Origin of the sequence: Rhodovibrio sodomensis (assembly GCF_016583645.1) — a bacterium.
In the GTDB taxonomy this organism is placed as follows: domain Bacteria; phylum Pseudomonadota; class Alphaproteobacteria; order Kiloniellales; family Rhodovibrionaceae; genus Rhodovibrio; species Rhodovibrio sodomensis.
The window spans coordinates 1-56653 of the sequence record NZ_NRRL01000018.1 but is presented as its reverse complement, the minus strand read 5'-3'; the positions used below and the strand labels follow the sequence as shown (position 1 = coordinate 56653).

The following is a 56653-nucleotide window of genomic DNA, read 5'->3' as shown; positions in this document are numbered from 1 at the left end:
GCTCCTCGCCGGTGTCCTGGCGGATTACGCGGAAATCCAGGTGGTACGAGCGCCCTTCATTGATCGCTGCGAACACGGTCTCCAGGTACCGCTTGCCGTCGTCGCCCGCCATCAGCTTGGTCGCCGTCGAGTGGCGCCGGTTGTGCTCGAGGAAAGCTTCCCGGGTCATCCCCACGAGATGGGCGGTCGTGTCCGAGCAATCGACGCAATGCCGGACCTTGGCATCCCAGATCCAGTAGCCAAGCCCGGCGAGGCTGGCGGCCTGGTCGAGCAGCAGGAAGGCGTCCGAACGCGTGTCCCGGGCCCGCTTCTCCTCGGTGATGTCGGTGATGAAGCCGTGGTAGATGACAGCACCGTCAGCCTCCTGCTGGGGGCGCGCGTAGGCCCGCCACCAGCGGGTGTCGCCCGAGGGGGCCTGGTAGCGGGCTTCGAAGTGCCAGTCCGAAAGCGCCCGGTAGGTCTGATCCACGGACTCACGCATGCGCGGGACGTCGCGGGGATCGCACAGCCAGTGCGGTGCGGGCGGCACGCTGACGTCCTCCGGGGCGAAGCCGAAGTAGTCGCGCACCCGCGGGCTCATAAAGGTCAGGCCGGGATCGCTGCCATCGGGCGGGAAGCGGTACTGATAGAGAGCCCCGGGAACGACCTTGGCAACCGCCTCCAAATGGGTGCGCAGGTTCTGGGCACTCGCCTGGGCGCGGCGCGCTTCCGTGACGTCCGATCCAACCCCGCGGTAGCCGGCAAGCCGCCCCTCATGATCATAGAAGGGGTGCCCCGAGAAGCGGATATAGACCTGCCCGCGCTCTGGATGGGTGTAGCTGTATTCGTGACCTTCGAAAGAGCGGCCTTCACGCATGGCCTCGTCGACTTCAGCTGTTATCGTCGCCGCTGGAGCGCCGGCTCGCTTGAGAAGGTCGTGACGGGTCCGGCCGATGTACTGGTAGAGCGGCTCTGGAAAGGCATCCGTTTTGCCGTGCTGCGAGATGAACGTGAAGCGCTGCTGCAGATCCGTCTCCCAGAGCCAGTCGTTCGACAGATGAGCGAAAAACGAGAACCTCTGCTTCTCGTCGTCGCTTGCCCGTGTCATGGCGTACCACGAGCGCATGTCTTCGCAGATGATCACGACGCCGTCCGGGGCATGACCCGGGCGCTGGCGCGGACTGATCCGGACGGTGAGCGGGATCCCCTCCCCTTTCCTGGCGATCCGCGTTGTCTCGAAGGCCTTGATGGCTTCGCCGCTCAGAGCCTGCTTGATGCACCTTTCGAAGGCGGCCAGATCAGCGGCGTCGTCCGCCACGAGCGGGCAGCAATGACCGATGACGTCGGCCTCGCTCCAGCCGAATAGCTCGGTGGCGGCACGGCTCCAGAGCTCCACCCGGCCTTGCCTGTCGAGGACGATCATCGGGTTGTGGGATGTGTCGATCAGCGCCCGCAGGTTGTCTCTGTCCGACACAACCTGCTGTAGCGCAACCTCGGATGTCATCGACGAGAGGCCTCCGTCACTTCGCCGCGGCACGCTACGTGTCCGTGTTATGAGCGTCAATCTGGCCGGAAGCAGGCTCCTCCGCGCCCTCATCTGCCCCATGAGCGTCCTCATCGCCCTCGCCGCTCGTGGCGGCATCAGCGCGCTTTGCGCGGCGTCGACGGCGCGATTGCTTGCGGCCGACCAGCTCCCGCAAAGCCGGCTGAAGGTATGACGGGGCCATGAAAATGTTGTCCCGAATGTCGTCGATGGCCGCCTTGCTGAGACCCTGGCTCCTCAGATGGGCTTTCGCGACCTCGGTGAGCTGCGGCCCGAGCCAATCGAGCGCGAGAACAACGGGAGCGCCCGGCCGGTTCGCCCAGGCCATCGTGTCCGGGCCTGCGTGTCGCATTTCAAGGCGCCGCTCTCCCAGATCATAAACGCGATCCGGGCCGTCGGTCAGATAGACACGCCGGCCCTCCGGCGCGGCCTGCGTCAGGCCGAGTTGGGCCGCGTTATGGGCGCCGGACGCGACGACGCGATCCTTGTCGCGGCGCGAGATCGCGCGGGCGATCGCATCGGGATCCGGCAAGGCAGCCGTGCCGTCCAGGTCCCAGCGTGGATAGTCATAGATCCCGTGCGCAAGCCGACGCAGTTCGAGGTGCCCCTCCGTCTGCGGGTCGCGTTTCAGCTCCCGGACAGACTGGCGCTTGAGGGCCTGATCAACCGCGGCACGCGTCCCGAGATCGAGGAAATCCCGGGGCGTGAACACCCACCCGCGGCCGTGAGCCCGGACGCGACGCATGAGCAGCAGGGGTAATCCTCGTCTCGCCATGCCCCGAGTCTAGCAGGCCGCGCGTCGAGGGACCACCACGGCTTGGCAGCTCGGCACGGCAGCACCAGCGTCCCGGCATTTCCGGGTTCAGAAGGGTTTGCGATCAACTAATTTGTCAGATTTTCAATTTGGTTATCTGACACACAGTTGCAACACACAACAACTGCGCCCTACCCGTACAACTCGCCGACCTCCGCGCAGCCAGCCGGACGCGCCTCAAACTTTTAAGAATACATCAGTGTACGCGCGCTAGGTGTCGACGAACCTTGGCGCCAAGGGCGTATGAACCGCCCGATCCGTCATACCGAGGGCGGTATGCCGATGCGTGTGGCGCCGCTCACCGGCCCCGGCGCTGTCCGCTTTCCCGGGCACTTTGAGCGATCTCCACTTCCTCGCGCACCGCCCGCATTGCCTGATCGCGGCTGATCGGTTTCTCGAGCACGCGGTTTGCACCGAACTGCTCGGTGAAGTCCAGGAAGTCCGCCTTGCCGGTCTGGCCGCCCCCGGAGATCGCGATGATGCGCGGCAAGCGCCCATAGGTTTCGCGGATCTCCTGAATGGTCTCAATTCCCTCGCGTCCGGGCATGAGGATGTCAGTGATCACCACGTCGACCATCGTGTCAGCCAGGCGGCTCAACGCGACGTCGCCGTCCTCGGCTTCCAGGACCTCGTGCGCGTCCCGCTCCAGGGTCTTGCGCAGCGCCATCCGCACGCTCTTTTCGTCGTCGACCACCAGTACCTTAGCCATATCGTTCCTTTGCCCGGCACCCTTGAGGTGCCGTTTTGTGCGCGACTCCATACTCGGAGCCGCCTGATCGGGTGAAAATGCTCCACGAAATCGACCACAGCCCCCGGGCGCTACCCCCTGCCGCGCGATCGTGCTGCAAGCTAGTCGCATTTCGTTAACATTCAACATAAGGCCGGTCGACGCCTTTCGGATAGGGATGCCCCCGGCCAATCTCGCGGGCCAGGCGTCGGCGCGCTGCCGGCCCGCCAACAGGGAAGAGGTACAGGTGATTGCCCGGGTGACGCTGGCGGCGGAACCCGCCATCCGCGAGCGCGCGATCGAGATAGGCCGCACCATCTTCCCCGGGCCTGCGCGCCGGCGCACCGGCGTCCCGAAGTTGACGGTAAGCGTAAGCCGCCCCGCGCTCATCGTTGCGCAGCTTTGAGAGGGTGCGCGCACTCACCACCCGCCCGTCGGGGGTCAGCAACAGGGTCCGAGCGGTCGCACGGCCGAGATAGGCGCCCCCAGAGGCCGCCTGGTAGATGCAGCCGTAGTGACCGGGAAAGACGATCTCGCCGCCCAGGCTGGCGCGCGGCACCGGGTCGGAGTAGGCAAGGCAAGCGCCAACCTTGGGTAACGCCACCCGTAGCTCGGCGAAGGCGCGCGCCAGGAAGAAGGTCTCCGCGTTCGCCGCGGTCTCGTCCAGCAGCACGAAGCGGCCGAGTTCGACGACCCTGGCCGGCGGGAGACCCGCGTGTCGCGGCCCCGCCAGCTGGTTCATCGGCTGCGAGAAGACCGCCACGCCCTCGAGCCGCGCGCGCCGGCCCCAGTGATGCGACACCAGCCCGGCCCGGAAGCGTGCCGCCGGATAGGAGTGCGAGTAGTGGTGCTGCCCGACAAAGGCCTTGGCGTCGCTCTCGCTGAGCGGCACAACCTCGAAGCGCTCCGTGTCGATGACTTCTCGGGCCGGCCGGTAGCTTGCGCGACCCCCGCGCCAGCGCTGACAGCGCTGGACGTCCGGCCTCACTGGAAGATGCTGCATCGGCCTAGATCGTGACCGCCTGCCAGAACGACACGGTCGCGATGCACGCGACCACCGCAAGGCCACCCCAGAACAGGGAGAGCGCCGCACGGCTCCGCCATGGAAGACGGGGCCAGGTGCGCGCCTTGCGCAGAACCCTGGGCCTGTTCACCCGCATGCCGAGGAAGGTGTTGTCATTGGCTTCCGCACTGCCCGGGGTCTGCTGCAGCTTCTCCCAGGGTGCCAGCGTGCGCGACGCACCGCCCTGGGAGGCGCGCCCCTCGAGCCGCCGCCCGAGCTCCTCGGCGCTCTCGAACAGGCTCGCCGGGCGCGGGGTGGCCTGCGGGTCCGCGATCGTGCTGTCGGGGCCGAGCACGACCGAGGAGCCAACATCGATCCCCGGCCCGAACAGGCTGCGCAGCGCAGCGACCTTCTGGTCGACCCGGGCATAGGGGCTCTCGATCTCGATCTTGCGGCCGTCCGAGCCGCGCACGATCTCCCAGGGCTCGTCGCTGTCGCCGAGCTGGGTGATCCGTCCGGGGGTCTCGACGACCTCGATCAGCAGGATCTGCTCGGGCAACCGTACCACGTAGTGCAGCTGGTGACTGACGGTGATCTCGCCGAAACGCTCCGGCACATCCAGGCGGACGTCGGTTAAGACGTCGAGGCCGGTGTCCTCCAGGACCGCCTTCACATGACGGTCGTGGACCCTGGGCTCGGGGCGGGCGAACGCGACACTCACAGCGCGCGCGGCGAAGACCACGGCGGGCAGGAAGCTCGTCAGTACGACGGCGGTCTGGGCTGTCTGCTGAATCATGGCGGTCCATCCTGTTGGCCTACCCCGGAGCTGGGTTCGTTCCTACAGGTTGGCCGCTTAATTTTCTGTTGGTGGTGATCCGCCCCGCGGCGGCGCTCCTCGTTGCCCGAATCGGGAGCGATCACGGGTTGGTTTCGTAGGCCAGCCGGCGGACCTCGACCGTGCCGAGCTCGTTTGCGAACCGACCGAGCCCGGTGACCGTGCGGCTGGCCTCGATCAGGATCAGGGTCTGGCCATCCGCAACTTCCGGCTCGGAGAGCACCTGGGCGGAATCGTAGGATGTTGCCGCCGGTGCGCCCGCGTCGTCGGTGATCCGCCAGTCCTCCAGCAGGCTGCCGGTGGCCCGGTCGACCGTGACCTGCCGGACAACCAGGTGATATTGGTCGGTGACGGGATCGACTTCGCTGATCGTCCGGAAGGCACGGAAAAGCCCGCCCCGCTGACCCGCCGAAGGCGCGCCGGCGAGCGGAACCGCCAGGCGCGTGACCGAGGCCGCTGCGCGTTCGATGTCGCTTCGGTCATCGAAGTAGAGGGTCAGCTGCGCAAGCGCGAGCACCACCGTGGCGAACAGGGCGGCGACAATCCCGAACTCGGGCAGCGTTCCGCCGTCCTCCTCTCCGTACAGGCTCCGGGGGGTACGGCGACCGGTTACTCCAGCGGCTGTATGGTCCATGCGTCCAGTTCCAGTGCGTTGCCGCCAAGGAGGCTTCCGGGGATCGGTGTCAGGTAGGTCCAGGTACAGCGGGCCTCGACCGAGACCACGGTGGCCGCGGGCGAGCTGCAGGCGATGCCGCCGCTCGCCGCATAGTCCGGCAGGTCGACGTGACACCTGGTCGTGAAGGTGACGTCGCCGCCAGCGCAGAAGGCCCTCAACGGGGTCTCTTCGGCCGCCGGATCCAGCGGCTGACCGGTGGCGGCCAGCTCCCCCGCACGCGAGGCGGAGGCTTTCAGGCCGTTGTTGACGACCGCCAGGCCGGCCACCTCGAGGACGATCATGATCAGCGTCATAACGGTCGCGATCGTGAGCGCCGCGGAAACGGCTACCCCGCCGTCGACGTCCCGCACGAGCGAGGCCATGCGCGGCGCCATCAGAAGCTCATCTCCTTGAAAGTCTCGATCACGGTGAGCGCGATCGGGCCCATCAGGATCAGGAACAGCGCCGGCAGCAGGAACATCACCATCGGCAGCTGCATCAGGACCGGGATCCGGGCGGCTCGGCGCTCCGCGTACATCATGCGGTCCTTGCGGCTGTCCGCGGCGAGCATCTTGAGGTACTCGGAGATCGGCGACCCGACCTTCTCCGCCTGCTTCAGCACGCTAACGAACTGCCAGGCCAGCTCGAGACCGCAACGCTGGGCGAAGTTGTCGAAAGCCTCCTCGCGGTTGGGCATCAGCCGCAGTTCCTGCTCCAGGACCTGCATCTCGCCCGCCATCGTCGGATAGCGCTTTGTCGCGTTGGCGATGGTCGATTGCATGGCCGTGTCGAGACCGCGTCCCGATTCCGTATAGATCGTCAAAAGATCCAGAATGTCAGGTAGTTCCGAGGCGATCTTCTCACGCCGTGCGGAAGCACGATTGCGCAGGATCACCTCCGGCAGGTAGTACGCCGCCGTCGCGCTCAGCAGGGCGCTTAGGGCCTGGATCATCGGCGCGTCGGGCGAGAAGGCCAGCCCGCCAAGGCCGCCGACCAGCAGTGCCAGGATCGGCAGCAGGGTCTTCGACAGGGTGTAGATCAGGATCGCTCGATCGCTGATGTAGCCGGCTGCCAGGAGCTTCTGGCGGACGCCGGCGACCCCGTCCGGCGTGATCTTGAGGACGTCGTGCACGCGTGCGGCCGTCCCGACCCAGCCGGTCGACGGCAAGGCGACGGCGCGCTGCTCGATCTCGCGCTTCTTTCGGGCGACCTCGGACATCGAGAGCGATCCGGTGCGCCCGAGGGTCTGCTTGAGATCGTAGCTGTCGCCGACGTTCTCGAGCATGAAGTAGATCGCGAACAGAAAGATCAGGGCGCCGGTGCTGACGAGGGCGCCGCCGGCCCCGCTGAGCAGACCGGGAGCCAGGGCCTGTCCGGCGAGGTAGAGCACGGTGAACAGAATCGACGTGATGACCGTGGCGAACACCCAGCGCTGCATGGCTACACCTTGATCCGGGCAATCTTGGAGAGGACGTAGGCACCGATGCCGAGCAGGCCGAAGGCAAGGAACATCAGCATCTCGCCGGTCGGGTCCTCGTAGAAGGGCGCGACGTAGTCGGGCCGGCTCATCGACAGCCAGACGAACAGCAGGATCGGCATCATCACCATCATCGCCGCCGAGACCTTGCCCTCTGCCGACAGGGCCTGGACCTTCATCTGCAGCTGATGCCGGGCCCGGATCGAGTCCACGAGGTTCATCAGGGCGCTGGACAGGTTGCCGCCGCTCTCGGCCTGGGCGGACACGGCTGCCACGGCAAAGTCGAACTCCGGCATGTCGATATCGACCGCGATGGCCGAGAGGGCATCGACCAGCGGCACGCCGACGTCTGTGAGCTGCTTGACCAGGACGAGGTGGTCCTTCAGCGGCGCCTTCACGACTTCCGCGGCGTCCGCGATCGCGGCCTCGGGCGACTGTCCGACCTGGATGCCCCGGACCATGTGGCCGAGCGCGTCGGCGATCTGCGCCAGGATCCTGTTCTTGCGGCGCTGGATGATGAAGCCGAGTAGCTTCACGTCGATCAGCAGATGCAGGCCGAGCGCGACCACGAGCGGCTGCGCGTAGCTCGGGATGTACGGGATGGTCACCGTCGAGATGATCACGGCGGTGAGGGCCAGGATGCCCATCACGTAGAGCTTGATGTCGAGGCGCCGGAGGCCTGCCTGCCGGAGCCGCAGGCGGGTGCGCCCGAGGGTTGGCAGGATCCGAAGAAGGGAATCGTTGAGTGAGTCATCCCGGGCCCGGGCGTTCAGCAGCTCCATCGTCTCATGAGTGTCGAGCTTGCGGCCCGAAACGCGGTTCAGCTGGCGATCGAGATGCACCTGGGTCCGGATGCGCAAGAAGGTCCGGAAGGCGAGCGCGAGCAGGACCGCCACGAGAAGCGTCGTGACGGCGTAGCTGACAAGCGCGACCGGGCTGCCGGGCAGGATCGCCAGGAAAGCGGTGCCGTCCACGGATCAGCCCCCGCTGCCGGAGAAGATCGCGCGCGTCGCCGCTTCCAGCCCGTGGCGCTTGAGTTTCTCGATGCACCGGGGCGACGTGCCGACGACCTCGAAGCCGCCCTTCACCTTGCCCATCGACTCGCTGTAGGTGAACTTGAACAGCGTCTGGGTCGAGATCGTCTCACCCTCGATCCCGGTAACCTCGTCGATCTGGGTGATCCGGCGCATCCCGTCGTTCATCCGCTCGACCTGACAGACGATATCGACGGCATCCGCGATCTGCTGGCGCATCGCGCGGCTCGGCAGTTCGAAGCCCGCCTGCATCAGCATGTTCTCGATACGGGTCAGGGCTTCACGCGGCGCGTTCGCGTGCAGGGTCGCCATCGAGCCGTCGTGTCCGGTATTCATCGCCTGCAGCATGTCGAACGCTTCCGCGCCCCGGACCTCGCCCAGAATTATCCGGTCGGGCCGCATGCGCAGCGCGTTGCGAACCAGGTCGCGCTGGTTGATCTCATTGGTCCCCTCAAGCGACGGCGGCCGCGTCTCCAACGGGAGGACATGGTCCTGCTGGAGGCGGAGCTCCGCCGCGTCCTCGATCGTGACGATGCGCTCGGTCGGGTCGATGTACTGGCTGATCGCGTTCAGCAGTGTCGTCTTACCCGAACCGGTGCCGCCCGAGATCACGATGTTGAGGCGACCCCGGGCGGCGGCCTGCAGGAAGGTCCGCATTTGCGGACTCATGTTCTGGTTGCTCGTCATCATGTCGAGGGTGATGGCGTGCGCGGGGAACCGCCGGATCGAGATCAGAGTGCCCCGCAGGCTGATTGGCGGGAGCACGATGTTCACCCGGGAGCCGTCATCCAGACGGGCGTCGACCATCGGCGACTGCTCGTCGAGCCGGCGACCGATGCGGGAGGCGATCCGCTTGGCGACCGACTGAAGGTGCTTCTCGTCGCGGAAGCTTGTGCGGGTCTGTACCAGGCGCCCTGCCCGCTCGACGTAGATGCTGTCCGGGCCGTTGACCATGATATCGGTGATCGACTGGTCCTCGAGCAGGGTCTGCAGCGGGCCGATGCCCCGCATCTCGTCGGCGAGCTGGCGAGCCAGCTGGCGCTGCTCGACTTCACTGATTTGATGCCCGCTTTCGTTGGCGATCTCGCTGATCGCGCTCTCGAGTTGCTGGGCCAGCTGCTCGCGCGATGTGCGGGTCGCCTTGTCGAGATCGAGGCGCTCCCGCACGGTCTTGAAGATCGCGTCGCGCGTATCGGCCGGGATCGAGCTTGCGCTGACCTCGGGCTCGTCGGCGATCTTGTCGATGCTGCTGCCTGGCAGGCTGCGTCCCAACCGCATCATGTCAGCTCCGGACCAGGCGCGAGAGGAAGCTGCGCTTCTTCTTTTGCGGGGCGCTCGGCATCCGCGCGAGCAGCTGCTCGATCTGACGGGCGATCGGACCCTGGGCATCGAGCAGGGTCTGGGTCTGGACCTGGGTCTTCTCGGCCGCACGCGGGTCGAAGGCGATGCTCAGGGTGGCGCAGCCCGTACGCTGCTGGAACTCGTTCTCCGAGACTGGGTTGCGGTATTCGCCGGTCTTGGCGACGACCACGAGCACGTTGCCGGCGCCACCGTTGGCCTGGATGTAGTTCAGCGTGTGCAACGTATCGCGCAGCCCCAACACCGTGGGCGGGGCCACCAGGACGATGTGCCCGGCCTTGGCGAGCAGTTCGCGCCCCAGCAGCGCCCTGCAGGGCAGGTCGACGAGCACGTAGTCGAATGCGCGCTGGGCCTGGAGAATGATCGCGTCGATCGACGCCGGATCGACCTCGGGCGGCCCGACCTCGCAGACGGTGCTGAGCAGGCTGAGCCGGAGGCTGGGACGGCGCATCGCGCGATCCAGGTAGAGCGCGTCGATCCGCTTGGGTGTCTCGAGCATGCCGAGGAAACCTTCGGCCGGCTCGACGCCGAAGGTGAGGTAATGGCTGCCGCCCTCGATATCGAGATCGAGCAGAAGCGCGCGCTTGCCATGATCCCGGGTGACCCCCTCGGCGAGGCAGGCGGCGATGCTGCTGGCGCCAGCGCCGCCGCGCACGGCGTGGGTGACGATCAGGCGGTCGGGGTTGATCGCGCGGCCCTGGCTGAGGCGGTCGCCGCGAATGTCGTTCAGCAAGCCGCGAAACTCGGTCGGGTCGATCGGTGAAACGGCGTACTCGGACACGCCCATGCGGCGCAGGCGTCGGTAGATGTCCAGCCGCTCCTGGCAGCCGACGGCGATGACATTAGTGTCCCCCTCGGGCGCGGCGGCGACCAGGTCCGCCAGCGCGGCCTCGATGTCGGTGCTGGCCGAGACATCCAGGACCAGGAACTCGGGGATGATCGTCCATGCGGGCGCGTCCGCCGTGGCGTTCGCGACGTCGCCCTCGCGGATCTCCCGGGCCATTCCGGGGAAGTCCGACAGCGCGAGTTCGAGCGCGGCCCGATCTTCCGCATCACGAAGGTATGCGAGCAGTGAGAGCGTCTTCATCTCGTCCCCAATTCATTCCGGGCCAGCCGACCCGTATGATCCCTGGCGCGGTGACAGCGCCGTACTGCCTGGCTCTGTGCTTAAGGCGGCGCGTCACTCGCCTTCGAAAGCCGGCGGTGGTGGCAGGGTCTCGCCACCAGCGGGCATGTCAGGGTTCGGTACGTCCGGCATCGGGGGCATTTCCGGCATGCTCCTGCCGTCGTCGATCGGCTGCCATGCGTCGGCCGGCTGTTGGTTGCCCGCCCAGGGGGTGGCCTGCCGCTGCGCGCTTTCGGCCTTCGTGTCGACGATGCGGGGATCACGCAGGGCGCCATCCTTGCACCAGGTCGACATGTCCTCGCTGGTACGCACCCGGGGCAGACCGGTCGCCGGATCGATCTCAGCCTCTTGTTCGGTAAATGGGGTTGGTTTGACCGTGTTGTCCGATTTACCGACCGTATCCAGGTAATAGCAGGTGTTGTCGCCGCCGGCGCAGATGCGGCTGCCGTCGCGCGCGTCCTCCTTGGTGGCGGGACGGATCCGGATCGCCGGTGCGGCGACGCGCAGACGGAGCACATGCAGGAGATCGGCCGTGTCGCGGCCGACGTTCGCGTAGTAGGTGACCTCCCGGCAATCAGCGGCCTGGAAGCGAACCTGCTGCAGCGTCACGTCCTGCTTGACAGGCGTGCGCTTGATCATGCCCTCGAGGCTCTCCTCGACGAAGACCGTGACCTGGTCGCTTTCGGCAGCGAGAGCGTGCTGAACCTCGGCCGGCGTGAACAGGGCCATCTCCGGATCGGCCGCGATCTCGGCCTTCTTGTCGAAGTAGGTGATGGCGCGCTGACGCGCGGCCTCCTCAGGGGTCTGTGGGCGCCGCTCCTCGACTTTGGGCTCCCGCAACATGTTGGGGCTCAGCGTCTGGCCGGCCATCAGTGACACGCGCAGGATGCGCTCGGCCACCTGGGCGTAGGCGCGGTGGTCTTCCAGGAACCCGGTGGAGGTGATCGCGCTCGGATCGACGTTGTCCAAGGGACGTTCGACCACGGTCACATCGCGGACCGGGTCGATCGCCTCGCCCGCCTGCTTCTGGCGCATCATGACCAGCACGCGCACAGTCGGGGCCTCAGGCTCGACTTGCGGCGTGGGTTCGACCTTCTGCGGCGTGGGCTGGAGGACGCCCTCCTGCGGCAGGAGCTTCGGGCCCCAGGTCAGGCCGGCGATCACGAAGACGATCGCGCCGATCATCGCGAGAGCGCTGAAGATGATTTTTCGCATGTCAGATCACTCCGAGGGCAGCGGCCTGCTGAAACAGCGCTGGGAAGGTGCCGGCGCAGATGGCGACAGCGTAGGGCGTGCGGGTGTAGGCGTTAGATTTCCAGTCGAGCTCCCAGATCGACGGGAACACCTTGGAGATCAGGTATTGGGCGGCCGGGCTGGAGCGGACGACGATATAACTGAGCGACATCGCACCCCCGGCCAGCGCCATCACGATCAGGAACAGCGGCGCATGCGCGAGGCCGAACCACAGCGCCAGCACGCTGATCAGCTTGACGTCGCCGGCGCCGACCGCACGCAGATGCCACGACAAGTAGCCGAAGGCGAATGCAGCGGCGGCGAGCGCGAGGTCCGGGACGATGTCGACGCTGGCCGGCATTACGGCCCACCGCAGGGCGAAGATGCCGAGCAGGGTCAGGACGATCGCGTTGGGGATGATGCGCCGGCGAATGTCTGTCCAGGTGGCATAGGCGACCAAGAGCGCGACATAGCCGAAGGTGGCCGGTAAGATCATCGTGACGCCTCCCCGTCACGCAGGCTCTCCAGCAGGAGGTCCTTGGGGATAACGTCCGTCTTCTTCGCGCCGCGCTTGACCGCGTCCAGAACCGCGCCGGGCTCCTGATCCACACGCCCGCCGACGCGGTCGTTCTCGGTCCAGTTTTCCGGGCGGATCTTGATCAGACGGGGGCGCATCATGATCACGAGCTCGGTGCGCTTATGCGCGCTCGCGTTCCCAATCGCAGTCTCGGTGCCCGGGATCAGAGTCTGGCTGGTGTCACCGGTGTCTCGGATCAGGCCGCCGATCACGATCAGGTCGCCCGGACGCGCCTCGAACTCGGTGTGCAAACGGCGCTGCGAGGTCTGCGGCAGCTGCAGTTTTACCGACCCGGTGTCAAAGGTGTTGAACCGGATCAACTCGACAAGATCAAGGAACAGCTTCGAGGACACCACACCGTTGGTATAGCTACCGCCAAGGACCATCTTTACACCGGTCTCGATTTGCTTGGTGTCGACGCCGGTGTTGTTCTGGTTGTCGCCGTCGTCGTTCTCGCTGCTGTTGACCTCGACCTTGCTGATATACTCGAGCGTCTCGCCGACGTGGTAGAGCGCATGCCGGCCGCTGGAAAGCGAGATCGTCGGCTTTGCCAGGGCACGCGTAGTGCCGTGAGACTCCAGGAAGCTCAATAGCCCAGCGATCACGCTAGTGCCTGCCTCGCCAACTACGCCCAGCGCGAGACCATCGGCAAGGCCGGCAGATGCCCCGATCGCCTGGGCGACGTCCGACAGGCTCGACTCGCCGCTCCCGCCCTCACTCTCACTGCTGCCGCTGCCCGGCGTCGGCGCACTGGTGCCCGCCGACGCGCTGGTGTTGTTAATCGCGCCGAACTGCAGCTCGACGCCGTCCCTGGTCGTGAGCGAGCTCCAGTTGATACCGACGTCCTGCCCCTTCTGCAGCGCGACCTCGTAGACCCAGGTGTCGTAGACGATGACATCCCGAGAGTGCTCAAAGTCGGACATGTACTGGGCGATGCGGCGGTATGTCGGGTAGTCCGCCGTGAAGTTGACGACGTCCGAATGACCGTCGACCACGGCTTCTCGGGCGCCCAGGTCGACAAAAGTCCGGGCGAACGCATCTCGCAAAGAGCCCGGCTGCTCAGGCGCCCGGTCATTGCTGCTGTCGGCGCCTTCCTCGTCGCCTGTGTCCGCGAGATAGGCCTCGTTCAGGATCCGGTAGGGAGTCAGGCCGGTGGCGGTCTCGACCACGCTCGGGGACATGCCGCCGTCTTCTTCCTCGTCGTCGGCGGACTCCTGTTTGGCCGACATGAACGGCATATCCGGCACGCGGACCGAGAAGCTTCGCTCGTCGTCGATCTGCAGCACGCCGTCCGCGTAGTGGTAGAACAGGCCCGCCTGCCGCGCGATCAGCTCGATCGCCTCGCCCATCGGGCGCTTAACCGGGTCGATCAGGGAGACGCGCCGTGTCGCGAGACCGGGGGCCGGAACCACCGCCACGTCATAGGGCGCGGCGATGATCTTCAGGACCTCGTAGGCCGGCATGTCGCGCACCACGACCGGACCCACCTGGTACGCCGGCAGCGGCTCGCCGCGGTCGAAACCCAGCCCCAGGCTTTGCTGGATGTCCGCCTCCAGAACCACCACCGGCTCGCGATCGAATCGAACGATGTCCTCCGCGTTGATCGTCTCTTTCGGCGGCGTAGGGATCGTCTCGACGTTCTTCGCGCCGTCCGCGCAGCCGGCCAAGGCTACGGCGGCGGCGACGGCGGCGCTGGTCAGGAGAGCGCGGCGGCGGGAGCGAGCGAACATGGCAGCGGCCTATCTTGGTGGGACCGTATTTGATTTATGGAGTACGGTCTCTTGCACTCCTGCTTGGGATATATGTCCGAATTCAGGGCGCAGAAGTGGCGAATTGCCTTGAATGCTGCGCGACCAGAGGCAGGTGCAGGGACAGACGAGACGCCCTAGCGCCCACCGGGGCCACCGCCGGGACCCCCACCGGATCCGCGCCCGGGGTTTCCTCCCGACCCCCAGCCTGACCCGTTGCCTGACCCGTTTCCTGGGCCACCGCCAGGACCGCCTCCCGGACCGCCTCCCGGACCGCCACCGGGAGTCGAGGGCGTGCCCTGATATTCGGCCGTGGCCAGAACGGTGATCTCGGACCAGCCGGTGTCGAGCGCCTGAATGAAGCTGGTGTCGACATCGACCTCGACGTCGATGCGCAGCTGGTCAGATGCGGAGCACGTCACGTTGACGCGGGGCGCGCTGGAACCTGGGAAACCGCCACTCGCGAGGTTCAGATCCAGCACATGCCGGGCGATCGACTCAGCGCGCACGCGGTTCGCGCCGCAGTCGAGGATCGCCGGGTTGTTGTCGATGTGCTGGACGGCCGCGCGTGCGGCGAAGTCCGCGGCAGACAGCGCGCGCTCGCGCGTCAGCCAGGCAGAAGAAAGATCCAGGCCGAGCCCGACCATCGCCATCACAGGTAGGGCCGCGACCCCAGCCAGCACCAGCGCGCTCCCGTCACGAGCCCTGAGGAACTGCGAAAATCGTCGCTGGGTCATGCCGGTCTCGGTCGAATTCGATGGGAGGCCGGATAAAGAGCCCCCCCAGAAAGACGACGGGGGCGAGCGGTCGCCCGCTCGCCCCCGCGAAGCCTTCAGCCAGCCCGGCTTACGGGTTGACGTTGGCGGCCTCGGTGCTCAGACGCGTCGCCACGTCGTTGAACAGCGAGGAGATCGCCTCACCGACGTTGGTGATCGCGACGATCGCGGCCACCGCGATCAGAGCGACCAGCAGGCCGTACTCGACGAGGGAGGCACCGGACTGATCGGCGAAGAACTTCTGCATGAGACTGTTCCCTTCATGCGTGGGTGAGAACTAGATGGGGAGAAACCCCGTCTGCGGCGTCGGGGATCGCGCCCCGCACAGACTTGGAATTATGGTCGCCCCCTATCCGCGCAACCGTATTCGTGACCGAAAACACTCAAATGCGCGACTTTTTTCGGTAGACCGTGGCCTTGCGGGCTTGTGAGTACGGTTCTACGGCCCTCCTTTAAGGTCAGGACTCATGACCCGTGGAGACCATCATGGACAGCGCCCTCAAGTGCGCTCACGGCGGCCTGGAGCCCCCGTTCGCGCAACCTCTCGTCACCCAGCCGGCGCGCCCGCGCACGCTGGTCATCCAGATCCCCGCCTACAACGAGGAGGTGACGCTCGCGCTGGCCCTGGGCGATCTGCCGCGGCAGGTAGAGGGCTTCGACCGGGTTCTGTGGCTGGTGGTCGACGACGGCTCGAACGACCGGACCGGCGAGGTCGCGCGGGTGTGCGGGGTCGATCATGTCGTGCGGTTGGGCACCAACCGCGGCCTGGCCGCGGCTTGGCAAGCCGGCATAGAGACCGCACTGTGCCTGGGTGCGGACGTGATCGTGAACACCGATGCGGATAACCAGTATCAGGCGAGCGCGATCCCGGACCTGGTCGCGCCGATCCTGCAGGGTCGGGCCGACATCGTGGTCGGTGAGCGCCCGATCAGCGAGATCGCGCACTTCACGCCGGCCAAGAAGCTGTTGCAGCGGATGGGCTCGCGTGTGATGCGCGCGGTCAGCCGGACCGGGGTGGCGGACGCGCCCAGCGGTTTCCGCGCCCTGTCGCGCGATGCCGCGCAGCGCATCGTGGTACTGTCTGAGTACACCTACACGCTCGAGACGCTGATCCAGGCCGGGCACCGGGGGATGCGGGTGGTGAACGCGCCGGTGGGTGTGAACGAGGACCTGCGCCCGTCCCGCCTGGTCCGTTCGATCCCGAGCTACATCAAGAGGTCCATCGGCACGATGCTGCGCTTCTGGATCGCGCACCGCCTCGCCGGTGTACTGGCGAAGGCCGCCACCGGGACCGCTTTCATCGGTCTGGTCCTGCTTGCCATCACGGTCTGCGGCGGCGGTTTCGCAGCCGCGTCCGGGGTCGCCTTTGGTTTCGCAGCGGCCTTCGGGATCGCGGCCGCCCTGGCTGACAGCCTGCAGATGAACCGCCGCCTGCTTGAAGACATCCGGCGCCGCCAGCTGGCATGCGAGGACGGGCCGGCATGCTGAAGGCGCGGGAGACGACGATGCGCGAGATCGCGCCCCTGCTCGGGATCGCCAGCTGCGCGCTTCTGGGCCTTCAAGCCTTTCTCGGACAGGCCGTCGGCGGCGGCCTGTTCGGCGACGCCCTGCTCGGACCCGACAGCTACGCGCGAGGCGCGCGGGTGCTCGATCTCCTGCAAGGCGGCGGCTGGTTCGAGCCCGCCCTCGATCGGGTTGTTCCGGGTGGCGTCGAGCAACACTGGAGCCGCGCCATGGATCTCCTGATCGCCATGGGCACGCTGTTGTTCTGGCCGTTCTCGATCGACCTGCAGTCCGCCATCGTCGGCTGGTCCACGGTCCTGCCGCCCGTGCTGCACGTGGCGTTGCTGTGGGCGGCGGTCTGGGCCGTGTCGCCGGTCTTCGACCGGCAGCGTTTGCTCTACCTGACGCTGATCCTGGTGGCGCAGATCTATATCGCCCCGCAGTTCGCCCCCGGGCGGATCGATTGGCACAGCCTCGTGCTGATCACCTCGGTGGTGACACTCGGGTTTCTGCTGCGCCTGCTCAGTCGAGACGGGGAGCGGGTCGGCGCGGCGATCGGGCTCGGCGCCGTGTTCGCGGCGGGCATCTGGATCTCACCCGAGACCATGCTGACTCTGGCGCCGACCGTGGGCGTGATCGGACTCGCCTGGTGCCTGCACACGCGACGGATGGGTGCGCGCGACGGCCTCACGCTGTCTGGTGTCGCGCTGGCGGGTCTGGTGGCGCTGCACCTGCTCGATCACGGCACGCTGTGGAGTGTGCCCACGGTCGACCGGATCTCGGGCCTCTACCTGGGGCTGTTCGCGGCGCACTTTGGCTTCTGGATGCTGGCGCGCCTGACCGAACGGCACGTGTCGAGGGGCGGCGTGCCGCTTGCGCGCCTGGCAATCGCCGGCGTCTGCGCTCTGACTGTCGTGCTGGGCCTTTACGAGGCGTTCCCGGCCCTCGCCAGCGGCCGGATCAACGAGGTCGACGACCTCTATCACGATCTCCGGGTGGCGCACATCCAGGAGTTGGACGGGGTCTTCTCGTTCAGTCATCTGCTGAGCCGCGGCGTGCTCGAGACACTGACCGGCGCGCTGCCCAAGCTCAGCCTGTTCCTGCTGGCACTTCCGCTGCTGGCCTGGCGCCTGCTCGCAGCGCGTGGCCTGGGTGCCTGGCTGTGGGGCTGGCTCGCGCTCTGCTTCGCGATCCTGCTGCGCGATGACTTCGTGCCGAACCGGATGCTGGCGATCTTCGCGCTGCTGTCGGCCTATCCGGTCGCCGAGGCGCTTGGAAAACTGCTCGATGAGCTAGACCGCCGCGCAGTCGTGAGCGCGGTGCGGCGCGCCATGGCTGGCAACGTGCCCGCCGGCGGAGCCGGTTGGGAGAGCCTGATGTCCCCGCAGTGGCGGCGTAGCACGGTCGTCGCCACGTTGCTGGTCGCGATCCTGTTCGCCCTGCCCTTCGCCGGCCGGCCGTTCGCGGCGGACACGGGGCCGCATCGCTACCGCCTGCCGGAGATGAACGAGACGCTGGTCGGCAAGGTCGAGCGGCCGGCGCGGCCGGCCGGATGCGGCCACGACCGGGTCATCGATCTGCTGCCGGCTGGCAGCCGGACGGTCATGACCTACGCCGATCTCGGACCGCAGATCCTGTTTCGGACCGAGCACAAGGTTCTGTCGATCCCCACGCATCGCCCGCAACCCGGGTTCGCCGCGAGCCATCTCGCGATGTCCGCCGAACGCGCCGAGGCGGCACGCGATATTCTGACCGACCTCGGCGTGGATCTCGTGCTGATCTGTGACTCACCAGGTGTGCGTGCCTTCTTCGCTCTGGATGATCGGTCCAGTGTCGGGTCCCGTTTGCTCGCCGGGGCCGACCTGCCGGGGTTCGGGCAGGTCGCGCTGCCGCGCTGGGCGCGCCAAGCCGGCCTGGCGCTGGTGCGCGTGGAGAAGGCCAGGGCCTCGGGAGGGCGGGATGGCTTCTGATATCCGCCTGCTCGCGTTCGAGCGGAAGGGCCTTCAGCCGGGTCAGTTCGCCATCCGGACGGATGGAAGGCCGGACATCCGGATCGGGGAGCAGAGTCCGGCGATGCGGTGGAACCGGGCGCTCGCCCGCGCGCGCCACCCGGATCTGAGCGGGCTTGCGACGCTGGCGCTGGTGCGGCACGCCCAGGGTCCGGTTACCGCCAACGGAGGGCGCGTGCAGCTTCTCGAACTCACGGAGAGCGAGCGCACGCGCGACCTGGCACTGGCTGAGACGCTTCGACTCATGACTGAGCGCGAGCGTGTGCGTGCGGGCCTGGAGGATGCCGCCTTCGCTTGTCAGGGGCAGAGGCTGGAAGTGCGCCTCTGTTTGACCGGCAGCGACGGGCACATGCTGCTGCGCCAGCGCCGCGACGGGAAGCTGGGGCTGGGCGTGGACGTGCCGCTGTGGGCGGCAGATCGACACCTGGGCGAGCGGCTGTTCGAGCGGACTTGCAGTCGGGTGATGACCCGGCTGGGGGTGCCGGCAGGCATCGCTGCCCGGGCGGCTGTCCGGGCGGTGAAGGCACTCGCTTACGACTATGAAGCCTGTCGTTTCGTCGCGATCGCGTTCTGCGATCTCGGTCGGTTGGTATCCGACGATCTGCCGGCGGCCAAGCTCGCGGGTCGACTAAGTGCGCTCGGCATTCACAGTCTGAATGAGCGCGGCCGTTGCTCCGGTGCGGCGCCACCGGCTCTCAGCGATGCGCTGAGCCGCTTCTCTTACGAACTCACAGCCGCGTTTGCCTCGTTCCAGCGGGCGCCGGCGAAACCGGATTGATCACTCGCTGTCGGTTGGTTGCAGCGTTCGGTCGGGGGCGCCGCCGATGTGCGGCGGCGTGGCGGTGCCAGTCTGGGGTGCCAGCGGGACGATCTCCGCTTTGGCTTCGTCCTGGGCGCTCTCGCGCAGAGCATCGAGCGGGATCTCGTCGGATTCGTTGAGGGCGCAGAGCATCTCCGACACCCACTGCGGGCATTCATCGTCGACATCGCCGATCTGACGGTGGATGGTCGAGATGAAGTGGTGCATGTAGGCGCGCTGGTCGGAAGCGCGCCGGCCCACTGATCCGCGCTGGGCGAGGGACAGGGCCGTCGAAAAGACGTCGTGCAGTTCGTCAGGAACCCCGGCGGCCGCGAGGATCTCGGCCTGCTCTTGCCGGTCGGTGCCGTACAGGGGATTTCGCACCTGGCGCACGCCCTGCCCCGCCAGACAGGCGATCGACGCATCGAACAGGTCGACCTCGCTGCGGCAGAGGAGATGCAGGAGGATTTCCGAGGTCAGCAGGTGAGCAGCGTGCAGCGAGTCCGCGATACCGCCTGTGGCCTCGCCTTGCAGACGCATCTGACGGGCGATCTCTATGATGATCGAGGACGCGCTTGCCGTCGCGACCAGACCGGCCTCCTCGGCCATGTTGTATCGCTGCTGCAACAGGCTGCGCAGGTGGTTGGCGGCCATCTGGATCAGGTGCAGCACGAGGGAGAACGGCATCCGCCGCTCGATCCGACGGGACAGCACTTTGACGTGCGCATGCGGTGGCGATCCGGCGTAGAGCACCTGCTGGTGCGGCATCGAAACCCGGCGATCAGTCGCCAGCCGGAGGCCAGAGGCCGCTTGCGGGAGGGGCGCGCTCAGCAGCGCGCCCAGGCCGTCGCGGCTCATCCGCTCGAGCTGGACCAGGATCGGCAAGTGCGAGCGCGCCAGGACGCGGGCCATCTCCACGGCAGTCTCATCCGCGAACAGCTCGCTGACGTAAGTCTGCCGCGGCACCTCGATGCGGAACATCTGGTCGAGCTGTCGCGCGACCACCAGAATGTCGTCCTGACTGACCTGGGCGACGTGCGCTTTCGCCCGCCGGCCCTGGGCGGCCTCAAGGCGCTCGGCCGCGGTCTCGGCTGGCTCGGATAATGCGAGGACGTCGAAAATCGCCGGCGCGTCGTCGGTCATTCCGCCCCATGCTCCATGGCAGGAAACCCCACTGACGCGGTGATATCGGCTGCGCCCGGCGGAGGCAATGGCGAATACCATTTTTGCCCGCGCGTGATAAGGGCCGCCGTCGACGCCCTTGGCCTTGATGCGCGCAGGGTTACGATATTGGCAATCGCTATGTCACTTGGCCGAGACGGCAGTTCGGTTGGCGCTTGAAAGCTGGCGGTCCTTGTCAATCTCGATCCGTGCGATCACACGCCGCAGGCCATGGATCGTCTGCGATAGGCGCTCCGCCCTTTCGGCGGTCGGGTCCGCCATCATGTCAGCGTAATTAACGCTGAGCGCCTCCGCGGCCTCGAACAGTCGCCGGCACGGCTCGGGCAGGTTCGAGCGATCCGCGCCCGCGGGACCTGGAGGCGGCGCTGGCGTGGGCTGGGTCGGGGCCTGCGCCGGTGCGTCTTGAGCCGGCGGTTCGGCCGCTTGTTCTGTGGCTTCGCCGTAATTGGCTGGCGTTCTGTGAGAGCGGGCCGGCTTGGCGCGTAGCTTGAGGGTGCCCGAGAGCCTGGGCCGGCCCTCACGGGAGGTCTTCTCGGCCGCCTTGTCGGAATCGCTTGACGAGGTATCAGCCTGACCGGGCAGCGCGATCAGGGACGCGCTAGCAGCCGTCTGGATCCGTGCCGTCGGGCTCGGCTCCCGGGGTGCTGGCGTATCCGGTTCCCCGCTGTGTGCCGAGCCATTACTGGCATGCGCGCCCGAAGCTTCGCTGGCCGGGTCGGCACTCCCGGACGCGCCATTCGACGACGAGGTCTCGGTGGCGCCGCCCGCGCTTTCGCTGACCCCGTTTGACGTCGTGGCGGCGTTCGGGTCTTCGAGACCCTGTTCAGCAGCGACCTGACTTTCGAACTTCTTCATCGCTTTGAGGACCGTCGAACGCGAGCAGGCGTAGCTACGCGCGATCATCGGCAAGCTCTCATCGAGCGTGTGATAGCGATGATAGACGGACGCGTAGTCCACGGGCGGAATTTTCGCCATTTGAACCCATTTCCGATCTTGTGGGCGCTCGAACACCTTGCCCATCAGTTAAGACCTTAATCCAGGTGCGTCCACTGCACAAATCGGTCGCACGTCGGCGTGTGAGGGTAGATTGCACATAACCGCATCACAGGCGCGTAAACTCGGCCTTGCCGGCACTAAGAAGGTGCCGAAGCCGAAACCGCCGACCGCGAAGGCCGTCGCTCAGATGTCCGGCCCGCCGGCCCCGCACGCGATCACCTTCGAGGTCGCGGGGCGGATGATGCCGAAGGAGCGCGCACGCGCTGGCGGCGGGCACCACTACACCCCGAAGGACACCCGGAGGGCCGAGGAGGCGATTCGGGAGATCACCCGCGTCGCCTTCCACGGCTACGGCCCCTGGCGGGGCGCGGTGCGTGTCGATCTGGACTTGATCCTGTCGCCTCCGGAGAGCTGGTCGGCCCGCCGCCGGGCCCGGGCGCTCGAAGGTGAGGTGGTCCCCACGTCAAAGCCGGATGTGGATAATTGGCAGAAGGCGCTGTTCGACGGCGCGGAGGGCGTGGCCTACCGAAACGATTCGCAGATCACGGAGGTCGTGATCCGCAAGCGCTACGGCCCGCGCAGCAAGGCCGTGGTGACGATGACCCCCCTGCCCGGCGAACCTGCTTACGCGCGCTAGATCGGGCCACCTCAGTCGGCCAGACGGGCCGCGTCCAGGTACTGACGGTAACGACCCGAGCAGTGATCCATCGCGGCTCGCGTCAGCCGGCCGAAGCCGAGCGCCACCTGGTGGTGCAGCACGCGGCAGACATATCGTATCTGAGCGGAGCGATTCTGTGGGCTCGCGTGATAATGGGCGACCGCTTCTGTCCAGGTGCCGTGCCGCAGGTACAGATCGCGCAGGAAGCGCGCGGCGTAGCGCACGTTCGTCCGGGGATCGAGCATGTGCTGCGGGGACCTGAAGTTGTCTCCGTGGTAGCGCACGAAGATTTGCATGCAGCCCACCGCCATTGACCGGTGCATCTCGCCGCTATTATCGACCATGCGGCGCAACGCCTCGGCGCGTGTCTCCGGGTACTGGCCCTGGCCGTCGATGTTGAGGGTCCAGGGCCAAACCGTGCCGCGGTGGCCGGCCTCAACAAACGCGATCGACGTCAGGATGCCACGCGGAATCCCGAACTCCCTCTCCGCGCGCGGCAACTCCGCGAGGCACAGACGGTCGGTGCCGGCCGCTACTGGCCCTGCCGAGAGCGTGGCCAGAAGCAGGGCGATCGCCGGAAGAAGAAGGGTCCTGGGCATGCGGCACTCCGGGGGGGGTCTCCTCCTGAGATATGGCGGAAATGCGGCGGGAGTAGCGTGGATTTTCGGTAAAACGTACGTGATCAACGGTCCTTGCTTGTAGCTCGACCGTGTTTGAATATTTCCAACAGTAAGAGGCGCCTGAGCCGGCGTCGTGACGCGGAGGAAAGCGGAACGTGGACAGGAGCTCGGAGGCGGCGCGCCTCACGGCGCAGGCTCTTGCTGGCTATCTTAATCAGCGCCCGTTCGAAGGCGCGGAGGTAACGCGGGTCAGCCGGGAGCTGCACGCGATTTTCGTCGAACTCCTGTGTGCTGGGCCGGCGAAGCCGGCCGTGCCGGTCGAGCAGTCGGTGCAAGACGATTACCTGATCTGTCTGGAGGACGGCAAGAAGCTGCGCCTGCTGAAGCGCTACCTGAAGGCGCAGTACGGGATGACCCCGGCGGAGTACCGTCGGAAGTGGGGCCTCCCGCCGGACTATCCGATGTGCTGCCCGAGCTACTCACGCGATCGGGCCGCCAAAGCGCGCGAGATCGGGCTCGGCCGCCGGAGCAACTAGGGGCGCTCAACGGGTTCGCCGGACAGTCGGTCGCAGGGGTGACGGCCGGCTGGCTGGCGGGGATGGGGGCGGCGCGGTCGCCGCTCCCATCATTCTCGCTCAACACGCTGATAGCCAGCCGGGCTCATGGCCGCCGGCGCTCACGTCTGGCCTGGTCGTAGGTGAGTCAGCAAGCCGGCGCGCCAGCTCGGGGTCATCAGCACGACGCTCCCGATCGTCAGGGCGATGGCGACGCCCGCGCCAGCCGCGGTGAGGCCGATCACGGTGAGGTCCTTGTGGGCGAGATACACCGTGAGGGCGATCAACAGACCCATGCAGATCCGAGCCATCCAGGTGTGCGCCTTCTCCGGCACGCGGCGGCCGACCAGCTTCTCTCCGGCTGCGATGACGATCTGCCCGCCGTCCAGGACCGGAAGCGGCAGCAGGTTCATGACCGCGAGCGCGAGCGAAATCGTGCCCGCGAAGTAAACCAGGGCCGTTAGACCGCCGAGCTGGATCATCTCGCCGGTGACATGGGTGATCCCGACGATCGACATCAGGCTTTCGACACCGCGGTGGCCGGTGACGACGTCCTTGACCGCCTGGACGGTCATCCGGGTTTGGCTGACGAACATGTCGGCCGTCTCCGCCAGCATCTGTGCGGGCGTGAACCGCACCGGCACGCGGGGCGCAGCCTGGATACCGGTGTAGCCGGCCTCGGTATCTCGGCCCAGAACGTTCGCGGTCAGACGGTCGGGATGAAGGGTGACGTCGATCGGCCGGCCATCGCGCTCGACGATCAAGGCGATCTCACGGTCGAGGCCGGCGAACGCTTCATTGAGGACCTGATCCATCCAGCGCACGTCGCGGCCGTTCACGGCGAGGATCCGGTCGCCCTGGTGAAGACCGGCCTCGGCCGCGGGCGAGCCGGGCTCGACCGCGGCGATTTCGCTCGGCGAGCGGGCGATATCCGCGGTTGCGATGAACAGCATAAAGAGTAAACCAGCGAGCAGGATGTTCGCGATCGGGCCGGCTGCAAGAATGCTGATCCGTGCGCCGGTTCCGGCCGCTGATAGCGGCTTGCCCTCGACATCCGCGCAATCCTTGTCGCCCGGCCCTCCAAGCAGCTCGACGTAGCCGCCGAGCGGCAGGGCCGCGAGTTTCCACTGGGTGCCGTTTTGGTCGCGCTTGAGGGTCCCCAGGCGCGGACCCATGCCGATGGCGAAGGTCTTAACCCCGACTCCGTGATAGCGGGCTGCGAGGTAATGCCCGAGCTCGTGAATGAACACGAGCAGCGCGAACAGCGCCAGGGCCGGCAGGACGTAAAGGCCGATCGTGGTCAGGAAGGTCTCCATCGTCTGCTCCTTCGGCACCCATCGGTGCTACTTGAACGTTGGGGTAAAGGCGCCGTCGCCGCCATGCATGATCAGGAACTCGCCGATCGGCCAGTTGTCGGTCGGTGCAGGCGCGGCGCCGGCCCCGGGCACCACGTGGGTGAGCTTCGGCATAGCTGCGAACAGCTGGTAGGCGGATACGGTCCTGGGCAGCCCGGCGTCGCTCAAGGCGGCGGCCACACTCGGGGCCTCGAAACGACGCGCCGCGCTCGGGCGCATGCGCAGGGGCTGCTCGCTTGCCACGACGATCCAACTGCCCGGTACAAGGACGCCGCCGTATCCCCGCATCGCCCGCGCGTACGGAAACACGTCCAGGATCGCGGTCGCCACATGCGGGCTGAGCTCGTTCATGATCTGAACGACGAGCACGCCACCGGGCGCAAGGCGCTCGCGCGCCTGCTCGAAGAACTCCCGGTGATAGAGCGCGGCGACTCCGGGCAGGACCGGATTGGTGCCATTAGCCGTGATCAGGTCCCAGCGCTGATCGGCAGCCAGAAGGAATTTGCGGCCGTCAGCAACGTGGGTGCTGACCTTGGGGTCGCGGGTGTAGTGATAATTGACGTCAGAGAAGTGCGGCGCGGCGTCGTAGACACCGCGATGAATCTCGACAACGTCGACGCGCTCGATGTCCGGGTACTGGGCCAGCGCACCGGCAGTCACCCCGAGACCCGCGCCAATGACGAGTGCCCGGCGCGGCCTCTCCAGATAAGCCATGCCGGCGTGTGCCTGTTGGTGTTGCGCGTAGAGGGTTTGCGGGAACGCAGGCGTGTAAACGACCGGAAGCCGCCCATTGTAGAGAAACAGGCAGTCCTCGACCTGATCGCCGCACACCGGATGGCGTTCGTTGTAGAGCTGCAGGATCCCTTCGGACCGCTCATCGACCAGCAGGCGCTCGCCGTCGACAGCCGCATGTGGCGGCTGGGTTGGGGCAGCGGCCAGAACCAAAGTTAGGCATGCGGCGACCGCTGCGCCGGCTGACGCAGGGGCGACACGATACCCTGTCCGACCGAGAGCTGCGCCGACGGCAACGGCAAGCGTGGCGCCCGCCATCAGCGCGATAGCGACCTTGAAGCTTCCCCACACCCCAACCTGCTCGATGAGCAGGAAGCCGGCCGAAAGGGCGCCAACGACCGCCCCGGCCGTATTCAGCGCCAGCAACCGCCCTGCCCCGGCGCCGCCGGTTCGCTGAGCGCGTCCTGAAAGTGTCAGGCAAAGCGGAAAGAGCATGCCGGCGGGGACGATCGCCGGAGCGAGCGCCAGCGCGGTGAGGGCGACGCGAACGAGTAGCAGCACTTCGCCCTCCAGCCCCATCCGCATTTCGAGGGCAACGAAGTGGTTCGAAACCAGGTGCGCGAGGAAGAGGCCGGTGGTGAGCCCGGCCGTGGCGGCGGCGAGCACCGCAATCAGAAACATCAGCGGGGTGGCTTGCGGCCGGCGGCGGCACAGCATTTCCACTAGCCGGGTGCCGGTATAGAGTTGCAGCAGGACGGCTGCGAGAAGAGCGCTCATGGCGTAGGTGCGATTGCCGAGCACGAACTGGCCGAGATGTGCCCACACGACCTCGATGATGAATACGACGGCGCCGGACAGCATGGCCAGCCCGAGCAGCAGGGCTTCACCAGAGCGTGCATTCAAGGTGCGCCCGCTGGCGGAGTGGTCGGTGCCCTGCGACGCGGCGCCCCTGGGAGCATTTCGCAGCATCAGGATCGCGATCGCCGCGGCGATGTTGAGACCCCCGGCCGCGAGATAGCTTAGCTCGACACCGAGCAAACGAATCGCGAAAAAACCCGTCAGCAGAACGCCGAGTGCCGCCCCCATGACGTTCCGCGCATACAGGGCTGGGATGAGGTCGCATGCCGGGACCGCGCGATGAGCCGTCACGAACAGATAAGGCAGGGTGGCACCGATGGCGGCTGAGGGTGCCGCGATCAGGGCGAACGCGATCACGCTCTTGATCAGCCAGCTGTCCCCCAGGTCGGCAACCAGCGCACCGAGATCGTACGCATATGCCTGAAGGAACCAGCCGGCGGAAACGGCCGTCAGTGCGATCAAGGTCTCGAGCAGGCCATAGGCCAATCGCGGATCACGGCTTTTGAGACTCAGGCGCTCCGCGAGCCATGCTCCAGCGGCCATTCCTGCCATGAAGGCGGCGAGCGTGACGGCCGCGCCCTCCGCTGTGCCACCGAGCACGATCGCCAGGCTGCGCGCCCAGAGGATTTGATAAGCTAGCGCGGCGGCGCCCGATGCGAGCGCGGCAAACGCGAGCAGCGATACCGTGCGGTTCATGGTTTACTGTCCTTCCGGGCACGCCGGGATGAACCCCGACTGCCTGTGGTGGCTGATCGAGCGCGAGACCTCGACCAGGCTGTCGTGCAGTAGCAGCTCCCGACGAAGGGCTCGGGTGGCGCGGCTCATTCCGGTCGTCGCTTCAAGCGCGTTGAGCGACAAAATACGGTCGTGATCCGCGACCAGGGGGTCGCGTGCGAGATCCGCTAGAAGCTGCGTAGCCACGGCTGGATAGCCCTCGTCCCGGAGGCTGATGGCTTCCATCCATCCCCCTGCACGGAGCGGGTCTGAGCGGTTCAATGCGTCCGCCGCGATCAAGCGTGCATAGTCGCGGCCGCACGCGGTCGGCAACAGACGCTGGACACAGCTGGTCGCACGGGCAAACCGGGACTGCGTGACGCAAGCCTCGACGGCCGGTAAAGACGCATCGCTGCGGGCGCCGAGCGGGCCGGCAGAAAGACGGTCCAGCAGATCATCGGGTATCGCTCCGCGCGCCAGTGCTGCACGAAGGTCGCTGGAGAGACCCTCCTCGAGGACTGCCGGCCCCTGGAGGTCGCGCCTGCGACGGTCACAGACAATCGCACTTTTTGCGGGACCCATCACAAGCACTGTGCAAGCTTTGAAGTTGCGCGGTAGCTGTTGCGCCAGGGCTGAAGAGTTCGTAGCCGACGGTGCTGCATTGACCAATAGGACGAGGCGACCCTGGTCGGTGAGGCGGTTACTGATCAGATCAATCGTCGCGTTTGAGAGAGGGCTTTGCCGGGATCCTTCCTGCAAGCTGAGGGCCGGCAGGAAAATAAGGTCGTAACGCCCCGGGCTCTGCGCCAGGACTTCCCGGACGTCACCGCCGACGATCTCCCAGCCATCCCGTTGCGCCAGATCCCCGTTGGCATCCGCCAGAGAGGCGATCACCCAAGCGGCGTTCGGGTCCGAGTCCGCAGCCGTCAAGTTGCTGGTTCGACTTAGAATGAGCCGGGCCGCGGCGCCGCTGGCCACGGGTCCAACAAACGCCCGGGAATCGGCATCGAGGTGCGCGATTGCGGCCACGCCCGCCAGTACCTCGGGTCGACTGGTGCCGCCGCGTTCCACGCTAGCCACCGTCTTGCCCGCGGATCTGACGTCGATCTTCTCGATCTCGGTTACTAGGTGAGTTGCGTGCGCCCCTGATCGTTGACTGAGGACGGTCATCGCCATCCCGACATCCACCTGTCCGTAGCGCTTCAAGGCGCCAGACGACTGATGCCCGGCCGCAATGTCGAGCGCCGGCCATGTGATGATCGCGTAGACCCCCACCAGCAGGGCCGTGACAGCGGTGCGTGCCAGCCCGCGGACGGCGGCAAGAGCCACCAGCCCTGCAAGAATGACCGTGAGTACGGACGAAAGTCCGCCTGCGGGGTACAGGAGCCAGAAGCTGGCGGTTGCTCCGGCAAGCTGGGAGGCCGGCATGAGCGCACCGCTGCAACGCACGTCGATGCCGCCCGGCCGGCGAGCCAGATACGTCGCCGCGATGATCGCCGGCCCCGCGAGCACACCAACCGTCAGAAGCGCTGGAAACTCCGCCGGCCAGGCGCCACCAGTGACGGCCTCCATCGTGCGGAGGGCGCGCGCCGCCGGGATCATCAGCGCCGGCGCGGCGGCGGCCGCGACCACGGCCACGGCGGCTGGCCAAGCGCGCGCACTGCGCGGAAGCCAAAGGCCAACGGCAGCCGCAGCGGTCGTGATCGAGGCGGCGCTTGCGGCCGCGGCCCAACCTAAGCCGGCGTAGTCAATCAGCAGCAGGGTCGAGGCGGTGATCGCCGCGCCTACAATCAGACCAGACAGAGCGACCTCCGGCCTGAACGTTGTTGCCATGGAAACGGAGTGCCGACCGGCTGTCGCCCCCGCGTAGGCGCACAGCAGGACAGAGGCGAGCGCGGCGGTCAGTAGCGGGGACACCATCCAGGGCGGCACCGGCATCAGAACGCCCACACCAGCGATCGCCGAGAGTGTTGCGAGCGCCAGGGCCGGTTGGCTTGTCGCGCGCTCCCCGGCGTTGCCAGCAATCTGTTGCAGGCCAGCGGCCACGAGCAGCGCCGGAGATACCAAGCACAACCAGCTGGTTCCGACACCAGCAAGAGCGAGAAAAACCGGGGCGATTCCAGCGAGCGGCAGGGCGGCCAGCACCCCCGGGCAGCGTCTGCCCAGCCCGAGCAGAACACCCGAAATCGCCGCGATGGCAAGGCCAACGACGATCAGCGATGCCACAAGGTTGGGGTCCGCCGGGATATCCCGGGAAACGCCCGCGAGGCCACCGGACAGCATCACGCCACCAGCGAGGGTGGCGATAAAGGTCAGAGCCGCATGCGCCCGGGCCGGGCAGCGATCGCGTCTCGCCGATCCTGAAGGTTTTTCGGTCATTCCATCGTCCCGTTCGGCTGCTTGCGGGAGATGGGTTCTGTTTTACGGTCCTGGCTCTACGCTTGGCGCGGTTCGAGAAAACACGGCCCCGGGAGTGCTGACTGGCTGCCGCGAGGTGGTGTTCGCCCGGAGCAGGATGGGCCAGGGGCGCCTGCCCGACCGCTTAGGGATTGGATGACCGCGCCCCGGCCGCTGGGTCGCGCGCGCGGTCTAGCAGGCCGCCGGCCGGGTTTCTCAGCACCTGCTGGGCCTGCCAGTACCCGACGACCGAGCGCTCGCTGGCATGGTCCGACATCTGCATCGCGTCGATCATGGTAATGTTCTGGCGGGCCGCCTCGGTGAGGAAGCCGGCGCGAAGGCCGTGCGCGGAGATCCGGTCGGCACTGTCGGCGTCAACCACACCTGCCTCCACCGCGCGACGCTTCACCACGCGATTGACGGTCTTATCGCTGATCTTACCGGAAACCCGGCCAGACTGCCCGAGGCTCCGGAAGACACGGCCCTGGTTAATGCGGGCGGCCTGGCACCAGGCATCGAGGGCCTGTGCAGCCCACCCCATGAGCGGGACCAGTTTGTCCTCGCGCTCGCTGGCGCTCGCGTCACGGGTTTTGGTGATCCCCAGCGAGACAAGGTACCCGCCCTCGACCGGCTGTAGCTGATCCATCCGGAGATTGGCGATCTCGCTGCGCCGCCGGCCGCCGGAGGCCCAGCCGTAGAGCAGCAGGGCTCGATCGCGCAGCGCTCTCAGCTGATCCGAGGTGAGCTCCGCCCGGGTGTCCGAGTCATCGGTCCCGGGGACCTCGAGCGCCGCTTCACAGGCAGCAACCATGGCAGTGATATGGTCAGCGACGATCGCGATCTCGGATTTCTTCCCCCGCCGGCTGCCAACCGATGCCGCCGTCTCGTTCCGAATTGTTGCAGCTCCCCGCGCGCTATCGGCCAGGGCCGCCTTCACATCCGGATCGTCGAGTGGGTTGGCTGCGCGCAGGTCGCGATGCCAGCGGTGCCAGGTCGACAGGCTCGCGAGGCGGCGCTTGACGGTGCTCGGGCTTGCAGGGCGCCGCTGTTCGCCGGGTGCTGGGCGCCGCTTCAGGCCCAGCTGCTCCATGCCATCTGCGATCCAGTCCGGCATGCCGTGGGCGGGATTGGTTTGCTTGATCGCTGGATCCCAGAGGTGATGAGCGATGAACGTCTGAACCACGCTCGCCGGCGTGGGCATGGGAAGCGCCTTGGCATAGGCGGTGAAGTGCCACCCGGCGATGTAGCGGAGGTCGGATGCGATCGCGCGAGCGGTATTTTCCTTGACGCCGCGGAACCGCATGTGACCGAGCGTCTCCTCGACCGAGGGGTCGAGCTCGAGATCGTCGTCCAGACAGACCCGCTTGAGCGTGCTTTGCGCGATCAGCCCCTGCGAGCTGTCCGACCAGGCATCAGACAAGTTGTCGACGACGTCAGACGGGGTGCCAGCGCGACCTGGTCGGTCGGCCATGGTTTCATGCGCGGGAAGCTTGTTCGGGTCCATGCCCTGAAGATGCGCTTCGGCGAGTCGCGGCGCAAGTTGCCGCTCAGTGTGCCGCAAGCTGACCGAGCCTCCTCGCGTCACCACCCGACCATACCAGCTGGCGGGCGAGCTCCTCCGTCAGACGTCCGAGGCGTCCGTCGGCGTGCGCGGACTTGGTCTCGGGGCTGACTGCATCCCGGGCGCGCTCAATCAGCCGGTCCTGTCCCTCAGGGTCGTTCGGCGCAATCTCTCTGGCGATCAAGCGCTCGCTTGGGCGTCCCGGCTGGCCCGCGCGGCGCGTGGGTACGAGGATCTCCTGGGCCAGGACCGCTGCGCTCATGATCGCCAGCTCACCTTCCCGTGCGAGCGAGGGGAACCGCCATCTTGGTCCCGATAGAAGGCGCGGAACCAGGTCGATGTAGTCTGGAAGATCGCCACGATCGCACCCCACGACGATCGCGCCAGCCACGGCGGCCCGAGTGTCGGCACCGGGCCGCTCGGCCAGCCAGGGCGTGCGCCGGTACTCGAGCAGAGTTGGTCGAACCGCATCTTCGAAATAGCGAGATCGACCGAAATTCCACGACCTTCCACCGCGCGCCTCGGGGTGTGAGAACCAGTAAGCGACGCCGTGGCGATGCAGATACACACGCGCGCCGTCTGGATCTCCTTGCACCGCGCAGGTGTCCGGCAGGAGTGCCTCAATATCGGCGCCGGCGGCCCCGCCCTGGAAGATGATGTGCGTGGGCTCGAGGCGGTCGATGACCTCCTTGAGATGGGTTGTACAGTGCCGCCGCATCGTCGCCGTGGTCCGACTGCTGGTACCCACGGCGGCGCTGCACAGGGTCCGGTTCATGAAGGCGAAGCACTGATAGAGGTTGCGCGGCGATCCATCGACCGGCAGGTCGCGGGTTCCGGGACCGGTCCCCTCGGGCATACCCAGGAGGGTGCGCAGCGCCTGCTCCGTGCCACCGAGGTGCGGGCTCAGATTGCGCCGGTCGCCCGGCCCGGGATTGCGCACCGCGTGCGCGCCGATGATGTCGAACTCGGCGCGCCGCTGAGCCATCGTCTGCGGCTCGGCCCCGCCCCAGTCGAGGCCTACGACCAGGATGCGCATCGGCTGGCCCTGCTCGCGCAAATCGAAGGCCTGGCCGACGTGTGGGAGCAGGCCGTAGGCGTAAGGATGCCGGGTGCTAGACCGGCATGTCGCAGCGTGGCCACAGAGTTCGTTCAGTTCCGAATCGAGGACGTGTTCCGTGAGGTAAGCTTCGACGGCTCGGGTGCGCCGTTCCGTGCCGTCGCGGTCGAGCTCATAGCCCTCCATCGTCGCCCCCCGTCGCCCAACAAGCCGTTGAACACTGTCGCTGCTGACATTCCTGGTACAAGCCGTATGCGGCGGGCGTGGGGACAGATTCAGCGTATCGTTTGTCCCTGGCGCGATCCTGTCCGGGACCGATTCTGCGCGCATCGGCCGGGACAGATTCAGCGCGCCTGTGGGCGAACGAGGTGAGCCGGCACCTTATCCACGCTGAATTGATCCCGCTAAGCGATGCTTCTGTCCCCAGTGTGCGATGCGTCTGTCCCGCACGCGGCCAGGTGGGACCAATGCAGCGAGCGGGACTCCAGGACCATGCGCTGAATCCGTCCCTCGGCAAACGCCCGGAAGCTCCCTACCGAGTCGCGTGCGCTGAAGCGGTCCCTGGTGCTGCGCTGCAACTGTCCCGCGACTCGTGGTTATCCACGCAGAATCGGTCCACCATTCCTATAGAGTCCCTATAATAAAACCTATACCGCGCGCGGGCCTGTCGGCGCGCAAAACCTGTGAATGGCCCGATAACGCTGAATCTGTCCACGAACTCGACGACCGAGGGACTGATTCAGCGTAAAACCGAGGATACGCCCTCAAAAAGTTGGGACACATTCAGCGCAAACCAGAAAAAACCCGTCGTCCTTCGCCTCGTTCTTTGGTAGGTCGATACAAGTATTGCTTGGCAAAAAGCCCGGGGATGGCGAAATGGCCGACATCCATCATCAACTTGCGTTGTTCGGTAGCGACACGTTGATAGAGCAAGCGCTGGAAGACGGCGATCAGAAGCGTGCAGATCAAATCCGCACAGCCGCAGCTATGATGCAGCCGCCAACCGAGGAAGAGCTCAGCTTTCTGCACAGCGGACTCTGCCAGACCGGGCTGCCGCACAGCCGTCCGTCCGACGATTCCCGAGCCTGGGTGCGCCGCAATGGCAACATCCGACTGGTGGTCACGCCCGGCTGGGGATCGGCGCGCGAGACCGATGAGCCGAAGCCGATTGGCGTGCCGTACGGCACCCGGGCGAGGCTGATCATGATCTACCTGCAGTCGGAGGGCGTGAAGTCTCGAACGATCCCTCTCGGGCGCTCGATGTCGGCCTGGATCAAGTCGCTCGGGCTCACGGTGAACGGCGGTCCCAGGGGCAGTATCACGTCCATCAAGACGCAGGTGCAGCGGATCGCGAACTGCCAACTCAAGCTCGAGTGGGACACCGTCGACCACCAGGGGCGGCTGATCGGCGAGAACATGCAGCAGTCCCACATCGTTCGCGGGCTCAGCATGTGGGCGGACACGCCGGGGCGAGAAACCTGGCCCAGCGAAGTCGAGCTCACAACCGAGTTCCACGACCACTTGCGCGAGCACGCGGTACCACTCGACAGTCGGGCGATCGCCGAGTTGTCGGAGACTTCGCTCGGGCTCGACGTGTACGCGTTCCTAGCCTACCGGCTGCCGAAACTCGACAAACCAGTGAAGCTACCCTGGATCGCGCTGATGACGCAGTTCGGCGCCCATTACGGCCGTGTCGCCGACTTTGCGAAGAGAATGCGACCGGTGTTGCAGCACGTCCAGCTGGTCTATCCGGACGCGAACATCGAGCAAGCAGACGGCGGACTTATCCTCAAGCCATCAAAGCCGGCGATCAAGCGCAGCAAGTCCGGTTACTCCGGCCTGAACCTGCCGACCCGGCCGGCGGATCGCGCCGAGGGACAAGGTCAGCGTACGACGAAACGGGTCGCGCCACTGGGGACGCGCCGCCCCTGATCGGCGCGTCTACCAGCAGTTCAGAGAGGCCCGGGACCGATTCAGCGCTGAATCGGTCCCGAGTCGCTTGCCAGGCCGGCCGGCTGGGCGGGCGCGTTATGCGTGTTTCTGCGCTGATGGGGTCCCTGCCCCGTTTCATGCCCGCAGCCGGATGCCGTGGTTGCGGGACAGATTCAGCGCAGAGTGAGTCCCTGGCAGCCGTGAGGGCTGAGCTATTCCACACCCGGTCGAGATCGTGCACTGCGCAGGAGCAGAACCCAGGGATAGATTCTGCGCAGAATCGGTCCCTGGGGTGGGGCATTGCCGCCGGGACGGCGCTCGCCGGCGCAGCGCGATCGTGGGGACGAGGCGGCGGGGACATCTGCTGCGCAGAATCCATCCCGTCCTGGCCTTCGGGTTCGGGCGCGCGGCGGCGCCGGGCGGTAGCTACGCTGAAACGGTCCCTATCGCACTCTCTGAGGCAAGCCTGACGAGTGCACGGCTCACCCGAGCTGCGCATCGCGTGCGATGATGAGGTCCCGGGCGGGGGCGGCGATCAACGAAGTGCGCTACAGGGCGGGACCGATTCAGCGCATCATCGGTCCCTGCCCGGTCCCGCGGCTGTTCAGCGGAGCGGTTCGTAGCTGCAGCGCATCGGGAAGGTGATGGCGCTCGCGACGTAGCCGAGATCGCTGTAGGTGTCGCGCTCATGCCGGGTTGCGAACGCGACGCCGGCTTGTGGGAGGTGCGTCGTCATCCAGGTCTCACCCGCATAGGTTTTCAGGGTCACGACCTTATGGTCGGTCGCGGCGATGACCCGTGCCTCGTCGGCTTCCGATTTGCGGAAAGCACTGGGCGATACGCCGTCGGGCTTGGTGTCGCCCCAGAGTACGGCGACCGTGGCATCGCCCCGCCCCTCGTACAGGAACGCTGGCCGGATGTTCGAGTAGCTGTCATCGAACTCGGTGATGCCGTCCTCGGGCTGGAAGATCGCGCCTCCGTCGAGGTTCGAGAGGTCGCCGTACTGGTGCCCGGTCCCGGACGGCGCCTCGCACCGCGCGATCCAGCCGTTGCCGGCCCGAGCGGTCGTTACTTCGAGGCAGAAGACCAGGGTCGCGACAAAGGCCGCCAGAGGGAGGGTGCACGCGCGCATGAGGTCTCTCGGTTGTATCCGGGACCAATTCAGCGCATCGGGGCGGCCTCGGTCAACCGGCCAATATCGCGGGACGCCGGGGCTGCGGCACTTCCACCTCCTTGATCGGTGATCTCTTGGATGGGTTGGAGCATGCGCTGGGGTTTGGCGCTCACGGTGGCGCTCGCGATGATGCTGTTGCTCACGCCGTGGGTGCGGGCGGCCGCGCCGGAATGCCCGCAGCCAACGCGGATCACCAGCAGCGTGAACCTTGTACTGCCCGAGCCCAGGCTGCGCACGGACGTCTCGTTCGCGCAGCTGAGGTCCCTGGGTGGGTCAGCGTATCGCCCCCACGGTGCCGAGGGCATGCATACCGTCGGGCTGGCTCGGAGTCAGCTGCGGACCAGCGTGACGTTCAGCAAGCTGACGCTGAACGGCGCCGGCGGGGCCTGCAGCCGGGTGACCCACATCCAGGCCCGCATCGCGCTCGAGAACCTGGAGGTCATCGTCGCCCGCGAAATCCCGCGAGGGACCTGTGGCTGGACGGTGGTGCGGGCGCATGAGATGGAGCATGTCTCGATCGATCGCCGGGTGCTGACGCGCCTCCGGCCGCGGATCCGCAGTTACCTCATCGAGGCGGCAGTGCAGCTCGGCCCGGTTCGCGGGCGCTCTGCCGAGGAGGCCGGCGCACACATCCGGCGGTACCTCGAGGAAGCGCTCGATCAGGTGATGCGCGGAATCGAGAAGCAGCGTCATGACGCGCACGCGCGTCTGGATACCCTGGACGAGTACACACGCCTTTCGACGGTCTGCGGAGGTCAGATCGGGCGCCTCCTGGGGCGGTATCAGCACCGCTGAAGCACGAGCTGCAGGTCTCTTCTTGGAGCATCATGCGCGTGAGAGAGTGTGCACGCCCTGCCCTGCTGCCCCACCGAAGCGGCGCCTGTGCGCGACCCGTTGATACGGGGCCTGCCGCGTTTGTTGCAATGGCGATTTGCCGGCCCCGTGTCATGGATGCAAGGTGCGGACCGCGAGCGGCTGTCAGTTCGACCGAAGAGAGGTGGTGATGTTCGGACGCAAGGACGTCACTGACAACGACATGCGGGCGATCAGGCGGATCGGCGGCGCGATCAAGGATATCTACCGGATCAATGACACCGAACGGTCGTCGTTGGAGTTCGATACCGAAGCCGAGAGCCTGGCGGAGATCGATCGGGTCGTGGAGGAGCAGAAGCAGACGTTGAGGAAGGCGCTTCGCGCTCTGGAAGAGAGGCCGGGTGTCGGGAATTTCGGCCCCTCGGACCGGCACACCAAGATGGTCCTGGCCCGTGTGCTCAGCAGCGCGGTGGTGTTCCGGGGCGAGAGCCCGGAGGCCGGCGCTATGCTAGAAAAGGACGTCCAGGAAGTCTTCGAAGCATGGTGCACGGGCCAGCTCTAGTCCGCGCCGTCAGTTGGTAAAAGCCATGCAGCCATCAGGCCTGCCGACCGGATGATCCGGATCACCCCAGCGGCGGCGCCTCCCGAACTCCCTGGCCGGCCGTGGGATGGGCGTTTCGCGGCCATCGCGCCTCGGGCGCTCGCGTGAAGAGAGCGGGTCTCGGTCGGTTGGCTTGGGCTGGCCTATGCCGAGCGCGCAAGGGCCTTCTCGTGCGAGACAGACACTCGTGAGACCGTTGGATCCTCGGCGATCCATAGCGCCCTCAGGCGGTCCGCGTAATTCGACCTCACCCAGTCGCCGACGAACCGGCTTGGGGCGCACAGCTCGACGCAGCCGTCGGATAGGCCCACGAAGGAGACGCGTCGCAACCAGTTGTCGAAGGCACTCTGGCCGATCTCGTCGCGCAGCCGCGCGCGCACGCGCTGCCAGCGCGGATCCTCACCCGTCTCATCATCGGCTTGCGTGGCTGCCGGATCAGGTTTCGACGGTGCTGACGCGGCGCTGGGCGCAGCCAAATGCTGCGCGACGTAACGGGCAAGCTGCTCGCGCTCGATCCCGTCCGCGATCGCCTCGTCGATGGCCGCCTGAACCATTTCCATGCCGAAGCGCGCGCACCAGCGCCGTACCATCCCCTCCGCGTCGTCTCGTTTGATGACGAACCGACGGCTGATCTTCGCGGCGAGCACCCCCTGGCTTTTTCCGCCATCCAGGGGCAGCAGGAGGGCGCTCTGTTGCATTTCGGCGCGAGCCGGTGCCGCGCGCTGATCTGGTGAGCCCGATGTCGCCGCTGCCCCTGCGCCTTCGTGCGCTGTCGCCGAGCCGGATCGCTCCGGCTCCGAGTTTTCCCGCCTGGACATCTGCGCCTCGATCCAGGGAAAGCCGTAGCGGGTGGAGCGTCCGCGCCCGCCACCGGTGCTTCGGGTGATCAACTGCTCCGCCTCCAGGCGGCTGAGGGCGGTGACAACGGAGCGTCTGCTGAGGCCGGTCACCTGCGCCAGCCGATCGAGCGATGGATAACACTGCCGACGACCATCGCGATCCAGATCGTCCAGCAGGGCGCGCATGACCTGGATGGCGCCCGCGCTCCCGGCGATCTCCGGCGTCTGACACGCGCGCGTTAGCTCCTCCCATTTCAGCCAGAGCGGCACCTTTTCCTGGTTGGCCGTCGTCATCGTTAATGACTTTCAGGCAGGGCCGCACGGGCGTCGCAGAGGAGGGCGAAGTGATCGACGTCCGGCGCGCCCTCAAGGCGCAGACGGGCCACCAGGCGCATGCGTTCCAGTTGCTGCAGGGCCTGCTCGGCACGCGCGGGATGCACGCCGCTGAGCGCCGCCAGGCGCTGCAATGACGGCCGGCACGGCAGGCCGCCGGTGCGCAGCATTTCCTGGGCGAGCGCCGAGGCGACCAGCTGCGCGGCGGGATCACGGGTGCGGGCGCTGGCACGCACGGCGCGCTGCAGCCGGCCCTGGACCTGGTGGCCGGCGGCCCCCACCGAGCGCTGGCGGTGCGGGCGCGGCTGGAAGTCGTTTGCGGGGGTTGGAAGGGTGTCTCGCATTGCGGCCTCCTTTGCTTCCGGATTGGCCGCGGCGGACGCAACTCCCCTGTTCTGGTCTTCGACCAGCTTGCCAGGAAACGATACGGCGTCTACAGTGACGGTGTCAGACGATCACGTAGGGCCGTAACGTCCGCCGCGTGGTTTAGACAGAAGGCCCGCCCTGCCCGGCGGGCCTTCTTGCTTTTCGGTTTCAACGCATCGCCATCATCCCTGCAACTCGAAGTCGGTTGCGGCCCGTGCGCAGACGTCGGGGGTGTCCGGGGTCTCGATCAGACGGCACAGTTTCATCTGATCGACCACGGCGGGCACCCAGTGCAGCAGGCCTTCCATGCCCATGGATGGCGTCTTGGTTCCAGGCCGGATGCGCCGCGCCATCGCCATCCAGGTCTTGCGCTTCTGAGCATGCATCTGGGCGGCCACATCCAGGGCGAGGCGCAGATCATCGCCGCGCTCGGGAACCAGCGCATCGACGGCCTGCTGAGCGGTCGCGCCCTCAAGCCCTTTCGCCGGCCCGTAATTGGCGTAGACATAATTTGCGAGGTCGGCGCCCGGCTTGGCGGTCCGGATTAGGCCCCCGGTCCGCGCGCGCCAGTGAGCCCATTCATCGACCAGAGCATCGACGTCGAAGGCTGGAAACTCTCGACACATGCGGTCAATCGTTGGCCGCGTGATCCGCTTGCGCGGTCCGTCGACATCCTCAGCATCCGGTGTGTCGGTTACGATCCGGTGGACCTCGCTCTCACTGTCGGTCGACACGCCCACGACCAGCGGCCGAGAGCGTTCCTCGATCCAGCCTGCTCGGAGGCTGGCGCGGAACTCGATCGAGGTCACGAAATTCTGCGAATCCCGGTGGAAGCGGGTGTCGATATCGAATGGCCCGTGCTCATCGAGGTTGCGCAGCGCCGGCCGCAGTACACGGCCCGCAAATTTCTTGAAGCTCTGGTAGGCTGGCGCGGTCGCCCCGAGGCGACGGCGCAGCTCATCCGTACTGACCAGCCAGGGCTCGCCGTTGCGAGCGTGATAGGCGATCTGTTCGTAGAGGCGGTGGGCAAACAGGCTGGGCAGCGCCGCGCTGACCTTGAGGTGGATGTTGACGTAACTCTCGGGATCCGCGAGCAGCGGCGCCATCTGCTTGTTGAACTGCCAGTAGACGTAACCTCCGCCACGGTTGGCGACGTCCGACATGTTCAACAGGTTCAGGCGCCGCGACCGCTCTTCGCCCGCCCAATAACCAACGATGACGACAGTGCGCTGCAGACGGAGCAGCGCGTCACCGATCTCCTTGTTGCCGTTCTTGTGCTCCCAGCCAATCGCGCGCTTGAGCTGCGCTGCGGTGGCGAAGAAAGTGCGCTCCGGATCCTCCTTCAGCACATCGAACGAGTGAGCCAGCATCACATTGAACAGCTTCCGGTCGACGATGCGCAGATCGTGATCCAGCACCTCGATCGCGTCACCGGCCTTCGGAACGGTCGCCTGATGGCGCTCCCAGGATCGGGGCTCGAGACTTCCGTGGAACCGGGGTTCTTCGAGTTGAGTGCTGTCGACCATTTCCGCTGCTCCAATGCCGCGCTGAACCTAGGCTGTGCCACGTCCATCTTGTGTGCAACTACCTTATGCGCCCCAAATTGTGGACCTGACGTGAGGGACCCGTATTGGGGCGCATGAAGGAAATTTTTGCTTAATCAGGTGCCCTCGTCGGGGCGTTGACCGGAAAAAGCTCAGAAATTTGACGGTGTTCCGGGTGCCGCCAAACTCGGGAGTCGGTTGTTTCGGGGTTGTCGAGTCCCGCCCGGTTTTCCGCGCTCCGCCCCAGCGCGGGGGTCCTGCCACACCGAAAATTGAGTCCACCTCACCTCCTCTCCCCTGTCGCGGCGCGTAGCAGGAGAATCTGTTTGGTTTTGGACTCAGGGGTATCGGGTGAAGCTGGCTTCCCAGTTAAGTCAGCGAGTCGCTTCACAGTTTCCTGCCAGCCAACAAAGATCGGAGCTTCACAGTTTAGCGGCGAATCAGTGTCGCGAGCGACACAGAAGCCGCTGGAGCAGCGGCTTTTCCGGCCCCCGCCCCGAGATGGGTGCCTGGTGCGTCCCGCACGGATCCAGTTTTCCATCATGCGCCCCGAGGAGGGGGTCCTCCGGAGATTGCGGGGCCGAAGGGCGGGCTCAGTCGGGAGCGATCCGCGCGCCGGGCGCGTGGCCCGGCGTCGTGCAGATTTCCAGGCTGCGCCCCGTGGACGGGGACCTGAATCGGCGTCTCGAAGAGCCCCAGGAATCAGTTTGATGCTCACAGTTTTCCGCCATTCGCCCCAGCGCAGGGAACCTCGACGTCACACCGGCGTGCGCGGATCGCTGGCGTCCTGTCGGGCTGGCGAATGGCTGCCTGAATTTTCCGCCCCTCGCCCCAATCCTGGGCCCTCGGCGCTCACCGGGCGGGGGCGGGGTCCGGAGATCGCCGCTTTCTGCTGGGGCATGTGCGGAGTTTTCCGGGCGGCGCCCCAAAGAGGGGTCCTGTCGCTGGCACAGCGGCGCTTGCCGGCGCTACGACGCGGGAAGCAGGGCGATCCTGGTCAATTGCGGGCGATCGCTCCTGGTTTTTCTGTCATCTGCCCCGTTTTGGGATCCAGCTCATTTTTCCGGCCTCCGCCCCAACATGGGGCCCTGCCAGTTCATCAGTGCTGCCGGCGTCCGCTGGCGATGGTCATCTGTTTTCCGCCATGCGCTCCAGCTAGGGGACCTGCGTGTTGTGATACTCGGTGGCCGCCAGTGTCACCGCCGGCGCGTAGCTCCGATGTCAGCGGATCGGGGCACGGCGCAACCAGGCGCGCAAATTTTCCGCGCTTCGCCCCATGGCGGGTACCTGCCTGGCGCATTTTCCGGCCCCCGCCCCGGTTCTGGGCCCCGGGGCGCGCTGCCGTCGCACTACTGGGGGCTTCGAGAGGGAGATCCGAGCGCGCGCTTTTCCGGCACACGCTCCAAGTTGGGGACCTGATCGTGGGACCGGGTGGCGGCCGGCTCTTGAGGCAGGTCATGCCGCCTTGGTGCGGGAGCGTGCCGGCTAAGCGCGGCCGTCCTGAGACGGCTCCGTTTTCCAGACCCCGCCCGATGAAGGGGTCTTGCCTCGCCCCCCCGGCGCAGTCTCTCAGCTGGCTTTCGGCGGGAGCAACCCGGGGCTAAGCGGAGCCAAAATCGGTGAGGTGTGGCGCCTGCGGCGATCCGGATGAGGCGATCGGGCTTGGATTTCCGCGCTGCGCCCCAAGGGCGTGGTCCTGCAGTCAGCTCGGCGCGGAGTGCATGCTTGTAAAACTAGGCTTTCTGAGCTTTATGCGCTCTGTCGGCTTTACTGCGCACAGCTCTTGGAGTCTTCTGTGGTGTCTTGGTCGGGCGTGCATGTGCCGGCCGGCCTGGTTCGTCCGCAAACCCGTCTATGTGCTGGAAAACCGAGGCATCTTCGCGGCGCTGGCGGTGGAGTAGAACCTTAGGATCTCCCAACGACGCGGCTTCAGCTGGAGGCGCGACGATGTCTTTGACATCCTCAGCTGTCCGAGGGCGGCCGAACGCCAGCTCGCACCTCTCCGAGGGCGCGCGGCCGATGCTGGCGATCGCTCGGGCGCCTCTGGTCGGCCCGCGGCTGTAGCCGCTCGACGAGCTCACGGAAGGACCCGGTCCGGTGATCGTCTCGGAGAACGGGGAGGCCGTGCGGCCGATCCGCAAGGCGCCTATACCGATCCTACTTGTCGAGCAGGGCATCAAGGTGTTCGGGCGCGGGACCGGCCGCCCCTATGTGCTCGAACAGGGGCGACTGGTCTATTCGGGACCGCGCCGGGAGTTCGCGACAGCCGAGAGTGTCAAGGATCGCTATCTTGGCCTGATAGCGACACGATATTGCGGCTGGGTCGCAGGCTTGGTTGCGCCCGCGACCCAGCTCAGGCTGAGAGCGCTACTCAACCACCCATTCTTCGAGCGGCACTTCGTCCGAGCAGGATGTGTCCACCCGGGCGTTCGGTTCCGAGAGGAACGCCCGGATTACCTGAGACCGGCATTCGTTGACCGGGCTGTGACCCAGCCCCTGCATGACGATCGACTGCACGTTGGGCATCGTTCGCGCGATCTGCTCGCTCCAGCGGGGACCGCAGCAGGGGTCCATCTGGCCATGGATCGCCAGCACGGGAAGGTCTGCGCGTGGCAAATCGTTGTGCTCTACCGGCACGGCACCCCGACCATCCCACCAGCCACAGACCCAGGGCGGCTCGAAGCCGAGAACGGCAGGCTCTCGCGCAACCGCGGCTTTTGAATCCTTTGGCGAAGGTTTGCTCGCCCCCATGTCGTTGCAGACGTGAGCGAGGAAATATCCGAGAGCATAGTTGCCGGGTCCGGTTTCCGGCGCGTAGTCGTCGATCAGGAAAAACGACCGAAGTCGCGAGTGATCGCCAGATTGGATTTCATCGAGAAGCACCGGGAGTTCCGAATACATCGACGGTAGCATCAGGTAGAGCGTGTCGAGGAGCGCGGCGCCGTCAAAGTAAAGTCGGTTGGTCGCGCCGTTCCCGGCGTCGACCTCCACTACGAAGGGTTGATCGTCCAGTGCGCGGCGTGCCTTATCGATGGCGAGCATCCAGTCGGGGTGGAGATCACGGCAGGCCTCGTTCTGCTCGACACACAAGGCCATGATCTCGGTGAAGCGCTGCTTTGCGGTGTAGAACTCGTCAACCGGCGGCCGGCTACGCAGATGCGCGAACCACGGCCAGCCCAGGATGACCGCGTCCGCTGCTTCCGGGAAGTACTGGATGTAGGACAGAACTGTGCCGCTGCCTGTGGAGGAGCCATAGGGCCGGATCGTCTCGTATCCCAGATGCTGGCGGATCTCCTCGACGTCGCGCGAAACGGTGTACTGGTTGTAGTGGGCCGGGTCGACGCCCTCGTCGACGAGCTTCGCGTAGCAGGTCTTCACCTGCTCTGCTACGGGGTCAATCCGCTCCATGGGGTCGATTGAAGAGGTGATTGCCGGTGTGTGGATGATCTCGTGGTAGGGTGAGACCTCAGCATAGCCGGGACATTTCAGCGCCGGCTCCGCATGAATGAAGCCGCGGTGATCCATGGTGACCAGCGTGCGATCCCCAACATCCTTGAGGAGCTGCTCCAGGTACCCCTTGTTGCCAATCGAGGAGTATCCCGGCCCGCCTGGAAAGAAGACAACCGGTGGATTCTGTCGGTCCGCCGCTTCCGGGTTGAAGACGGCGACCGGCATCTGGACGTGGTTACCGTTAGGGGCGTCCCAATTTTCAGCCTTTATATACAAAACACAGCGCAACCTTTCTTTAACGGGTCACGCGTAGGATCCGCGCCTTCTTGAGAGCAGGAGGGTGGTATGTGCGCCGATCTCACGGCGCTGAAGAAGCGTGTCCGGACCGCCGCCGACGCGATGGTCGCCTTCTCCGATGAGGTCGAGTGTCGGCGCATTTTGGAGGCGATGGTTTGGCCGCAGGGGCGCTTCTGCCCCTTCTGCGGCTCGCTGAACTCTGCGCCGATCGCCGGCCGCGACCTCGGCAAGAAGGCGCGCCCCGGACTTTACCAGTGCGCCGAGCGCGAGTGCCGCGGCCAGTTCACCGTCACCACTCATACGCCGCTGCATTCGACCAAGCTCAAGCTGTCGATCTGGCTGCAGGCCATCTGGCTATCGCTGCAGACCGACAAGGGGATGTCGTCGCCACGGCTGGCGGAGCTGGTCGGCGTCACCCAGACCACCGCCTGGCGGATGGGTCACGTCATCCGGTTGTTGATGGCGCCTGGCGACGAACTGCTGGACGGCCGCGTCGAGGCCGACGAGGTGATGGTCGGCGGCAAACCCCGTCGGGACCCGTCGGACCCCGACGCTCGGCGCAACAAGCAGGGCCACACGACCAAGCGGCCGGTTCTGGTGGCCGTGCAGCGCCCCGAGGCGCTAGCGATCGGCGGGCCGCCCGGTCGCGCCGTGGCTCGCCCTCTTACGGGCCTGAGCGCCGCTGCCCTGCACCCGGTGATCTCGACCGTGGTCGCCGCCACGGCGGCGCTGATGACCGACCAGCACGGCGCCTTTGCGGTCGTTGGACGTGACTACGCCGACCACCAGAGCGTCAACCACGGTCAACTCGAGTACGTCCGGGGCGACATCCACGTGAACAGCGCCGAAGGCTTCAACGACCGCGTCCGACGGACCGTGGCGGGCGTGTTCCATCACATCAGCCAGAAGCACGCCGAGCGCTACCTGGACGAGGTCGCGTTCCGCTGGAACCAACGGATCTGCATCGGCACCGCGATCCGCACGAGCCGCAAGGGAACGCCCAAGGTCCGGGCACAGTACGACCGGCTCTTGCCGGTTACCCAGATGCGCGCCTTGTTCGCCCACGCCTTCGGCCGGCAGATGCGGCGCACGCCGGAGGGCAGCCTGGTAATCGTCTGACGAAAACGGCGACGTCCGCCGGACACGACCGCGCACCGCTACCATCTCCTGCTTCGAATTCACCTCGAACGCTGGAGACCGGAATGCGCATCCTCCGTCTGAACAAGAGCCGCCGCGGCAGCGCGGGTATCACCTATGGCCTCGCCGTCGGGCTGGTCGCCGTGGTGGCGGTCACGGCGACCCAGCAGGTCGGGGGTGCGATCAGCGGGCTGACCAATTCGACGGCTGGCAAAATCCAGGAAGTCGCTGGTGGCACTTGTCCTGTGGCCACTTTCACCTGTGATGGCAAGACATCGGAACCTGTCAATCAGTCGTTCGTCGGCGACAGCGCAACGATCTACGTTGCGGGCAGGGGCGGCCGAAGAGACGCCGCCGGCGAAGCCGAATGCACGCCCGCCGGCTGGGCGGTCGTGCAGGGCTACAATTGCGCCCTGATCCAGTAGACAGCTCAGCGTAGCTTTCATCAGCACCTGACGCGCTTATTTGCTGCGTTTCGTATATAAAGGCTCAATTTTCCTCACCCGTGAACCGGTAACAGTCGGCGCCGAGCGACCTGAGTGCCTCGGTCACACATTCCTGGGGTTCAAGTTCGGATCTGACCCCGGCCGAGTCATCCTGGGCGATCGCGGTCGACGCGACTGCTGCGAGCGTGAGACCGCCAGCAAGTGCCGTAACTCTTCGATGCCATGTCATGCCCGTGCTCCCGCAAAGGTTTCGCAAAACGCGGCGAGCATGGAAGCATCACTGCCATACGACGATCGGTCAATTATCCAATGGATTTCGCTTGTCGAAATTTCACGTCGTGTGGGTCGCTACTCAGGACAATTGCTGTCGCGTCTTCATGTGGTTCTGAGAGTGGGAGGGGCGGCAGGCTCGAAAAAGGGATCCGGCGATCCTGAGCGTGGCCGTCTTTGGTGGGCGCTAGGCGACACCGGCTCGAGGCCAGTGCCGCCCTCGCGGGTTCAGATGCCGAGTGCCTCGCTCGCCTTCTGGCCCCCCTTTACGCGGGCCTCGATCTTCTGGAACGCGATGTCGCGCGCGAAGTCGGCGGATCCGTGCTTCGGCTTCGCATCGATACTGAATGGTGAGAAGCCACAGTCATCGGTGGCACCGAGCCGGTCCTTGGGGATGTACTTGGCGGCCGTCTGAAGGGCCTCTGAGATCTGCTCCGGGGTTTCGACCTCTGGATTGAGCGGGTCGCAGACGCCGATGAAACAGACCTGCGGGACGCCGTTGGCATCCGAACGGCTGTGCTCGCCGACGAGCTTGTAGACGCGCTCCTTGTCAGCCTCGCTCGCCATCTGCATCAGGAAGTAGCCGGCGTTCATCTTGAACATGCTCGGCAACAGCTCGGCGTAGTCGACATCTGCGCTGTGGGTGCTGTCGCAATCGCCTCCAGGGCAGGTGTGGACGCCGATGTTCCGGCGCTCCTCGGGACTGAAGCGGTCGATGACCCGGTTGTTCAGCTCGATGAAGTGCTCGAGCATGTTCTGCCCGGTCCAGGGGTTGCGCGGGTCGTTTCGGCACGCGAGCCGGCCTTCCGTGAAGTCGATCGAGACCCGCTTGGCGCCGGCGGCGAACGCCTGGCGGATATCCTTTTCCGCCTCGTCGCAGAGATCGTCCAGGAACTGTTCACGGCTGTAGCCCGGGAGCTCCTGGTTCAGCGGGTACAGGAGCGACAGCATCGATGGCGCGATCACCGCCTGTTTGATCGGTTTGCTCGCCATCGGCGCCGACTTTTTCAGTAGGTCGGCGGCGTAGGTCTTGTAGCGGAACGGTCCGCCGGTTATCCGCGGTAGCTGGCGGTCGTGGCCATCCTCGAAGAAGGCGAAGTACTGGCCGTCCGGCGCGAGGTTTTCGGCGAGCCCGGTGCCGGCGAGCGTGTCGGTCAGCGGGTATGTCGCGAAACTCGAGGCCCTCTGCTCGCCGTCCGAGACGATGCCCTGCCCCGTCGCCTCCATGCGCGTGATCGTATCCCGACAGGCATCATCCTGGGCCTTTTCCAGCTCCTCGGCGCCGATCTTCCCGGCGTCGTAGCGCTGGATCGCTTCCTGCAGCTGAGTAGGCCGTGGCAGCGAGCCCACGTTCTCCGTCGGTATCGACATGTTCACCTCCCTGTTGTCCGGCTGTGTCTTGACCGCCGGACGATGTGCCGTCTTGTTCTTGAGGCATGAGGGCCGCCGCGCGGGCGGCCCTAGGCACGACACCGCCGGTGTACAGGCGCCCCCGCATCGTACCTGTCGCGACGAGGGCGTTCGGGCGGCGTTGGGCTGTGAGGCTACCATGCGGCCGCGTGAGTGTCATGGTGACCGGTCGCTCGCGCGCATCCGGTGGCGGCCTCAGGTGGAGAGTTGGTTTAGATCTAGCCTGTAGCCGATCCGGGCGACCGTCTGGATTGGATAGCCGCCGCCCGCCGCGGCGAGCTTGCGGCGAAGGCGGCTCATGAAGACGTTCAGCGCGTTGCAGTCCGCCTGGGTATCGGGGCCGTAGACCGCCTCCAGCAGGCCCTCGCGGGTCACCGTCCGACCCGCGTGCCGGGTCAGCAGTTCCAGCAGGTCGAACTCGGCTGTCGTGAGAGGCAGCTCGCGGCCGGCCGCCCACGCGATGCAGGCCGATGGGTCGATCGGCAGGCATCCCAGGCGTCGGACCGCGGGTGTGGTCGCCAGGGTGCGGCGGTGAACCGCCTCCAGGCGCGCAGACAGCTCTCGGGCATCGAACGGCTTGGACAGGTGGTCGTCCGCGCCCCGGCGGAAGGCCGACAGCTTGTCGGACACACGATCCGAGCGGGTGACGATCACCGCCGGCGCCGAGATCCCCTGCCCGCGAAATTCATCGAGGAGCTGCAGGCCGTCCCGATCGGGCAGGTCCCGGTCAAGCACCAGGAGATCGAAGTCCTGCCGGCTCGCGAGGCGCCACCCCTGCCCCGCGCTTTCGGCCGTGAGCATTGCCTGGTGTGGGCCGGATCCGTGCCGGGCGATGGCGTGCGCGGTCTCCGGCTCGTCGTCGACCACCAGAACCAGCATTGCGACCTCCGGGCGCCAAGTCGGCTGTACCAGCCTTTCGCGCGCAACAGGCGGCGTCAACCACGGCCGCCGGCCGGCTTTCCAGGCGTGAAACCGGAGCACGGCCCAATATGTCCGATAAGCGGAAATTATCGGACACAAGAGCTTAGACGGAGAAGGGGCTCCAAAACCCATGCATAACAATACCAAAAACGCAGTTTGGTCGCATAACGGGCTCGCAAAACCATATAAATCCCTGTACCATGCCCTCTGTGGGCATGCCTCGAATGGCGCTTCGGAGAGCCGCGCATGGCCGGACGCGACGACGATCATCTGCCGGTGAGCCGGCTCGAGGACGCGGAGGACGAGGACGCGCGCCCGTCCGGAGAGGAGGAGGTGCGTGCCAGCCTCGGGGCCGATCTGATCGGCACCACCGGCGAGGGACCGCGCACCTATCAGCAGTGGCTGCGCCAGATCGACTGGCCGCGCACTTTCGCCTCGGTCGTCGACGCGGAGCGTGCGCTGGCCGAGCTGGCCGAACGCTGGCACGCGTCGGGCGAAGGACCAGCGTTTGCCGAGCTGATGCGTCTGGAGGAGGCGGTCTCGCAGGCGCGCATGGAGGGTTGGGTCACCACGCGCTATCGGGTGCGGGAACGCCTGCTGCTGGTCGATGAGGAGGCGGAGAAGCACCTCGAGCGCTACCGGCCCTTCCTGCGGATCAGTGCTGGCGACAGCTACGCGATCAAGGCGCTTGCCCAGATCCGCCAGTTCTACGAGCCGCCCTGGCGCCTGACGGTGAACGCGATCCTTGCGGCCGGTTTCCACACGGGCGGCATCTCGCTGGACGACGAGGCGGACAGCTGGGATGCGATTACCGAGACGGAGGAGGAGCGGCTGGCCGAGCGCCTGGAGGAGTGGCTCGTCGAGCTGCGCCGGGAGATGGGCACCCAGTCGCCGGTGGTGCGCACGGCCGCGGCGATCTGGCGGCTGCGGATGCAGACCGCGGGGCTGGTCGCGGCCCCCGGCATGTTCGAGCGGTTCCTGGCCCCTGCGCTTTTGGTCCGGCGCGATTCGCGGATGGTGCCACCGTTCCTGACCCGGGCGTTCATGGACCGGATGACGAGCTGGCGGCCGAGCGACCGGCCGGACGTTTGGTTACGCCGATTCGCCGAGGGGGTCGCGCGCTCGGCCCGGATGGCGAAGGGCGATCTCAGCCTGCTGGAGCAGCGCGCGGCGGTGGCGCGCGAGAAGACGGCCGATCGCAGATCCAACAGCCGGGTGGATCAGGTCGCGTTGTTGATCGCCCGCCGCGAGATGACGACGGCGGCGGCGATCCGCCGGTTCTTCGGCAAGCCGATCAGCGACCGCGGCGTGCGCAAAATGCTCGATTTCCTGGAGGAGCGAGGTCTGGTTCAGGAGATTACCGGACGGCAGCGTTTCCGGATCTACGCGCATCCGACGGTCGGACGCCACGATCTGTTCCTCGAGCCCGTCCGGGAGGGCGGCGGAAGCGCGCAGGGCCTGGACGCCGCGCGCGGTCCGATCGAGATGCCGGAGCCGGCCGTGACCGCGAGCCGGCAGGCGCACGAGGTTGACCTCTCGCAGCTGATGCAGGATGCCGAGCGAGCGAGCAGGCGGATCGACGAGCTGCGGCATGAAGGACTGGGCTGGCTGTCGCGGCCCCGCGATGACGATGAGTCCGAGGAGGACCCGGAGGCGTGACCCCGCAGGAGTTCCTGGGCGCCGTTCGTGGGCTGCGGGTCTGGCAGCAGGGCGGCCAGCGCGCGCCGCACAAGCCGCTTCTGCTCTTGTATGCGCTCGGACGCTTTCAGGCCGGGCAGACCGCCCTGCCCTTCCCCCAGGTTTTCGAGGGCTTGCGCATCCTGCTGCGGGACTTCGGCCCGCCAAATCCCACGACGCCGATCTATCCCTACACCTATCTGGAACGCACCCTCTGGCATAACGGCGTACCCGATGAACTAAAGCCGCGGCGGGGCGAGCCGCGGAAGACCGATCTCATGCGCCATAACGTGGTCGCCAGCCTGGCGCCCGAGGTGATCGATCTACTACACAGCCAGCCTGACCTCGTGGGGGCGACCGCGCACGAGTTGGTCGATGCGCACTTCCCCGACAGCATCCAAGAAGATGTGCTGAGGGCGGTCGGTCTCAACGTGATTGCGCCGGACTGGGTTCTGGCGCGCCGGCGTCGGCGGGATCCGGCGTTCCGCGAGAACGTGCTGGCGGCGTACGAGTACCGCTGCGCCGTCTGCGACTTCGACATCGCGATCGGCCGGGACGTGATCGGGCTCGAGGGCGCGCACATCCGCTGGGTGCAGGCGGACGGCCCCCCGGAGATCAGCAACGGCCTGGCGCTCTGCGTTCTGCACCACAAGCTGTTCGACCTGGGTGCATGGGGGATCGCACCGGATCGACGGATCCTGATCTCCGACCGGGTCCATGGCCGCTCCAAGGCGGCGGACGATCTCCTGGGTCTCCACGGGGAACCGTTGCGGGGGCCGGTGCGAGCTGAGGACTGCCCTGCCGAGACGCATATCCGCTGGCACGAGCGGGAGGTGTTTCGCGGGCGGCCACGTCAGCCGCGCGCGGCGTGAGGACGGGCGTCAGCGGTGGTGGCGCGAAACCGGGTGGGGCAGAGTCGGTGATGTCGGGTAGCCAGGCGAGGCGCGCTGTTTGGCGCCAATTTCAAAAGCGACGGCGACGAGTCACCCGATGATGGCCTCGTCGAGCATGCCGGAAGCGCCAAGGTGACCTGCGGCGGCCTCGACCAGCATCTCGATGAGGAAAATCCCGGCCAGCCGCGGCGTCCAGGCGGTCATGGCGAGATCACCGCTTGGATCAGTTCTTCCGGGGCGCGTGGGAAGCCGCCGCGCGCCGGCGGGATCTGCCAGGTGTAATGGGTGCCGCCAGTGTGGCGGGTCGGCGGCGCCATCACGTAGCTGTCGGGCCCCCGGTAGTCGAGACCGGGGCCGAGAGCGTCGGCTAGGCCGCCAGTGGGTAGGCGTGGATCCCACTCGAAGTAGAGGTGGTGACCCCGGCCGGTTCTGACCGTCGGCGGATCCATATCCAGCGCGAAACGTCTCAGGAGCGCGTCGAGCGCCTCGGGGTCGTCGCTATCGAGGATCCAGACTCCACTGGTCTCGCCCGGCCACGCCACAGGCGGAGATGAAGGCGTCAGCTGCCAGATGTGCCGCAGTTCCGCGGTGTCCGCGGTCTTCGCGAAATGCCCGTCAAGATGCCTGGGGTGGCGGCCCGGACGCTGGCAGGTGCGACGTTTGCAACTGCAGCGGCCGTCCGGAAGTCTGAAGTGCCCCGGTCCGACCAAAACGCCGGACCGCGCGAGTGTCCGGGCGCCGGCTAGCGGGGTCATCAGAACGGCACCGTGTCGTCATCATCCTCGTGCCCGGGGCCGGCGATCGGATCCGTGGGTCCGGGCACGTCGCCCGGGTCGTAGGGCAGAAGCTGGCGCGCCGGGCCGGATCGTTCGGAGCGGTGATCGAAGGCCAGAAGGAGCACTTTTGTGTCCTCGTAGCGCGAAAGGTCGGCCCCTTCGTAATGATCCGGGACAAACGTCCAGTGCAGGTAAACGCCGGCCAGGACGCCGAACCCGGACGACTCGAGATCATCGAGCAGTTCCTGCAGGGTCGCCTCGTCCTCCATCCGGCCGAAGGGATCCTGGGTGTCGGAGGGCCCCTCCCCTGTCACGTAGCGAGCGACGAGCTGATGCACCTGGCGCATCTTCTGAATGGTCTCGCGATCCCCCGTCTGGCAGAGGGGACGCACCTCGCTTCCGTTGGCGTCGAGCGATAGCTCGATGAGCTCATGCGCGGTTCTTGTGCGGACCTCGAGCTTCGCCCCCTCTCCGTCCGCGGCGGGTGTCTGCGCGGGGAGAAGCTCGGCCATTGGTATGCCGAGCTCGGTTGCGACCTTGTGGACGTTACGCATCTGCACTCTCCCGGTTCCCTCTTCCATACGACGCAGCGTCTTGAGGTCGACCTGGGCCTTCGACGCAAGTGTCGCCCGCGTCCACTTGAGGGCGCGGCGACGCTGCGCGACGACGCCGGATCGGGTGTATGTGCTGCCGTCTTCGCTCATGGGGACGATGCTCCACAGATCGGCTGGGAACCGCGATAGGAACCCAGTGGGAATCCGCTGGGAATCTTGCTGGGAATGCAAGGGGCAGAGTCCCAGCGGCGGGAACGCGTCCTGGAAGCGCAGGCGGGTGTTCACTTTTGGGAAGCACGGACAGTCCTAGCTTCGGCGTATGAGCAGGCCGTCCCGCATTCTCTTCATACTGTCCCGCGGCAAGGCCGAGCGTCTGGGCGATCGGCTTGACGCGATCGTCGATGCGCTGGGCGGCGGAAAGCGTGTCGAGGTTGAGATCGTCGACAACCCGACTGACATCCCGATCCGGATCGTGGAGATGAGCGACCGGATCGATGTCGTGGCGATCGGCGGCGGTGACGGGACGCTGAGCACAGCGACCTCGGCCCTGATGCAGACTGGCCTGCCGATGGCCGTGATCCCGCTCGGCACCGCGAACGACCTGGCCCGGACCCTGAACGTGCCGTTGGAGCCGATCGCTGCGGCCCGGTTGGCTCATACGGGGCGTGTGGAGGACATCGACGTCGGATCGGTCGGGACGCACTACTTCTTCAACGCGGCGAGCGTCGGGTTGAGTGTCGACGTCGCCGAGAGGCTGGCGAAAAGCTCGAAGCGTTACGGCCCGCTGAGCTACCTGTTCGCGCTTTGGGCCGTGGCTCGCACGCGGCGCACCTTCCGCGCCCGGGTCAGGGTCGACGACGAGCAGGAAGTGGTGCTGCGCTCGATCCAGGTGACGGTTGGCAACGGCGTGCGTCATGGCGGCGGCGTCCGAATTCACCGGAACGCCTGCATCGATGACGGCAACCTCGATCTCTACAGCCTGGAGCCCCTGCCCTTCTGGCGGATGATCCTGCTGCTGCCGGCGTTCTTACGCGGCACGCACGATGGCTGGCGGAGCGTGACCAACCTACGTGGTCGCGAAATCGCGCTGGACACGCCTGGCAAGCCGAAGCGCATCAACGCCGACGGCGAGATCATCGGACGCACGCCCGCGACCTTCCGGTTGCACAGGAACGCGGTCTTGGTGTTCCTGCCGCGCTGACTGCGGGCGGATGGAGGCATTTTCGGGGCCGTCCGGGCTTACGGGACGTTCACCGCTTCCCCAGCTTTACATGTCGTCGCGATCATAGGCGATACCTTCGCTATCGAAGATCCGGCGGACGTAGTCTTCAACGGCTTTGGCTGCGAGTTCCTTCTTGCTCATGCCGACGCGCTTCGCGGCGACGGTGAGCTGAGCGTCGAGCGTTTCCGGAAACCGGAAGTTGACGATTTTCTCCCGGTCTTTGCTGACGCTTTCGGTGAACCAGGGCCAGGGATTGCCGAGCGGGTCGGTGGTCTTCTTGCCCTTCGGCCCGACCGGAGGTATTTGCGCGGAGTGTTGGGGAGCCGCGGTATCCGGCGCGGCTTCTGGGGCCTCCGCGACGGCGCGGGGATAGCTGGGCGCCTCCTCCCCTGCCCCGGCAGACGTTGATCTGGCATGGGGTGCTGTGTCAGCGCGATCGGTTTCGCCGGGACGGGTGTCGGACGGCCGTGACATGCCGCCGGAGACGAAGTCGTCGGCACCAGGGTCGTCTTTGAAGTTCTTCTTCCGCCTCGGGGTGATCGGGATCGATTTGGCGTTTGACATGGTGTGTCTCCGTGGGATCAGCGGGCTTCAGCTGCCATGGGCGCGTGTTCGGGGTCCTGCTCGGTCGAATCGCTTTCGCCGTAATCCCGCAGATGAGCTGGCAGATAGTTCAAAGCTTCTTGGAGCAAGCTGTACATCTCGGTCAGGGTCTTGCGTTCGGCCTCGCTGTAACGCGGCCACTCGTTCACGCCGACGCCGTTGTCCGCGCATTTCTTGAAGATCTTGCGATGCCGGACGACGGTATTCAGCACGACGAAGTTCTCGGTCATCCCCTCCGCTTCGAGCGACATGCGCAGTGTCTCCCGGTCATAGGAGAGATCGCCGGTGTCGCCGTGGGTGGCGAAGACCAGGCCCCGCAGCGGGTACGTCCGGTAGCTGTTCGCGCCTTCGACGAGTTCGTCGAGGTCTCCAAAGGTTTGCATCGTGAAGGCATCGACGGTGCACGGGACGAGCCAGATATCGGTGGCCAGCAGAGCCTCGCGGAACTCCGTGGAATCGTAGCCGCCGGCGTCGACGATCGTGACGTCGTGGTTCTCGGCCTCCCGGGTGAACCATTCCCGGATGCGCTTGCCGCTCTTCATCACCACGTTCATCGGTGGCAACGGCTTCCTGAGCTTGTCGAGCGGTCGCTGAGGGTTCCGGCGTGTTTCTTCCCGGATATCCGACCAGCTGTTCAGGTTGCGCTGGTTGTCGGTGTCGACCAGGAGAACGTCGAAGTCTTTCTCCGTCAGCAGGGTCGCGAGGTTGTATGCGGTCGTCGTCTTGCCGGTCCCGCCTTTGATCCCTGCGGTGAGTATCATGATTCCCATTTAGACAGCCTCCTTTTGGGGAAGGGTGTAAAGCGCGGAAAGGTGACGAAGCGGTGCTTTCCTGCCTCCCCCGGCTTTCTCATGCAGCTCCGCTGCATAAGAATCGGTACCTTCAGGACGTTACCACGCTTTCTTGACATTGTCACAACGCCTGCGCTCTGCGCCTGAGGTTGGCGACGTCCCTTTGATCGGTCCCGCATGTGACGAAGCCATCAAAGGTTTGGTGCTTTGGTTGAGATCCGTAGGCACGTGGTCCACGGCGTGCTAGCAGACCTCTGTGGTTGGCGTAGCCGTCGAAGTTTTGCTGTTCTGGAAAGTTGACCACGCAGCCGTGGGCACCTCACTTGCGGTGGACGCCGAAGCGTCGGTGCGGTCGAAGTCTTCTCTGTATGGCGTGCCTTTTCCATCTTGAGATGCGCTCGTGCATACGTCAGCCAGCGTGCGCGACTCGTTTGCGTAAGGTGTGATGGCCGCGGCATTGGACGTGCGTTCGAAAGCGTTGGAGGGCTCCGCAACGCCGTCAGACAGCGGGCCTACGCAGACTACTGCTTACACCGCACATCCGCAAGAGAGCGTGTCTGCGACCGACACGCCAGCTTCTAGGTAAAGCAAAGCTTGCAAAGCCGACGTAACGTTGCTTTACATAAAAGCTAGGTGTGTGCTGCCAGGGTGCCGGAGATCCCGTTCGCCAGGGCTAAACCTGTCGCGCGGGCCAGGCAAAGGGGCAAAGGGTGCGCCGGCGGTTGCAGCGGCCCCTGCAGCCGAAACGCCCTTGAGAGGGACCATGAGGGCGGCGTCTGGCCGCCAAAAGGGCGGCCCAGTGCCGTCTTACGTAAGGATACTAAAGTCCGGGTTTAGTTCCGGTTCAAAGGAAGCGACCGATCATCTGACCGGCCACTGCGCGGCGCATCGCATGGGCGAAAAGGAGGAACTCAGGCCGGCCGGAAGGGGGCGTGGAAAGGGTCTCGATGCCCTGGGCCAGTTCCTCCGGCGTGTGGGCTGGCATGCTGTGCAGGAGGGTGTCGATCGCGTCGAAAACCGCCTTCTCTCTCTCCCAGGCCCGCTGTTCGAGCTCGGGGGTCAGCTCGTCACAGTGCGTGTTGTAGAAGTCGTCCATCTCGCGCGTGGCGGCGGCGCCATCCTTCACGAGGTCATAGGCGGGGTGAGTGGGGGTGAGCATGCGTCCGGGTCTCCTGGGGTGCGTGGATGCAGGACGGATATGGGGTCGACCTCACAATGTTGTCCTGCCGGATTCTGAAACGGCTCCCATCTTCCCAGAAGGTGCCCCAAAGCAGATAGGTTGAGGATGATCCAGCAGACGAAAGACCGCAGCGAGATCGTCGACCCGAATTTCGACCCAAGCGTCGATGAGGAAGCGATCGTTCAGGCCGGGGGTCTGTCGGCGAACACCAACCGTCCGCAGATGCTCGCCGACTTCATCGGACAGAGCGCCAGTAAGCGGATCCTGGAGATCTCGCTGCGCGCCGCAAAGGAGCGGGGCGAGCCCGTCGACCACATTCTCTTGAGCGGGCCGCCCGGTCTCGGCAAGACGACTCTGGCCAACGTGATCGCGAACGAGATGGGCTATGGCTTCGTCTCGACGAGCGCGCCGGCGATGACAAAGCCGGGCGACCTCGCTGCGGTGCTGTTTTCGCTGGAGCCCTGGAGCGTCCTGTTCGTCGACGAGATCCATCGTCTGGGCAAGCAGGCGGCCGAGATGCTCTACACGGCGATGGAGGACTACCGGGTCGACATTGTCGTCGGGGAGGGGGCGAGCGCAAAGTCCGTCAGCCTAGATGTCCCACCGTTCACCCTGGTGGGCGCCACCACACGCCAGGGCGCCCTCGCGGGTCCATTCCGGGATCGCTTCGGCCTCACCATCCGACTCGACTACTACGCGCCCGAGGAGCTAGAGCAGGTACTCGCGCGGGACGCCCGGATCATGGAACTGCAGTGCACGAACGGAGCTCTCGCCAACATCGCCCGGCGCGCCAGGGGAACGCCCAGGATCGCGAAGCGCCTCCTGAGGCGGGTGAGGGACGTCATGCAGGACGAGCGTGCCCCAGCCCTGGACGATACCGTGGTGGATGCCGGACTGACACTGGTGGGCGTTGACGCGTTCGGACTGGATTCCCTGGACAGGCGTTACCTGAGCACGATCGCATCGCACTTCGGCGGTGGGCCCGTCGGGGTCGAAACACTCGGGGCTGCGCTGAGCGAGGACCGGGAAACGCTGGAAGCTTCTGTCGAGCCGTTCCTGCTGTCCCGCGGCTTCATCGACCGGGGCCCGCGCGGCCGAGCTCTGACCGAACAGGGCAGGGCGGCTCTGGCAAGAGGCTCCGGCACCGACCTTTGACCGGGGTCCATGAGAGGATCTCCAGCATCAGGGTCTTTGGGGGCCGGTTAGTTGGCGCCGCCGGTGTTCACGGAGCACCAAGTGTAGCTCAACTGCCATGAGCCATTGGAGCATGTGGCAGTGGCGCTACCCCTTATGCGGGCTGATGCACTAATGTGGGTGCCGCTGACCCACCGCTCGCAACCGTGTCCGCATGCAGCGGCGGTGCCGGAACACCGGCTACCCCAGGATACGGTGCGCGTTGGGCAACCAACGGGTTGCGGATCGTCGTTCAGGATGTAGGTGGATCCGCGGCTGCGCCCCATCGTGGCGTTGCCGGACAGGTTGGTGGCCTTGAGGTAGAAGTACTGATTACCCTCGTGGCTCCCGTCGTTGCGGAAGTTCACCT

General features: G+C 66.3%; 51 protein-coding genes (1 of these 51 cut by a window edge). 14 read left to right on the top strand and 37 right to left on the bottom strand.

The genetic code is table 11. The features are described from left to right. From CKO28_RS09340 to CKO28_RS09265, 16 genes are all read right to left on the bottom strand, one after another. On the bottom strand, positions 1 to 1621 hold the start of the coding sequence (locus CKO28_RS09340) for a PAS domain-containing protein (RefSeq protein ID WP_200340414.1). Its footprint begins 1646 nt before the window's first position; only the first 1621 of its 3267 coding nucleotides appear in the window; the start codon lies at positions 1619 to 1621; the stop codon falls past the left edge of the window. Then, positions 1518 to 2267, bottom strand: a complete 750-nt coding sequence (locus CKO28_RS09335; RefSeq protein WP_242480455.1) for a DUF6088 family protein — start codon at positions 2265 to 2267, stop codon at positions 1518 to 1520. Before CKO28_RS09335 ends, CKO28_RS09340 begins: the two co-directional genes overlap by 104 nt. Before the next feature lie 367 nt (positions 2268 to 2634). After that, positions 2635 to 3096, bottom strand: a complete 462-nt coding sequence (locus tag CKO28_RS09330; RefSeq protein ID WP_200340410.1) for a response regulator — start codon at positions 3094 to 3096, stop codon at positions 2635 to 2637. Positions 3097 to 3199: 103 nt separating this feature from the next. Then, positions 3200 to 3955 carry a Mom family adenine methylcarbamoylation protein gene (locus CKO28_RS09325; protein WP_200340408.1) on the bottom strand — a complete coding sequence of 252 codons (756 nt, stop codon included), beginning with the start codon at positions 3953 to 3955 and terminating at the stop codon, positions 3200 to 3202. Between the two features lie 115 nt (positions 3956 to 4070). Then, complete coding sequence (locus CKO28_RS09320) at positions 4071 to 4862, bottom strand: nuclease-related domain-containing protein (RefSeq protein WP_200340406.1); 792 nt, start codon at positions 4860 to 4862, stop codon at positions 4071 to 4073. 121 nt (positions 4863 to 4983) lie between these two features. Beyond that, entirely contained in the window at positions 4984 to 5535 is a 552-nt protein-coding gene (locus tag CKO28_RS09315; protein ID WP_200340404.1) for a TadE/TadG family type IV pilus assembly protein, read from the bottom strand. Further along, positions 5511 to 5951, bottom strand: a complete 441-nt coding sequence (locus CKO28_RS09310; RefSeq protein WP_200340402.1) for a hypothetical protein — start codon at positions 5949 to 5951, stop codon at positions 5511 to 5513. The genes CKO28_RS09315 and CKO28_RS09310 overlap by 25 nt, the downstream gene beginning before the upstream one ends. After that, positions 5951 to 6994, bottom strand: a complete 1044-nt coding sequence (locus CKO28_RS09305; RefSeq protein ID WP_200340400.1) for a type II secretion system F family protein — start codon at positions 6992 to 6994, stop codon at positions 5951 to 5953. The genes CKO28_RS09310 and CKO28_RS09305 overlap by 1 nt, the downstream gene beginning before the upstream one ends. 2 nt (positions 6995 to 6996) lie before the next feature. Continuing rightward, entirely contained in the window at positions 6997 to 8007 is a 1011-nt protein-coding gene (locus tag CKO28_RS29115) for a type II secretion system F family protein (RefSeq protein WP_200340398.1), read from the bottom strand. Between the two features lie 3 nt (positions 8008 to 8010). Beyond that, a complete protein-coding gene (locus CKO28_RS09295) occupies positions 8011 to 9348 on the bottom strand; it encodes a TadA family conjugal transfer-associated ATPase (RefSeq protein WP_200340396.1) in 1338 nt (445 codons plus the stop codon). Between the two features lies 1 nt (position 9349). Further along, on the bottom strand, positions 9350 to 10513 hold the full coding sequence (locus CKO28_RS09290; RefSeq protein WP_200340394.1) for a CpaE/TadZ family protein: 1164 nt from the start codon (positions 10511 to 10513) through the stop codon (positions 9350 to 9352). Positions 10514 to 10606: 93 nt separating this feature from the next. Then, positions 10607 to 11737: an SAF domain-containing protein gene (locus tag CKO28_RS09285; RefSeq protein WP_200340392.1), complete on the bottom strand. Its 1131-nt coding sequence runs from the start codon at positions 11735 to 11737 to the stop codon at positions 10607 to 10609. A gap of 31 nt (positions 11738 to 11768) precedes the next feature. Beyond that, entirely contained in the window at positions 11769 to 12281 is a 513-nt protein-coding gene (locus CKO28_RS09280) for an A24 family peptidase (RefSeq protein ID WP_200340390.1), read from the bottom strand. Then, a complete protein-coding gene (locus CKO28_RS09275) occupies positions 12278 to 14092 on the bottom strand; it encodes a type II secretion system protein GspD (protein WP_200340388.1) in 1815 nt (604 codons plus the stop codon). The genes CKO28_RS09280 and CKO28_RS09275 overlap by 4 nt, the downstream gene beginning before the upstream one ends. A 155-nt stretch (positions 14093 to 14247) precedes the next feature. Further along, positions 14248 to 14847: a pilus assembly protein TadG-related protein gene (locus tag CKO28_RS09270; RefSeq protein ID WP_200340386.1), complete on the bottom strand. Its 600-nt coding sequence runs from the start codon at positions 14845 to 14847 to the stop codon at positions 14248 to 14250. 109 nt (positions 14848 to 14956) lie between these two features. Beyond that, positions 14957 to 15133: a Flp family type IVb pilin gene (locus CKO28_RS09265; RefSeq protein WP_200340384.1), complete on the bottom strand. Its 177-nt coding sequence runs from the start codon at positions 15131 to 15133 to the stop codon at positions 14957 to 14959. A gap of 239 nt (positions 15134 to 15372) precedes the next feature. Between CKO28_RS09265 and CKO28_RS09260 the strand changes: the two genes are divergently transcribed. The 3 genes from CKO28_RS09260 to CKO28_RS09250 are packed head-to-tail and all read left to right on the top strand — an operon-like array spanning position 15373 to position 19176. Further along, the gene (locus tag CKO28_RS09260) at positions 15373 to 16374 is read left to right on the top strand and encodes a glycosyltransferase family 2 protein (RefSeq protein WP_200340382.1); all 1002 of its coding nucleotides are present in this window, start codon (positions 15373 to 15375) and stop codon (positions 16372 to 16374) included. Continuing rightward, complete coding sequence (locus CKO28_RS09255) at positions 16368 to 18359, top strand: hypothetical protein (protein WP_200340380.1); 1992 nt, start codon at positions 16368 to 16370, stop codon at positions 18357 to 18359. The genes CKO28_RS09260 and CKO28_RS09255 overlap by 7 nt, the downstream gene beginning before the upstream one ends. After that, positions 18349 to 19176 (top strand): hypothetical protein, encoded by an 828-nt coding sequence (locus CKO28_RS09250; RefSeq protein ID WP_200340378.1) that lies wholly within the window; start codon positions 18349 to 18351, stop codon positions 19174 to 19176. Before CKO28_RS09255 ends, CKO28_RS09250 begins: the two co-directional genes overlap by 11 nt. Here CKO28_RS09250 and CKO28_RS09245 read toward each other — a convergent pair whose 3' ends face one another. After that, a complete protein-coding gene (locus tag CKO28_RS09245) occupies positions 19177 to 20340 on the bottom strand; it encodes a DUF2336 domain-containing protein (protein ID WP_200340376.1) in 1164 nt (387 codons plus the stop codon). 162 nt (positions 20341 to 20502) lie between these two features. Next, a complete protein-coding gene (locus CKO28_RS09240; protein WP_200340374.1) occupies positions 20503 to 21399 on the bottom strand; it encodes a hypothetical protein in 897 nt (298 codons plus the stop codon). A gap of 163 nt (positions 21400 to 21562) precedes the next feature. Here CKO28_RS09240 and CKO28_RS09235 point away from each other — a divergent pair, with 163 nt between their 5' ends. Further along, positions 21563 to 22012 carry a RusA family crossover junction endodeoxyribonuclease gene (locus tag CKO28_RS09235; RefSeq protein ID WP_200340372.1) on the top strand — a complete coding sequence of 150 codons (450 nt, stop codon included), beginning with the start codon at positions 21563 to 21565 and terminating at the stop codon, positions 22010 to 22012. An 11-nt stretch (positions 22013 to 22023) separates the two neighbouring features. On the opposite strand, the gene CKO28_RS09230 is transcribed toward CKO28_RS09235, so the two are convergent. After that, positions 22024 to 22632, bottom strand: a complete 609-nt coding sequence (locus tag CKO28_RS09230; protein WP_200340370.1) for a transglycosylase SLT domain-containing protein — start codon at positions 22630 to 22632, stop codon at positions 22024 to 22026. Positions 22633 to 22808: 176 nt separating this feature from the next. Here CKO28_RS09230 and CKO28_RS28055 point away from each other — a divergent pair, with 176 nt between their 5' ends. Continuing rightward, entirely contained in the window at positions 22809 to 23189 is a 381-nt protein-coding gene (locus CKO28_RS28055; protein WP_200340368.1) for a MucR family transcriptional regulator, read from the top strand. Between the two features lie 140 nt (positions 23190 to 23329). Here CKO28_RS28055 and CKO28_RS09220 read toward each other — a convergent pair whose 3' ends face one another. The 5 genes from CKO28_RS09220 to CKO28_RS09200 all read right to left on the bottom strand — a co-directional run bounded on the left by CKO28_RS09220 (position 23330) and on the right by CKO28_RS09200 (position 32067). Beyond that, positions 23330 to 24541, bottom strand: a complete 1212-nt coding sequence (locus CKO28_RS09220) for a site-2 protease family protein (RefSeq protein WP_200340366.1) — start codon at positions 24539 to 24541, stop codon at positions 23330 to 23332. A gap of 9 nt (positions 24542 to 24550) precedes the next feature. Continuing rightward, positions 24551 to 26848 (bottom strand): spermine/spermidine synthase domain-containing protein, encoded by a 2298-nt coding sequence (locus CKO28_RS09215; RefSeq protein ID WP_200340364.1) that lies wholly within the window; start codon positions 26846 to 26848, stop codon positions 24551 to 24553. Between the two features lie 3 nt (positions 26849 to 26851). Beyond that, on the bottom strand, positions 26852 to 29245 hold the full coding sequence (locus tag CKO28_RS09210) for a hypothetical protein (RefSeq protein ID WP_200340362.1): 2394 nt from the start codon (positions 29243 to 29245) through the stop codon (positions 26852 to 26854). 163 nt (positions 29246 to 29408) lie between these two features. Then, complete coding sequence (locus CKO28_RS09205; protein WP_200340361.1) at positions 29409 to 30824, bottom strand: tyrosine-type recombinase/integrase; 1416 nt, start codon at positions 30822 to 30824, stop codon at positions 29409 to 29411. Further along, on the bottom strand, positions 30811 to 32067 hold the full coding sequence (locus tag CKO28_RS09200; RefSeq protein ID WP_200340360.1) for a hypothetical protein: 1257 nt from the start codon (positions 32065 to 32067) through the stop codon (positions 30811 to 30813). The genes CKO28_RS09205 and CKO28_RS09200 overlap by 14 nt, the downstream gene beginning before the upstream one ends. Before the next feature lie 690 nt (positions 32068 to 32757). Between CKO28_RS09200 and CKO28_RS09195 the strand changes: the two genes are divergently transcribed. Continuing rightward, the gene (locus tag CKO28_RS09195; RefSeq protein WP_200340358.1) at positions 32758 to 33813 is read left to right on the top strand and encodes a replication protein RepA; all 1056 of its coding nucleotides are present in this window, start codon (positions 32758 to 32760) and stop codon (positions 33811 to 33813) included. Positions 33814 to 34417: 604 nt separating this feature from the next. On the opposite strand, the gene CKO28_RS09190 is transcribed toward CKO28_RS09195, so the two are convergent. Beyond that, a complete protein-coding gene (locus CKO28_RS09190) occupies positions 34418 to 34945 on the bottom strand; it encodes a hypothetical protein (protein WP_200340356.1) in 528 nt (175 codons plus the stop codon). Positions 34946 to 35077: 132 nt separating this feature from the next. Between CKO28_RS09190 and CKO28_RS09185 the strand changes: the two genes are divergently transcribed. Beyond that, complete coding sequence (locus CKO28_RS09185) at positions 35078 to 35782, top strand: hypothetical protein (protein WP_200340354.1); 705 nt, start codon at positions 35078 to 35080, stop codon at positions 35780 to 35782. Between the two features lie 208 nt (positions 35783 to 35990). Beyond that, on the top strand, positions 35991 to 36362 hold the full coding sequence (locus tag CKO28_RS09180; RefSeq protein ID WP_200340352.1) for a hypothetical protein: 372 nt from the start codon (positions 35991 to 35993) through the stop codon (positions 36360 to 36362). A gap of 182 nt (positions 36363 to 36544) precedes the next feature. On the opposite strand, the gene CKO28_RS09175 is transcribed toward CKO28_RS09180, so the two are convergent. From CKO28_RS09175 to CKO28_RS09160, 4 genes are all read right to left on the bottom strand, one after another. After that, positions 36545 to 37534, bottom strand: coding sequence for a DnaA N-terminal domain-containing protein (locus tag CKO28_RS09175; RefSeq protein WP_200340350.1), 990 nt, complete (start codon positions 37532 to 37534; stop codon positions 36545 to 36547). Positions 37535 to 37536: 2 nt separating this feature from the next. Beyond that, positions 37537 to 37917, bottom strand: coding sequence for a hypothetical protein (locus CKO28_RS09170; RefSeq protein WP_200340349.1), 381 nt, complete (start codon positions 37915 to 37917; stop codon positions 37537 to 37539). A 204-nt stretch (positions 37918 to 38121) separates the two neighbouring features. Next, positions 38122 to 39465 carry a replication initiation protein gene (locus CKO28_RS09165; RefSeq protein ID WP_200340347.1) on the bottom strand — a complete coding sequence of 448 codons (1344 nt, stop codon included), beginning with the start codon at positions 39463 to 39465 and terminating at the stop codon, positions 38122 to 38124. Positions 39466 to 41850: 2385 nt separating this feature from the next. Further along, positions 41851 to 43158, bottom strand: coding sequence for an alpha/beta hydrolase (locus CKO28_RS09160; RefSeq protein ID WP_200340345.1), 1308 nt, complete (start codon positions 43156 to 43158; stop codon positions 41851 to 41853). 120 nt (positions 43159 to 43278) lie between these two features. Here CKO28_RS09160 and CKO28_RS09155 point away from each other — a divergent pair, with 120 nt between their 5' ends. Continuing rightward, on the top strand, positions 43279 to 44349 hold the full coding sequence (locus CKO28_RS09155; protein WP_200340343.1) for an IS1595 family transposase: 1071 nt from the start codon (positions 43279 to 43281) through the stop codon (positions 44347 to 44349). Between the two features lie 83 nt (positions 44350 to 44432). Next, the gene (locus tag CKO28_RS09150) at positions 44433 to 44792 is read left to right on the top strand and encodes a hypothetical protein (protein WP_200340341.1); all 360 of its coding nucleotides are present in this window, start codon (positions 44433 to 44435) and stop codon (positions 44790 to 44792) included. Between the two features lie 519 nt (positions 44793 to 45311). Here CKO28_RS09150 and CKO28_RS09145 read toward each other — a convergent pair. Beyond that, complete coding sequence (locus tag CKO28_RS09145; protein WP_200340339.1) at positions 45312 to 46454, bottom strand: uroporphyrinogen decarboxylase/cobalamine-independent methonine synthase family protein; 1143 nt, start codon at positions 46452 to 46454, stop codon at positions 45312 to 45314. A gap of 234 nt (positions 46455 to 46688) precedes the next feature. After that, entirely contained in the window at positions 46689 to 47372 is a 684-nt protein-coding gene (locus CKO28_RS09140) for a response regulator transcription factor (RefSeq protein ID WP_200340338.1), read from the bottom strand. 288 nt (positions 47373 to 47660) lie between these two features. Here CKO28_RS09140 and CKO28_RS09135 point away from each other — a divergent pair, with 288 nt between their 5' ends. Both CKO28_RS09135 and CKO28_RS09130 read left to right on the top strand, forming a co-directional pair. After that, entirely contained in the window at positions 47661 to 49073 is a 1413-nt protein-coding gene (locus tag CKO28_RS09135) for a hypothetical protein (protein WP_200340337.1), read from the top strand. Beyond that, complete coding sequence (locus tag CKO28_RS09130) at positions 49070 to 49963, top strand: phosphorothioated DNA-binding restriction endonuclease (RefSeq protein ID WP_200340336.1); 894 nt, start codon at positions 49070 to 49072, stop codon at positions 49961 to 49963. Before CKO28_RS09135 ends, CKO28_RS09130 begins: the two co-directional genes overlap by 4 nt. Before the next feature lie 221 nt (positions 49964 to 50184). Here CKO28_RS09130 and CKO28_RS09125 read toward each other — a convergent pair whose 3' ends face one another. Both CKO28_RS09125 and CKO28_RS09120 read right to left on the bottom strand, forming a co-directional pair. Continuing rightward, entirely contained in the window at positions 50185 to 50739 is a 555-nt protein-coding gene (locus tag CKO28_RS09125; protein WP_200340335.1) for a bifunctional DNA primase/polymerase, read from the bottom strand. Beyond that, entirely contained in the window at positions 50739 to 51464 is a 726-nt protein-coding gene (locus CKO28_RS09120; protein WP_200340334.1) for a helix-turn-helix domain-containing protein, read from the bottom strand. Before CKO28_RS09120 ends, CKO28_RS09125 begins: the two co-directional genes overlap by 1 nt. A gap of 169 nt (positions 51465 to 51633) precedes the next feature. Here CKO28_RS09120 and CKO28_RS09115 point away from each other — a divergent pair, with 169 nt between their 5' ends. Next, complete coding sequence (locus CKO28_RS09115) at positions 51634 to 52515, top strand: lipid kinase (RefSeq protein WP_200340333.1); 882 nt, start codon at positions 51634 to 51636, stop codon at positions 52513 to 52515. Positions 52516 to 52581: 66 nt separating this feature from the next. Here CKO28_RS09115 and CKO28_RS09110 read toward each other — a convergent pair whose 3' ends face one another. From CKO28_RS09110 to CKO28_RS09100, 3 genes are all read right to left on the bottom strand, one after another. Beyond that, positions 52582 to 53100: a hypothetical protein gene (locus CKO28_RS09110; protein WP_200340332.1), complete on the bottom strand. Its 519-nt coding sequence runs from the start codon at positions 53098 to 53100 to the stop codon at positions 52582 to 52584. A gap of 17 nt (positions 53101 to 53117) precedes the next feature. Next, positions 53118 to 53909 carry an AAA family ATPase gene (locus CKO28_RS09105; RefSeq protein WP_200340331.1) on the bottom strand — a complete coding sequence of 264 codons (792 nt, stop codon included), beginning with the start codon at positions 53907 to 53909 and terminating at the stop codon, positions 53118 to 53120. 865 nt (positions 53910 to 54774) lie between these two features. Further along, complete coding sequence (locus CKO28_RS09100) at positions 54775 to 55089, bottom strand: hypothetical protein (RefSeq protein WP_200340330.1); 315 nt, start codon at positions 55087 to 55089, stop codon at positions 54775 to 54777. Between the two features lie 126 nt (positions 55090 to 55215). Here CKO28_RS09100 and ruvB point away from each other — a divergent pair, with 126 nt between their 5' ends. Further along, on the top strand, positions 55216 to 56265 hold the full coding sequence (gene ruvB, locus CKO28_RS09095) for a Holliday junction branch migration DNA helicase RuvB (RefSeq protein WP_200340329.1): 1050 nt from the start codon (positions 55216 to 55218) through the stop codon (positions 56263 to 56265). A 47-nt stretch (positions 56266 to 56312) separates the two neighbouring features. On the opposite strand, the gene CKO28_RS28050 is transcribed toward ruvB, so the two are convergent. Then, on the bottom strand, positions 56313 to 56653 hold a 341-nt coding region (locus CKO28_RS28050; protein ID WP_207168783.1), incomplete at its 5' end, for a hypothetical protein.

Bases quoted from the DNA above. Each gene is read 5' to 3' on its own strand.
- CKO28_RS09215 (WP_200340364.1), bottom strand. From the start codon at position 26,848: ATGAACCGCACGGTATCGCTGCTCGCGTTTGCCGCGCTCGCATCGGGC.
- CKO28_RS09125 (WP_200340335.1), bottom strand. From the start codon at position 50,739: ATGACCCCGCTAGCCGGCGCCCGGACACTCGCGCGGTCCGGCGTTTTG.
- CKO28_RS09240 (WP_200340374.1), bottom strand. From the start codon at position 21,399: ATGGGCAAGGTGTTCGAGCGCCCACAAGATCGGAAATGGGTTCAAATG.
- CKO28_RS09185 (WP_200340354.1), top strand. From the start codon at position 35,078: ATGCGCTGGGGTTTGGCGCTCACGGTGGCGCTCGCGATGATGCTGTTG.
- CKO28_RS09190 (WP_200340356.1), bottom strand. From the start codon at position 34,945: ATGCGCGCGTGCACCCTCCCTCTGGCGGCCTTTGTCGCGACCCTGGTC.
- CKO28_RS09295 (WP_200340396.1), bottom strand. From the start codon at position 9,348: ATGATGCGGTTGGGACGCAGCCTGCCAGGCAGCAGCATCGACAAGATC.
- CKO28_RS09250 (WP_200340378.1), top strand. From the start codon at position 18,349: ATGGCTTCTGATATCCGCCTGCTCGCGTTCGAGCGGAAGGGCCTTCAG.
- CKO28_RS09155 (WP_200340343.1), top strand. From the start codon at position 43,279: ATGTGCGCCGATCTCACGGCGCTGAAGAAGCGTGTCCGGACCGCCGCC.
- CKO28_RS09335 (WP_242480455.1), bottom strand. From the start codon at position 2,267: ATGCGTCGCGTCCGGGCTCACGGCCGCGGGTGGGTGTTCACGCCCCGG.
- CKO28_RS09120 (WP_200340334.1), bottom strand. From the start codon at position 51,464: ATGAGCGAAGACGGCAGCACATACACCCGATCCGGCGTCGTCGCGCAG.
- CKO28_RS09140 (WP_200340338.1), bottom strand. From the start codon at position 47,372: ATGCTGGTTCTGGTGGTCGACGACGAGCCGGAGACCGCGCACGCCATC.
- CKO28_RS09280 (WP_200340390.1), bottom strand. From the start codon at position 12,281: ATGATCTTACCGGCCACCTTCGGCTATGTCGCGCTCTTGGTCGCCTAT.
- CKO28_RS09195 (WP_200340358.1), top strand. From the start codon at position 32,758: ATGGCCGACATCCATCATCAACTTGCGTTGTTCGGTAGCGACACGTTG.
- CKO28_RS09135 (WP_200340337.1), top strand. From the start codon at position 47,661: ATGGCCGGACGCGACGACGATCATCTGCCGGTGAGCCGGCTCGAGGAC.
- ruvB (WP_200340329.1), top strand. From the start codon at position 55,216: ATGATCCAGCAGACGAAAGACCGCAGCGAGATCGTCGACCCGAATTTC.
- CKO28_RS09315 (WP_200340404.1), bottom strand. From the start codon at position 5,535: ATGGACCATACAGCCGCTGGAGTAACCGGTCGCCGTACCCCCCGGAGC.
- CKO28_RS09100 (WP_200340330.1), bottom strand. From the start codon at position 55,089: ATGCTCACCCCCACTCACCCCGCCTATGACCTCGTGAAGGATGGCGCC.
- CKO28_RS09305 (WP_200340400.1), bottom strand. From the start codon at position 6,994: ATGCAGCGCTGGGTGTTCGCCACGGTCATCACGTCGATTCTGTTCACC.
- CKO28_RS09165 (WP_200340347.1), bottom strand. From the start codon at position 39,465: ATGGTCGACAGCACTCAACTCGAAGAACCCCGGTTCCACGGAAGTCTC.
- CKO28_RS09145 (WP_200340339.1), bottom strand. From the start codon at position 46,454: ATGTCGATACCGACGGAGAACGTGGGCTCGCTGCCACGGCCTACTCAG.
- CKO28_RS09115 (WP_200340333.1), top strand. From the start codon at position 51,634: ATGAGCAGGCCGTCCCGCATTCTCTTCATACTGTCCCGCGGCAAGGCC.
- CKO28_RS09265 (WP_200340384.1), bottom strand. From the start codon at position 15,133: ATGCAGAAGTTCTTCGCCGATCAGTCCGGTGCCTCCCTCGTCGAGTAC.
- CKO28_RS09210 (WP_200340362.1), bottom strand. From the start codon at position 29,245: ATGACCGAAAAACCTTCAGGATCGGCGAGACGCGATCGCTGCCCGGCC.
- CKO28_RS09275 (WP_200340388.1), bottom strand. From the start codon at position 14,092: ATGTTCGCTCGCTCCCGCCGCCGCGCTCTCCTGACCAGCGCCGCCGTC.
- CKO28_RS09290 (WP_200340394.1), bottom strand. From the start codon at position 10,513: ATGAAGACGCTCTCACTGCTCGCATACCTTCGTGATGCGGAAGATCGG.
- CKO28_RS09285 (WP_200340392.1), bottom strand. From the start codon at position 11,737: ATGATCGGCGCGATCGTCTTCGTGATCGCCGGCCTGACCTGGGGCCCG.
- CKO28_RS09320 (WP_200340406.1), bottom strand. From the start codon at position 4,862: ATGATTCAGCAGACAGCCCAGACCGCCGTCGTACTGACGAGCTTCCTG.
- CKO28_RS09235 (WP_200340372.1), top strand. From the start codon at position 21,563: ATGTCCGGCCCGCCGGCCCCGCACGCGATCACCTTCGAGGTCGCGGGG.
- CKO28_RS09180 (WP_200340352.1), top strand. From the start codon at position 35,991: ATGTTCGGACGCAAGGACGTCACTGACAACGACATGCGGGCGATCAGG.
- CKO28_RS09245 (WP_200340376.1), bottom strand. From the start codon at position 20,340: ATGACCGACGACGCGCCGGCGATTTTCGACGTCCTCGCATTATCCGAG.
- CKO28_RS09170 (WP_200340349.1), bottom strand. From the start codon at position 37,917: ATGCGAGACACCCTTCCAACCCCCGCAAACGACTTCCAGCCGCGCCCG.
- CKO28_RS09110 (WP_200340332.1), bottom strand. From the start codon at position 53,100: ATGTCAAACGCCAAATCGATCCCGATCACCCCGAGGCGGAAGAAGAAC.
- CKO28_RS09255 (WP_200340380.1), top strand. From the start codon at position 16,368: ATGCTGAAGGCGCGGGAGACGACGATGCGCGAGATCGCGCCCCTGCTC.
- CKO28_RS09230 (WP_200340370.1), bottom strand. From the start codon at position 22,632: ATGCCCAGGACCCTTCTTCTTCCGGCGATCGCCCTGCTTCTGGCCACG.
- CKO28_RS09105 (WP_200340331.1), bottom strand. From the start codon at position 53,909: ATGGGAATCATGATACTCACCGCAGGGATCAAAGGCGGGACCGGCAAG.
- CKO28_RS09150 (WP_200340341.1), top strand. From the start codon at position 44,433: ATGCGCATCCTCCGTCTGAACAAGAGCCGCCGCGGCAGCGCGGGTATC.
- CKO28_RS09310 (WP_200340402.1), bottom strand. From the start codon at position 5,951: ATGGCGCCGCGCATGGCCTCGCTCGTGCGGGACGTCGACGGCGGGGTA.
- CKO28_RS09160 (WP_200340345.1), bottom strand. From the start codon at position 43,158: ATGCCGGTCGCCGTCTTCAACCCGGAAGCGGCGGACCGACAGAATCCA.
- CKO28_RS09270 (WP_200340386.1), bottom strand. From the start codon at position 14,847: ATGACCCAGCGACGATTTTCGCAGTTCCTCAGGGCTCGTGACGGGAGC.
- CKO28_RS09175 (WP_200340350.1), bottom strand. From the start codon at position 37,534: ATGACGACGGCCAACCAGGAAAAGGTGCCGCTCTGGCTGAAATGGGAG.
- CKO28_RS09260 (WP_200340382.1), top strand. From the start codon at position 15,373: ATGGACAGCGCCCTCAAGTGCGCTCACGGCGGCCTGGAGCCCCCGTTC.
- CKO28_RS09330 (WP_200340410.1), bottom strand. From the start codon at position 3,096: ATGGAGTCGCGCACAAAACGGCACCTCAAGGGTGCCGGGCAAAGGAAC.
- CKO28_RS09200 (WP_200340360.1), bottom strand. From the start codon at position 32,067: ATGGAGGGCTATGAGCTCGACCGCGACGGCACGGAACGGCGCACCCGA.